Below are 57,671 nucleotides of genomic sequence, written 5' to 3'. Positions count from 1 at the left end.
TGAGCTGCTTGGTCGCGGGCCGCGCTTCCTCAAGCGTCTGTTCGAGCGCCCTTGCCGCGCCGCCGGCAGACGCAAGCGTCTTGCGCAGCTCGGCAGCCAGCTGTTCACCTTCGGTGTTGATCAGGCGGTCGGTCGATGCCGTAACCTTTTCGAATTCGTCGAGCGCCTCGCTCGCCTCGCGCAAGGTCACCTGCAGTTCTGCCATCGTGCGCTCGATCTGCGGAGCCGTTGCGGCAAGGCTGCGGGTCATGTCGTTCGTATTGGCGAGGATACCGGCGATCTCGCCCTGGTTCTCGTCATCGAGCAATTGCGTGAGGCGTTCGGTAAGCGTCGCCAGCCGTTCCAGCAGCAGCGGGGCGTTCGACAGCAGCGCGTTTAGCCCGCCGTCCTGCGGAGGGATGATCGGCACGCCTTCGGTGCAGGCGGTCGTCTCGCAGGAAATCGGCGGAGCGCCGCTTCGCGCACCGTCGAGCAGAATGGTCGAAACGCCGGTGAAGCTGCCCTGGATGGTGGCAGTGGTCCCGACGAGGATCGGCACTTCTTCCTTCACGGAAATGCGCACGCGCACGAATTCGGGGTCCTTGTCCCACAGCACGATCTGGCTGACCTGGCCTACGGGAACGCCGGCAAAGCTGACCTGGCTGCCGTTGGCGAGGCCCGCCACCGACTGCTTGAAGAAGATGTCGTATTCCTTCTGGGCGCCTTCGCCCCAGCGCGCCAGCCAGACGATGAACAGCGCGAGTGCCGCCAGCACAGCCAGCGTAACGGCCCCCACCCAAACATAATTTGCCCGCGTTTCCATTCGTTAGGCCTTATCCTTGCCCGGAGGCGTTTTGTCCAACGCTTTGACCGCGTGAGCGGCGACCGGCATGTCCATGTGGCGGCGCAATTCGTCGAGCGCCTGCGCGGTCAGCGCCGCCCGTCCGCGCGGGCCGTTGAAGTATTCCTGGATCCAGGGATGATCGAGTTCCATCAGGTTCGGAACGGTATCGACCGCGATGACCCGCTTGTCCGCCAGCACCGCAACCCGGTCACAAATCTCGTGCAGCGTATCAAGGTCGTGGGTGATCAGGAAAACCGTCAGCCCCAGCGTTTCCTTCAGTTCGCGCGTCAGATTGTCGAAGGCCGCCGCGCCGATCGGGTCGAGACCTGCGGTCGGTTCGTCGAGGAACAGCAGTTCGGGGTCGAGCGACAGGGCACGGGCAAGGCCTGCGCGTTTCTTCATCCCTCCCGATAGCTCGCTCGGGTACTTGTTGACGGCGTTCTCCGGCAGGCCGGAAAGCATGACCTTGTAGCGGGCGATCTCGTGCCTCAGCTCGTCCGAAATGTCGGGATAGAACTGCTTGAGCGGGACTTCGACGTTTTCGCCCACGGTCAGCGTCGAGAAGAGCGCGCCACCCTGGAACAGCACGCCCCAGCGGTCGCGCACGCCGATTTCCTCGTCCGGTTCGGCATCGATGATCGAACGACCGAAGACATGGACGTCGCCCGCGGTCGGCGGCTGGAGACCGATGATCGAGCGCATGAGCACCGACTTGCCGGTGCCCGAGCCACCGACCACGCCGATGATTTCGCCGCGCCGGACCTTGAGGTCGAGATTCTGGTGGACGACGTGTTCGCCGAACCGGTTTTCGAGGCCCTCGACCACGATCGGGAATTCGCCCTTGTACCGCTCGTGCCGGCGGGCCTTGTGCGGATCGCTCATCAGCCCCACCCCAGCTCGGTGAAGAACACCGCGAAGAAGGCATCGAGCACGATGACCGCGAAGATGGCGGACACGACCGACATGGTCGTACGCCTGCCGACTTCTTCGGAATTACCCTTCACCTGCATCCCGTTGTAACAGCCCGCAAGGCCGACAATCAGGCCGAAGACGGGTGCCTTGATGAGGCCGACCCACAAGTCATAGGTCGGGACGACTTCCTGGATACGCGACAGGAACGTCCAGAACGGAATGCCGAGCATCGTCTCGCCGATCACCGCACCGCCGAGGATCGCCATGCACGAGGCGTAGAAGCCGAGCAGCGGCATCATGACGACCGCCGCCATGATGCGCGGGATGACAAGCGCTTCCATCGGCGAGATGCCGATCGTGCGCATGGCGTCGATTTCCTCGGTCAGCTTCATCGTGCCGATTTCGGCAGCGAAGGCACTGCCCGACCGGCCGGCGACCATGATCGCTGTCATCAGCACGCCCAGCTCGCGCAAGGTGATCCGGCCGACGAGGTTCACCGTGAGCGTCTCTGCCCCGAACTGTGCCAGCTGCACTGCGCCCTGCTGGGCGATCACGACGCCGATCAGGAAGCTCATCAATCCAATGATGGGCAGCGCAGAAACGCCGACGTATTCGACCTGACGGACCAGCGCGACCATGCGGAAGCGCGAAGGGCTGCGCAGCAGCGAGCCGCAGGAAATCAGCAGCGCGCCAAGGAAGCTGACGACGCCGATGATGCCGGTGCGGGCGTTGAACATCTTCTCGCCCATCGCCTCGGGCACGCGGCTCCAGAACGGCAAGCGGGGAGCGGCCAGCTTTTCCTCGCCGCCGAGGCCGGAAATGGCTTCGAGCAGACGCTGGGCGCGTTCGTCCGCCCCGTGGATTTCCGCTTCGTGTTCGGTGGAGATGGTGCAGGCGAGCCAAGCACCGGTGGTATCGATCTCGGTCACCCCCGAGATGTCGACCCGCGCGATCGCGCCGTCGATGCCGCGCAGGTCGTCGTCGACCGCGCCGATGGTCGACACGAGATAGGGCCCGGTCAGCACCAGCGTGCTGCCGCCCTCCCCTTCGACGACCTCATATTCGGCAAGCCCTGTCATTGACCCCTGCGTATGGGCGGAATTGCCGCGTCAAACAAGCACGTTAGCAATGCGCAGCGCCCCAATGCCGTCTCCGGCGTTGCATCGCAGCATGACGGCTGGCAAAGGCCGGTCCCATGAGCACCGAGCTATCCAAGACTTTCGACCCGGCCGAAATCGAGCAGCGCTGGTACGCGCATTGGGAGGACAACGGCCTGTTCCGGCCCGAGCGCAAGGACGCGCAGCCCTTCACCATCGTGAACCCGCCGCCGAACGTCACCGGCTCGCTCCACATCGGGCACGCGCTCGACAACACGCTGCAGGACGTGGTGATCCGCTACGAACGCTTGCGCGGCAAGGATGCGCTGTGGGTGGTCGGCACCGACCATGCGGGTATCGCCACGCAGATGGTGGTCGAGCGCCAGATGGAGGCGAAACAGGACAAGCGCACCAATTATTCGCGCGAAGATTTCGTCGAAAAGGTCTGGGAATGGAAAGAGGAAAGCGGCGGCACGATCACGCGCCAGCTGCGCCGCCTCGGCTGTTCGATGGACTGGAGCCGCGAACAGTTCACCATGGACCCGCATTTCACCGAGGCCGTGCTCAAGGTCTTCGTCGACCTTTATCGGGACGGACTGATCTACCGCGACAAGCGGCTGGTGAACTGGGACCCGAAGCTCAAGACCGCGATCTCCGACCTCGAGGTCGAGACCACGGACGTGAAGGGCAGTTTCTGGCACTTCCGCTATCCGCTGGCTGACGGCGTCACGACGTCGGAAGGCAAGGATTACCTCGTCGTGGCGACGACCCGGCCCGAAACGATGCTGGCCGACATGGCTGTCGCCGTGCATCCCGATGACGAGCGCTACAAGTCAGTGGTGGGCAAGGACATTCTCCAGCCGATCACCGGGCGGCGCTTCAAGGTCGTGGCGGACGAACATGCCGATCCCGAACTTGGCTCGGGCTGCGTGAAGATCACGCCGGGGCACGACTTCAACGACTTCGAAGTGGGCAAGCGCGCTGGCTTCGCTGCGGGAGAAATGCTCAACATGCTCGATGCCGAGGCGAACGTCTGCCAGACGGCCGACGGGCTGGTCCCCGACGAGTTCATCGGCCTGCACCGCTTCCGCCGCGACGGTGTCGATGGCGCGCGCGAACTGGTCGTCGCGCGGATGAAGGAACTCGGATTCCTGATCCCGCACGTCACAAAGGACAAGGAAGGCAACGAGACCGAAAACGATGCCGAACCGCGCACCATCGCCACGCCCTTCGGCGACCGCGGCGGCGTGGTCATCGAACCCTGGCTGACCGACCAGTGGTACGTCGACGCCGAAAAGCTCGCGCAGGCCCCCATCGAGGCGGTGCGTTCGGGCGCGATCGAGATCGTCCCGAAAAGCTGGGAAAAGACCTTCTTCAACTGGATGGAGAACATCCAGCCCTGGTGCGTCAGCCGCCAGCTGTGGTGGGGCCACCGGATCCCGGCCTGGTACGATGCCGAGGGCAACGCCTATGTCGCGATGACCGAGGATGAGGCTCAGGCGCAGGCAGGTGCCGGCGTCGAACTGACCCGCGACGAGGACGTGCTCGACACGTGGTTCTCTTCCGCGCTGTGGCCCTTCGCCACGCTCGGCTGGCCGGAGAACACCGACCTGCTTGCAAAGCATTATCCCAACGACCTGCTCATTTCCGGCTTCGACATCCTGTTCTTCTGGGATGCGCGCATGGCGATGCAGGGCATGAAGTTCATGGGCGAAGTGCCGTGGAAGCGGCTCTACCTCCACGGCCTCGTGCGCGCGGCCGACGGGGCGAAAATGTCCAAGTCCAAGGGCAATGTCGTCGATCCGCTGGGCCTTATCGACCAGTACGGCGCCGACGCGCTGCGCTTCTTCATGGCGGCGATGGAAAGCCAGGGCCGCGACATCAAAATGGATGAGAAGCGCGTCGAAGGGTATCGCAACTTCGCGACCAAGCTGTGGAACGCGACCCGCTTCTGCCAGTCGAACGGCATCGGGGCGAGCACGAGCATCGCTGCACCCGCTGCGACGCTGGCGGTCAACAAGTGGATCATCGGCGAGGTCGTCGAGACCAAGGACGCGCTCGACAAGGCGCTGGCGGACCTGCGCTTCGATGCCGCGGCAAACACGATCTACCACTTCGTGTGGGACCGGTTCTGCGACTGGTACCTCGAACTCATCAAGGGCAATATCGACGAGGAAACCAGGGCGGTCGCCGGCTGGGCGCTCGACCAGATCTTCGTCATGCTGCACCCCTTCATGCCGTTCATCACCGAAGAGCTTTGGTCCAAGCAGGGCGACCGGGCGAACTACCCGCTGATCACTGCCAAGTGGCCCGAGCCGCAGGCGAACGTGGATGCCGCAGCCAAGGCCGAAATCGACTGGCTGATCGCGCTCACCAGCGCGGTGCGCACGGCGAAGAACGAACTCGGGATTGCGCCGGGCGCGAAGCTGGCAGCCTATTGCCCCGCCCCGTCGGCGCTCGGCCGCAAGGTGGTGGAAGAGAACGCCGCCGCGATCGAACGCCTCGCGCGCCTGACGCCCGTCCATTTCGCCGATGCCCCTGCCGGCGCGGCGATGCAGGTCGCGGCGGGCGAGGACGCTTTCATCGTGCCGCTGGAAGGCGTTATCGACATCGAGGCCGAGAAGGCCCGCCTGTCGAAGGCACTCGAAGCCTCTGCCAAGGAAGCCAAATCGCTCGAAGGGCGTCTCGGCAACCCGAACTTCGTCGAGCGTGCCAAGCCCGAAGCGGTCGAGAAGGCCCGCGCCGATCATGCGCACCACACGGCCGAGATCGAACGGCTCGAAGCAGCGCTGGCGCGGCTGGGGTGACGTGAGCCTCGTCCTCGCCACCGACGACACGGGCGGGCCGGAGATCTTCGCTTCGGTCCAGGGCGAAGGGCCGAGCATGGGTATGCCCGTCGCCTTCATGCGGCTGTCGCGCTGCAACCTCGCCTGCGTGTGGTGCGACACCGCCTACACCTGGCATTTCGAGGGCGACAACCGGCCGCATCGCTCGGGCGAGTTCTTCGACCGCAAGGCCAACCAGGTGACGCTGGAGGAGGCGGAAGTGGCGGAGCGCATCCTCTCGCTCGGCCAGAACCGTCTCGTGATTACCGGCGGTGAGCCGCTGCTGCAGGCCCCCGCGCTCGCGAAGCTGCTCGACCTGCTGCCCGATATGTCGGTCGAGGTGGAAACCAACGGCACCACCAAGGCCACGACCGCGCTCGACATCCGGGTCGACCAGTTCAACGTCAGCCCGAAGCTGGCGCATAGCGGCAATCCGGCAGACCTGGCGCTGATCCCGGAACGGCTCGACGCCTACGCCACCGATCCCCGCGCCTTCTTCAAGTTCGTGATCGCCGAGCCTTCGGACGTGGACGAAGTCATCGCCCTGCGCGACCGCTATCGCTTCCGTCCCGGCCACGTTTTCCTGATGCCGGAAGGCACCGACAGCGAAACGCTGCGGACGCGCGAGAAGTGGCTCGCGGACCTGTGCCTGGAACACGGCTTTCGCATGAGCGACCGCCTGCATATCCATCTTTTCGGCGATACCCGCGGAACGTAACAACGGCGCAATCCCGTCCGCGACCAGCGGACGGCAAGGGCGACCGCCCGCCCGCAGCGGGTGCAGCTTGCTGCACGTCTAGCGAGGACGCACCCGCGGAGGCGGGTGCGAAAAGCAAGAAACCTAGCCCTGCGAACGCCAGCGCTGGACGGTGCGCTGGACGATGTCCTCTTCGCCGCCGCTCTGGCTCCACAGTTCCACGAAGCTCGGGTCTTCCGATGCCGGGCGCTTGATTTCCTCGAGGTTGTCGAAGCTCACGCGGATCGGGATGGCGACACCTTCGCCGCAGATGATGCATTCGCGGTTGCGCAGTGCCGGGATGGCATCCAGGAAACCGCGCGCGCCTTCGGGCATGGCCGCGCGGACGAAGTCCTGGTCGCGGTCGTTGTTGAGGCGCATCGAGATGATCGTACCGCACTGCGACAGCACGCCTTCTGCAAGGTCGGAAGGACGCTGCGTGATCAGGCCCAGCGAGATACCGTACTTACGGCCTTCCTTGGCGATACGCGAAAGGATCGTGCCGACCGAGTTGCCGTCGGCGTTCTTCTCGCTCGGCACGTAGCGGTGGGCTTCTTCGCACACCAGCAGGATCGGCGTGGTCTTTTCCTCGCGGCCCCAGATGGCGAAGTCGAACACGAGGCGGCTCAGAACCGCGACCACGGTCGAAGTGATGTCCGAAGGCACGCCCGAGACGTCGATGATCGAGATCGGCTTGCCATTGGCGGGCATGCGGAAAATCTTCGAGACGAATTCGGCCATGGTGTCGGCCACCAGCATGCCCGAGAACATGAACTGGTAGCGCGGGTCGGCCTTAAGCTCGTCCAGCTTGTTCTTGATGCGCATGTAGGGCGCCGAATTGGTCGCCTTGTCGAGCTTGCCCATCGCGTCTTGGATGGCGTTCGACAGGTCGGACAGCAGGTAGGGGATCGGCGAATCCACCGTGATCTTGCCCATGCTTTCAGCAAGACGGCTCTTTTGGCGGGCCAGCAGCAGGCACTTGGCCAGGATGTCCGCATCGATCTGGCGGTCGTTGCCATTGCTGGTGAGGAGGACTTCGCAGTGTTCCTCGAAGTTCATGATCCAGTACGGCATTTGCAGGTTCGACACGTCGAGGATCACCCCGGTCGTGCGGAAAGCCGCCGAATATTCGCCGTGCGGGTCGATCATGACGATGTGACCTTCGGGCGCCGCCTCGCAGATCCGGTGCAGGATCAGCGCGGCGCTGGTCGATTTACCGGTACCGGTCGAACCGAGCAGCGCGAAGTGCTTGCCGAGCATTGCGTCGACATAGAGGCCTGCGCGGATGTCCTTGGTCGGATAGACGCGGCCGATGGTCACGGCGCTGCGGCCGTCGCTGGCGTAGACCTGCTTCAGGTCGGCGGTGCTGGCCGGATAGACCATCGCACCCGGGACCGGATAGCGCGTCACACCGCGGCGGAAGCCGTGCAGCCTGCCGGTGAGTTTTTCCTCCACGCCTTCGCCGAGGAAGTCGATATTGGCGAGGATGCTGCCTGCCCGGCGGTCCTGCTTCTGGTTGCGCACGCTGGCAAGCAGCCAGCTGTTGCCGACGCGGATCTTGATCTGCGAACCGACCTGGCCGGCCATCGCGATGGAGGGGTCGGCATCATCCGCGCATTCGGTCAGACGCTGGACGTCGATGGCGATCATCGAGCCGGAACCGGAGATTTCGAGCACGACGCCGATGGGTTGGAGGCCGTTGTCGGAAGCGCTTTCGGCAACCGCGGCTGACTCCGGTTCAGCAGCGGGGGTCGGCGGCTCGGATTTTACGGGTGCAGGCGCTTCGGCTTCGACCGGCGCGGCAGGCGCTTCCGCCTGCGGCTGCTGCGGGACATAATCCTGCGGCGGTACTACCGGTGCGGCCTGTTCAGCCACAGGCGCTTCATATTGCGGCGCGGGCGCGGGCGCGGGCGCAGGTTCGGAGACCTGCTGCAGCTGGTGGACATAGCCCGAACGCGACACGGCGGCGGCCGGAGCCTGGGCCTGTTCGGAGCGCCGGATACGGTCGCGCAGCGAATTGCCACGCGGCTGCGGCGGCTCCGCGCCTTCTTCCTTGGCCGGATCGAAGGTCCGAAAGTTTCCGCTACCCATGTCGTTCATAACTGGCGCAAGCCCCCAATGCACATCACGCAGAATTGCATGACGGGGATGGCGCAGAAGGGTTAAAATCGCGTCAACGATGACGCATTTTGGCGCTTGTCAGAGCTTGGCGAAGAGACGCCCTGCCCCCCAGCCCATGCCGACGGAGAGCATCACGGCAAGCAGGCCGTAGGCAAGGCCCCAATTGTTCGCGCCGTTCTCGACCACGCGTTCGAAACCCACCTTGCGCACCTCCACTTCCGAAACGGCGGAGGCGATGACGCGGCCGCGCGTCACGGCAAAGGTTTCGGCCGAATAGGTGCCCGTGGTCACGTTCGAGGGAAGCTCGATGCGCGCCTGGTAGAGCACGCCTTCGTTTATCTGCACGCCGCCGAAATCTTCCCGGTAGAGCCCTTGCCGACGCTTGAGATCGACGAGGCCGGCTGCAAAACGCCGCTCCACCGCCGGTTCGATCGACCCGCTCGGCGACAGCTGGATATAGTCGGTCCCGAATTCGTAGATGGCGGCCGTCTTGTCGTCGACGATTTCGTTGATGGGGCGCGAGGAAGCGACGGCGAAATAGCTCGGCACGGACCGAAAGTCGCTGCTTTCCGCGTTGATCCAGACACCTGCGAAACGTTCCTTTTCGCGCAGGCGGATCGGCTCGCTCGGGCCTTTCAGGACAACGACGATGTCGTATTCCTCGCCCGGACCGCCCGAGGGGTCGAGGATGGCACCGAACAGCAGAAGTTCCTGTCCGACAAAGCCTTGCCGCACCTGCACCTCGTGCTGCGACACTTCGGGCACCAGCACCGGATCGCGCTGTCCCATCAGCACAATGGCCGCAAGCGTAAGAAGGACCGCGCGGATCACAGCGGCGACACCGTGAAGATTTCGTCGGGCCGGTAGAAGAGGCGCAGGAACATGTTGAAGGCCACGAGCAGCACGATGCCGGCAAGCACGAGGCGCAGGACTTCCGGCTTGGCCTTGACCGCGAATTGCGATCCGAACTGCGCGCCCGACACCGAACCGAGCAGCAGCAGCGCGACCAGCACGATATCGACAGCGCGGGTGGTCACCGAATGCATGATGGTCGTCGCGATGGTGACAAAGAGAATGTTGAACAGGCTCGTGCCCACCACGACGTTCGCGCTCATGCCAAGGATGTAGAGCATGGCGGGTACAAGGATGAAGCCGCCGCCCACGCCCATGAGCATGGTCAGCATGCCGACGACCACCCCAACCAAGAGCGGAGCCAGCGGCGAGATATAGAGGCCCGAGGCATAGAACCGCCACCGGAACGGCAGGCTGGCCACCAGCGGGTGGTGGCGCCGGCGCGGGGCCTGCTTGCCGGCGGAGCCGCGCAGCGCCTGCAGGGCTTCCTTGGCCATCAGGATACCGATCGAGCCGAGCAGCACGACGTAGAGCGCATTGATGACCACGTCGATCTGGCCGATCGCGCGGAAGAAATTGAACAAAAGGGCTCCGAAACCCGAACCGATCACGCCGCCCCCGATCAGGACCGCGCCCATGCGGTAATCCACGCCGCGGCGCTTCGAATGGGCGAGCACGCCCGAAACGCTGGCACCGGTAACCTGTGTCGAGGCGGAAGCTGCCGCGACCGTGGGCGGAATGCCGTAGAAGATGAGGAGCGGAGTCGTAAGGAAGCCGCCGCCGACGCCGAACAGGCCCGAAAGGACGCCCGTCAGCGCACCCAGCGCGACGATGACAAGGCCATCGACCGACAGGTTCGCGATTGGCAGGTAGACATCCATGGCGGTGCCCTATCGCAGGCGCACCGTCGATAAAAGCTGAACCGTGTCAAAAGCCCGTCGAAAGGGTCAGCGCAGGGCCGTCGCCCGGCTCCGCATCGCCGGCAATCCGGATGCGATAGTCGAGTCCGATGCGCGCCGGGACATCGCCGACTGCCATCTCCAGGCTGGCCGAAGGCCCGACATCGATTCGCCCGGCGCCTTTCTGGATCCCGCCCCATGCCCCCGGTCCGACACGCAGGCGCGCAAGGTCGAACTTCGCGACTTCGCGATCCACGACCAGCTGGCCATCGGCAAAGCCGGTCGCGAAATCGCCACCCACGTAACCGGCTTGCGCATAGGCGCGCGCACCGAGCCCGTGCGGCAGGTCGCGATTTTCATAGCCGTAGGTGGCGAAAGCTGCAGGGCGTACCTGTGTCCCGGAGCCGGCGTGCGCGGCGCGAACTTCCGCGTGGATCGCAAGCCGCTTGTCACCCAGTGGTTGCACGCGCAGTCCCAGAGCTGCTTCGCGCTGGCCGGGTTCGCGCAGGGCAGCACTTGCTCGCAAGTAGACTGCCGGATCGCGCCGTGATCCCGGCGCAAGCGAATAGGCAAGCAATGCACCTGCCTGACTGTCTCCATAGGCCGGGGGTGCCGGACCAGTGCCAACCTCGCCCGCGCTCCCGCCGCGCAGCATCAGCCAGCCGTCGAACCGCCAGCGGCGCTGCGTAACTTCTTCGGAGCCGGCAGAAACGGGAGGCACTGTTCCGGCCATATCGTCCCTACCGAGCACGTCTGCGATGCTGGAGGGCATCGGAAGGCGCGCCATCGCTGCCATCAGCAGGAGATTGTGCCGTGCAAGGGTCCGTCCTTCTACGAAGGGCGCTGGATGCGTAGCGATGTCGCCGGCGGGATCGAGGTCAGATCCATGCCGGTCGCGCCTGGCGAACTTCGTCGCGGTATGCCTTGCCTGTACGGCGCGGGCTGCAAGCTCGCTCGTCGTTCTCGCCGGAGCTTCTTGTTCGACGAACCGCTCCACGGCGGTTGCGACCCATTGCGGCACAAGCTGGTGGGGAAAGGGGTTCTCCCATGTCGCTATGCGCAGCATGGTCCAGCCGCCGAGCACGACCAGCAGGAAGACCAGCGGACGGCCGCGTCGCTCGATCCCGGTGGAAATCATGCGGGCATTTCCCGGTGCAGAGCCATGGCCGGATGGTCGCTATGCTCGGTCTTGTCCCAGACGACCGGCGCGCCGCGCAACGTTCCGAAATAGGCGGCGAGCGCCCTCCACCCGCTCATGATCGCGATAATGTTCGAAACGAACACGCGCGGAACGGCGCGCAGACCTTCGGCGGCCCCGTATTCGCGTGCCGTGAAGACCGCTCTTGCCGCGCATCGCCAGAATAGTCCTGCAAGCGTGAAGAGGAGCAATGCGCGAAGCAACGGCGACGGCTCCAGAGGAGAGACAAGGCCGAATTCTACTGCCAGCCCCGAAACGAAGGACGCGGCAACGAGGAAATAGGCACAGGCCAGCACCAGCGCCGCCAGCGGGCCGCGCCGGTCGCGCAAGGTCATCCAGCGGTTGAGCAATGACCCGCCCCACCCGAGCCGGTCCCAGCCCTGCAGCGCGATGCCATGCACCCAGCGGGTCTTCTGGCGTACCGAAGTCCCCAGCGAAGACGGGAAATAGGCGCGGGTCGCGACCAGCCTGCCCTGCTGCGTACGAACCCGCAGGAATCGCCCCGCCCCGCCCAGCGCGACCACCCTCTGGCCAAGTTCGTAATCCTCGGTCAGCGAATGGCGGGCAAAGGGTTCGCCCTGGTGGGCCCGGGCCAGCCGGTCGAGCATCGGACGGGCAATGGCAGAGCCGACCCCGGCACCCGGAATGGCGCAGCCGAGGGCATCGCGCACGACCATCGCCTTGGCATGGGATTCTGCGAATTCGTCGGAATAGTGACTTGCGATCCAGCGGGAATCAGAAGGCGGCAGGGCCATGACCGGCAATTGCACGAAATCACTGCGCCACACTGCCCGGTCCAGCAGTACGAGCGCTGCGGGATCGACCATGTCTTCTGCGTCGTGCAGCACCACCATGTGCGCCTTGCAGCGCATCCGCGCCTCGTCGTCGCGCAGGGCAAGATAAAGCCGGTTCAGGCAATGCGCCTTGCTGGTCGGTCCATCCTCCCCGACGATGACCATCCGAATCCGCCGATCCGTGCGCCCGGCAACGGCGATCGAGGCCTGCGTTTCAGGATCGTTGCGATAGCAGCCGACATATATCCGCAGGTCCGCCTGCGGCCAGGAAGCAAGCGCATGGGTCAGGGTCGGACCGATAACCGCGTCTTCCCGCCAGGCGGGAATGAAGACGGCCGCCATGCCCGTCAGCTCTTCGTCCCGGAAGTCTGTTTCCGGTAACCTGCCAGTCTTCGCACGGCCGGTCAGGCGCAGCCAGACATAGGCAGCGTCCATTGCTAGCTCGTCCAGCAAGCCGATGCCGAAAAACACTGCCGCCATGAGCAGCAGTTCATGGTGAATGAGCGCCAGCCATTCGCCGGCGGTAAATTGTGCGACCAACAAACCGTTTCCCCCCAGTGAGTTACCTAACGCAGGGAATCGACCCTTGCAACGAGCGATGCTTTGCGAAAGAGAGCACCCCGATATGACTGACAGGCCAAATCCCATCCGTCTCGTGTTCGCCCCGGTTCGCGCGCTCTTCGTCAGCGACGCGTCTGCGGGCATCCTGCTGATCCTGGTTGCACTCGCTGCAATGATCGCGGCCAATTCGCCGCTGGCGAACGAATATCACCACCTCTTCCATGGCGAGCTGTTCTCTGCCGAGGCGTTCAAGCTCAATACGCTGCACCTGTGGATCAATGACGGCCTGATGGCGATTTTCTTCTTCGTCGTGGGCCTCGAGGTGAAACGCGAGTGGATCGAGGGCCAGCTGTCGGACAACGACCAGCGCAAGATGCCGGTCCTTGCGGCTGCGGCAGGCATGATCCTGCCTGCGCTGGTGTACCTGTTCTTCGTGAATGCCGAGGGCGCGCAGGACCTGACGCGCGGCTGGGCCATCCCGGCTGCCACCGACATCGCCTTTGCCATGGGCGTGCTTGGCCTGCTGGGTAACCGCGTTCCCGCTTCGCTGCGCCTGTTCCTGCTTACCGTCGCCATCGTCGACGATATCGGGGCAGTGCTGGTTATCGCCCTGTTCTACACGGCGAACCTCAAGTTCGCGTGGCTGGTTGCCGCAGTCGTGGTGACCGGCATCATGATGGCGATGAACCGCGCGCGCGTGAGCGCCTATACGCCCTTCATCCTGATGGCCCTGCTGCTGTGGTTCCTGGTCCTGAATTCCGGCGTCCATGCCACCATCGCCGGCGTCGTGGCCGCGCTGACCATTCCCATGGTCGGCAAGGACGACGACACGATGCTCGAACATCTCGAGCACAACCTTGCACCGTGGAGCGCCTATCTCATCGTGCCCGTGTTCGGTTTCGCGAATGCCGGCGTCGAGCTGGGCGCACTGGGCCTTGCGGGCATCCTTGCCCCGCTGCCGCTCGCAATTGCCGCTGGCCTGTTCGTGGGCAAGCAGGTCGGTATCTTCTCGGCCATCTGGATCGCCGACAAGGTCGGTTTCGCACCGCGTCCCGAAGGGGCGAACTGGGCGGAAATCTGGGGCGTTTCGATCCTGTGCGGGATCGGCTTCACCATGTCGCTGTTCATTTCCAGCCTGGCGTTCGCCGGCAACAGCCTGCTGATCGAGGAAGCCAAGATCGGCATCCTGATGGGCTCGCTCATCTCGGCAGTGGTCGGCTACACGATCCTGCGCATGACCACCGACCATCCGGACGACCAGCGTTCGCCCTATCTCGAGGAAGACGAACGCTAGGTCGGGCTACTTACCAGCTTCCGGTATTCGGCATGCTGGCCCAGGGTTCCTGCGGGTCCAGGTAGCCTTCCTGCAACAGCTCGATGGAAATCCCGTCGGGCGTCCGCACGAAAGCCATGTGCCCGTCGCGCGGCGGACGGTTGATCGTGTGTCCGGCGTCCATCAGCCGCTGGCAGGTGTCGTAGATATTGTCGACGCGGTAGGCGAGATGGCCGAAATTGCGTCCGCCCGAATAGGCCTCGCCCTCGCTCCCGTCTTCCGGCGGCCAGTTGTAGGTAAGCTCCACCTCGGACACGCCTTCCTGCCCGGGTGCTGCCAGAAAGATGAGCGTGAAGCGGCCCTGCTCGCTTTCTGCGCGGCGGACTTCCTTCAGGCCGATCAGTTCGAAGAACGCCACCGTCGCCTCTGGGTCGGTGACACGGATCATGGTGTGGAGATATTTGGTCATGTGCTGCAACTAGGCATCATGGCCGCCATGCGAAAGGGGGCCCGTCACAAGGACGAGCCCCCTCCGGTTGACCTCGTGCGAAATCAGAAGCTTGCAGTAATCGTCGCGACCAGCGCATCGTCGGTGAAACCATCGATCGACGGGCCTTCGACACCGACGTAGGACACGCCCACTTCGAGAATGCCGGCCGTCACGCTCGCGCCGATCGACCAGTCCATGCCGCTGTCGTCTGCATCGCCGGCAAGCAGCGGCGGAGCCAGTGCGCCATCGGTATAGCCGAGGTGTCCGGTCACCGTGACGGGCGTGCCCGGCAGGCCGGCGCTGAGATCGGTGTAGACGTAAAGATTGTCGTCCCCGCCCAGCGAATCCTGTTCGAAGGCATAGGCAACGCCAACGGTCGCTTCTGCCGGGCCGAGGTTGAAGCCGACGGAAGCGTAAGGCTCCCAATAGTCGGTATCGAGACCCAGTTCCTCGGTCGGGTAGGCGTAATACAGCAGGCCGACATCGAGGCTCACTGCATCGGTCAGCTGACCCGACCAGCCGCCGTAAATGTCGAATTCCATCTCGCCATAGGCGTCGCCGCCATCGATGGAGGATGCCCAAACGCCGACGTAGAAGCCGCTTTCGTGCGCAACGTCGACGCCGCCCTGGATGGCCGGGTCACCGCCCGAAAGCGAGACGCCGCGGAAACGGTAGTCGGTGGTCAGGGCAGCATTGGCCGATACCGTGATCGGGCCGGATTCTTCTTCGTCCTGCGCAAGCGCCGGGGAGGAGATGCCGCATGCAAGGGCGGCGAGGGATACGGCCAGACGGCCGCGAAAGGACGTGAGCATTTCGAACTCCTTGGGTTCGGATTGGTGCTTCGTCCCACCTGCGTTTTCGCCGGGTCCCGATTCTTGAAAGGGCTCCTCGGGCGAAATCGAAATAAAGGTGCAGTATCCTCTTCAACTGCGCAAGATAGCTGCTTCATCTTTTCGCTATCGCAGCGTGAAGCGTGTCTATTGTGCAACTGCGAAGGCATTCACCCGACGCTCATCGCTTGCTGGCAGGATGGCTAATGCCTAAATGCGCCCGCAACAGGTAACCGCTCGAAACCATGCTCAACGCCCTTCGCCAGATATTCCGCAAGCCCGAAAAGGAACGGCGCATCGCGCACGTACCGCAGGGTGAGCGCTGGTACGTGATCGGCGATATTCACGGCCGGCTCGACCTGCTGGAGGTCTTGCAGGAAGCGATCGAGGCGGACGACGCAGCCTGCGCGCCGGCAAACTCCACCGTGGTATTCCTGGGCGACCTTGTCGACCGTGGTCCCGACAGCGCGGGCGTCATCAAGCTGGCGCGCAACTGGGGCAAGGTGCGCAAGGTCCGCTATCTTGCCGGCAATCACGAGGAAATGTTCCTCGAAAGCTTCGACGACAAGGAGATGCTGCGCCATTTCCTGCGCCACGGGGGCCGCGAAACGGTCCTGAGCTACGGGCTCAAGCGCAAGGAATACAACCGCATGCAGATCGCCGAGGTGCAGAAGGCGATGCACAAGATCGTGCCGCAAAAGCACCGCGATTTTCTCGCCGGCTTCGAAGACATGATCGTGGTCGGCGACTATGTCCTCGTCCACGCAGGGATCAACCCCAAGCGCCCGGTCGAGGAACAGAAGCGCAAGGACCTCCTGTGGATCCGCGAGCGTTTCCTCAACCACGCCGAGTCTTTCAGCCACGTCGTTGTCCACGGGCATACGATCTTCGAGGAGGTCGAGGACACCGGCGACCGCGTCGGGATCGATACCGGCGCCTTCCGCACCGGGGTACTTACCGCACTGGTGCTCGAAGGCGACAGCCGACGCCGGATCCAGGCGTTCGAGGCGGAAGACGGCAGCATCGCCGTCCGCAAGCAAGACTGATTTCCCGATAGTGATGCCAGGGGGCCTGTAAGCCGGGTTCTGTCTCCGCAGACGGTATCCGGAAGACCGGACCGTATCCGCGGCGGCAGCCATTCGTCTGGGCCATGGGTTGCCCCATGGCTCAAGCAGCCAACCCGGGCGGTCGATGCGAAACGCATCTGCTCCCTTGCGGGAACGTGCCGCCCCTATTCGGCCTTGCTCCGGGTGGGGTTTACCGTGCGAGCCCTGTTACCAGCGCCCCGGTGCGCTCTTACCGCACCCTTTCATCCTTGCCTGATCCCGCAAGCGGGCCATCGGCGGTTTGCTTTCTGCGGCACTTTCCCTGGAGTCACCCCCGGCGGGCGTTACCCGCCACCCTCGTTTCGTGGAGCCCGGACTTTCCTCGGATGCAAGCATCCGCGGCTGCCCGGCCCCCTGGCACGGGTGCAGATAATGCGCCCCGCCGATTTATCCAAGCGCGAAGCTCAGCCGACGAAAAGACCGGCAGCGATGCTGGCAAGGAAGACCGCTCCGAGCAGTGTCGAATACCTGCGCACGAAGGCATCCTGCCGGTCGCAGAATTCGCCCTGGTCGGAGCCGAGTTGCAAGGACACCAGTTTCATCGTGTCATTCTCCCTGCCCCCTTGGGTTTCCCTGTTTACTGCCCGTCGATCGTGACGGTGACGGCGCGCCTGTTCTTGGCCCATGCGGCTTCATTGCTACCCAGTTCCACGGGGCGTTCCTTGCCGTAGCTGACGGCGGTCAGACGCCGCCCGTCGATCCCGAGGGAGATAAGGTAGTTGCGAGCGGCATTCGCACGCCGCTCGCCCAGCGCGAGGTTGTATTCGCGAGTACCGCGTTCGTCGGCGTGGCCCTCGATACGGGCAGGTTTGCCCGGATATTTCGAGAGCCATGCCGCTTGCGACCGAAGGGCGGCAGCATCGATATCGTCGATATTGAAGCGATCGGTATCGAAGAAGATCACGTCCTGGCCCGCCATCTGGCTGAGGAAATCGGCCTGGCTGCCCGGGACGATCGAGTTGCCAGCGGCAGCGGGGACCGAAACCGCCTCGCCGGGAGCGGGCGGGAGATCCTCGACCTTTTTCTTGCCGCAGGCCGACAGGCCGAGCGCAAGCGTGAGGACAAGGACGGAAGTACGATTGGGAGACATCGGATTATTCGCTCCATCAGGAAGCCCGTTTCCGGGCCGTTGGCCTGATGGATAGCGCGGTTGGCAAGGAAGCGTTCGTACGCCGTTTTTATGCCCGCGTAAAAAAGCCGTGGGAACAGGATTTTGCGGATCGGGGTATGACGGTCCTGCGTCACACCGGTCTGGACGTGCGTAGCCGGCGGAAGTCCCCTCACACCTTCGATCACAACCGCCGGCTACGTCTTTTTCCAAGGCGAGCCAGTCGGGCCCGGGACGCGAAGGCAAGTTCAGTCGACCTGGACGAGAGGCTCCGTCAATCGATAGCCCACCCCGCTCTCCGTAACGATCAGCTCCGGGTCCGACGGATCGACCTCCAGCTTGTCCCTGAGCATGGCGATATAGCTGCGCAGGTACTGCCCATCGACGACCGGATCGTCCCACCCCGCGATCATCAGCCGCCGCTGCGTGACGACCTGCCCCGCGTTGCGCGCCAGGGTTTCGAAGATGGCGAATTCCTTGGGCGAAAGGTGGATCGGCTCGCCCATGAGGACCACCTCGCGGGTTTTCAGATCGACCCGCAGCAGGTCCGATTGCAGGACCTTGGGTTCCTTGCCCCGCGCCTCGTTGCGCCGCCGTTCGACCACGCGGATCCGCGCGAGCAGCTCTTCCATGCCGAACGGCTTGTCGATGTAGTCATCGGCGCCCTGGTCGAGCGAGCGGACCTTGTCCGCTTCCATGTGACGCGCCGAAACGACGATGACCGAAGCGTCGGCCTTCTTCTTGAAGGTCGAGATCAGGTCCGAGCCGTCCGCATCGGGCAGGCCAAGGTCGAGCAGGACGAGATCGATCTCAGAGGCGCCCACGGCGGCCAGTGCGGACTTTGCATCCACTGCCTCGATCACGTCATGCCCGAGAGCGGACAGGACCGGCCTCAGCGTGCGGATGATGGATGGTTCGTCATCGACGATGAGTATCTTCATGGCTGCGCCTCGTTATTGCGCTCGTCGCGCTGGAGCAGGGGAAACCGCAGCGAAACCCGCGTGCCCCTGCCTTCGCGGGCGGGGGATTCCACCGATATGCTGCCTCCGCAGCCTTCGACGAAGCCCTTGGCGATGAACAGGCCAAGTCCGGACCCTTCCGAGGCACGACGGGCGCTACCCTTGTAGAACCGCTCGAAAACACGCTTTAGATCGGGCCCGTCGATACCGTCTCCTTCGTCCGTCACGGACAGCTGCGCGACACCGTCACCTGCTTCGACCTCGATCGAGACGGGAGCGCCCGCGCCGTATTTGCCGGCATTGTCGAGCACGTTGAAAATGGCCTGCTCCACCATGGCCGGGTTCGCCGAAATCACCACCGGGCCATCGCCCAGCCTGCGTTCGAACACTACATCCGGGTGCAGCGTACGCGCCTGCCGCAGGGCAAGATTGGCCAGTTCACCTAGGTCGACGACCTGCATCGCCTTAGGCGACACGCCAGCCTCGATGCGGCCCACGTCGAGCAACTCGCTGGTATAGCGGTCGAGCCGGTGGCACTGCTCGATGATCGAGGCGAGCAGAGCGGTGCGCTCTTCCTCGGGCAGGCGGATAGCGGGCGAGGAAAGCGCGCCCGCTGCCGCCTCGATGACCGTTATCGGCGTCCGCAGGTCGTGTGAAACCGAAGACAGCAGCGAATCCTTCAGCGCCTCGCTACGCGCCTGCGCCCTCGCCTCGGTTACTTCGTCGAGCAGGACGCAGCGCTCGATCGCCAGCGCGATAAGTGCGGAAATGGAATTGAGGTCGGGGATGCCCGGACGGTCGCTGCCCGCCTCGGCAAGGTGGAACTGGGCAATCCCGATGACACCCCGCGCGCCGGTCAGTTCAAGCACAATTGGATCGACAGGACCGGCAGAAGCGGGCGTCATCGGTTCCTGCCCTGTCGGGTAGGTCACGATCTCACCCGTACTCGGACGAAGGAACAGGTCACCCTGGGACAGGAATATCTTCACCGACCTTACCCCCTGACGCGGCAAGAGGTCGCGCATGACGGCCTCCACCTCTTCCACCTTGAGCGCGCGCTGGAGACGGTCGCTTACGGTCAGGAGGAAGGCAGTCTTGAACTGGGCCTGGGACGCACGGTCGACGGAATCGCGCAGCCTGCCGACCAGCAGGCCGGTGATGAGCGCGGTGACATTGAAAGCGATCAGCGGCACTGCCTCGTCCGCCGTGGTGACACCGAATTCGAACACCGGCTCGCTGAGGAAGAAATTGTAGACCAGCGAAGCGGCAATCGCCGAACCCAGCGCTGCGAAGAGGCCCGAATGCACTGCAACCAGGATAACGCCGCTCAGATAGACCAGAACGGCTGTAATCGGGCGGTCCGCCCATTGGGCGACATAGGTTCCCGCGGTCGCGATGAGGAATATCGCGACATCGAGTGCCCATGCGTGGTTGGTCTTGTTCAAGCGGCGGCCTTCATCGTGCTGGTCGGGAAGCATCCCTCCTAACCGCTTTGGCCGCCAGCCGCATGCACGGGTTTTCTACACCCTTGCCGTGGCAGCTGCATGAAACGCCAGGCTAGCGATGAGCGCCGCGGTCCCGGTCGAGCAGGAGCTGGAACAGGATCGCACGGATTTCGCCGTCGATTTCGCCATCGATCTTGCGCGGGCGCCAGCGGCGCTGGAAGGCTTCCACGGCCTTGTGCCCGTCGGTGATGTCGTAACCGTACCGCTCCAGCGCGAGATAGAACGCCCCGTCATTGTCGAACGGGTCGCCCAGCTCGATCTTCGGGGTAGAAAGGCACAGGCCGTATTCCGCCAGCCGTTCCCACGGGAACAGCTCGCCCGGATCGATCTTGCGAGCCGGTGCCACGTCGGAATGGCCGACCACGTTGGCGCGCGGGATGTCGTATTGCTTCACCATGCGCGCCAGCAGGGGCACCAGCGCCTCGAACTGCGCTTCGGAGAAATCGCGATAGCCGTTGAGATGGCCGGGATGATCGAGCTCGATACCGATGCTGGCCGAATTCACGTCCTTGTGGCCGCGCCAATAGGACAGGCCAGCATGCCAGGCGCGCTTTTCCTCGGGCACGAGGCGGATGACCTCGCCTTCCTCGCTGATGAGGTAATGGGCCGAAACCTTGGTTTCGGGATCGCACATACGATCCAGCGCGGCCTCGGCGCCGAGCATCTCGGTATAGTGGATGACCACCATGGTGATGGGGAGCGCGCGCTCGTCGAAATTGGGTGACGGCGCCTCGCGGTGGACGAGTTCGTCCCGGCTCCCCTCCGCGCTCAACCGATGAGCCCTTCGCCTTCGGGCATGACCGCGCCCATCACCAGCGTGTCTTCGGTGCGGGCGTATTGGAGGCCGCCGCCGGTCTGCTCTGCCAGCAGGGCGATCATGTGGGCTGCCGCCGTACGGCTGGAGAGTTCGTGGGCCGGCAAGCTGCCGTCGAGCGCCTTGCCGATGGTTTCGTCGAACGCGATCTTGGGACCGCTGGCGCGAACCACGATTTCGCAATTGCCTTCGCGGATTTCGGCGCCGACATCCAGCGTGCCGCCGCGCACCAGCGCATCGATCGCGATCTGGGCGAAGTTGAGGAGCACCTTGACCGCCGGCTTGCCGAGGTTCGCGGTCTCGATGGCCCAGTTGATCTCGATCTTGTTCTTGTCCGCCACCAGCGCCTCGATCAGCGCGCGCGGTTCGGCAACGTCGACGCGGTCGCCGAAGCCGCCGGCTGCACCGAAGGCGAGACGGAAGAACTTGAGCTTGTTGGTGGAAATCGCCGCGCTCTGTTCGAGCAGCGCGACCACGTTGGCGCGCATTTCGGGGTCGGTTTCCATCGCCAGCAGTTCGAGCCCGTTGCTGAGCGCGCCGACCGGGCTGAGCATGTCGTGGCACAGGCGCGAGCAGAGCATTGCCGCAAGATCGGTGGAAGTACTGTCAGTCATGAAGATCCCGTCGGGTACGATGTATTAACCGCCTTCTAGCGTTCGCGGACCACATAGGGAAGCGCATGGAAACCGCCATCCCCCGAGCGCCAGAAGGTGACTCCGCCTGCCGCGATAATCGCCCAGACCGCCCCATCGCCTGCCGCCAGCTCGGCATCGCGGGGCGACGGACCGATGCGTCCGTTGGGATGCGAATGGTAATAGCCGAGCACCTGGGGGCCGCCCGCGCGGGCAGCGCGGTGGGCGTCGATCAGGGCCTGCGGGTCGATTTCGAAATGCCGCCCGGGCTCTGCATGGACGTTGGCTGCGGGCACGATTTCCTCGATCCGCAAAGCTGTGCCGAGCAATACGCCGCAGCATTCGCGCGGGTGCGTATTCGCTGCGTCATCCAGCAGGCGCTGCATCACGTCACTTGAGAGTTCGAGCGTCATCGCGCATGGCCCTAGCATGGCCGAGCCAGAAATCCTCGCCGGAACGCTGTCCGAAGCCGGTCGCCTCGACAAGGTGCTTGCCGAGGCCAGCGGCCTGTCGCGCGAACGGGTCAAGACGCTGATCGCCCAAGGCGCGGTAACCATCGGCAGGACCGTGGCGAAATCGGCGTCCGCCAAGGTCAGGGGCGAGGAAAACTGGCGCATCGCCCTGCCCCCACCCCAGCCGCTCGATACGCCCGCGCAGGACATCCCGCTCGACATCGTGTTCGAAGACGACGACCTCCTGGTGGTCAACAAGCCCGCCGGCATGGTCGTGCACCCGGCTGCCGGCAATCTGGAGGGCACGCTGGTTAACGCCCTGCTCCACCACTGCCGCGGCAAGCTGTCGGGCATCAACGGGGTCGAGCGTCCCGGCATCGTTCACCGCATCGACAAGGATACCAGCGGGCTCCTCGTGGTCGCCAAATCCGATGCAGCGCACGAGGGCCTCGCCAGGCAGTTCGCGGACCATTCGATAACGCGCCGCTACCTCGCGGTCTGCGCGGGGCATCCAAATCCGCCATCGGGCACGGTTTCGGGCCGGATCGGGCGTTCGGACAAGGATCGCAAGAAGATGACGGTCCTCCCTGATGCGTCCTCGCGCGGTAAGCACGCGGTCACGCATTTCGAGACGGTGGAGCGGCTCGAGGGCGCTTCGCTTATCGAATGCAGGCTGGAAACGGGGCGCACGCACCAGGTCCGCGTTCACTGTGCGTCAATCGGTCATGCACTACTGGGGGATCCTGTCTATGGACGCACTCCCAAGGCCCTCCGGCCCCTGCTCGAACGGCTCGATTTCCGCCGCCAGGCGCTGCACGCCGCGAGGCTCGGATTCAAACATCCTATCAGCGGGGAAACCTTGGATTTCTGCGCCGAATTACCAGCGGATATGCGGGAACTCATCGACGAAACCGCTCGTTGAAATCGACGAAAGGGCCGTGCAATCCGGCGCCCGCTACTGTATAAGTAACTGAGTGGCCCGAATGACCGGATGCCCATCAGGGGTCCGGCAAGAGAGGTCGACGCAAGAAAGGTCAGGATATTAGTGTCTAACGCAAAGTCTTTGAGCGTCCCGGCGCTCGGCGGTGAGCAGAGCCTCAACCGCTATCTCTCCGAAATCAAGAAGTTCCCGGTGCTGACGGCTGAGCAGGAATACATGCTCGCCAAGCGCTACGAGGAACACGAGGATCCCGAAGCTGCGGCGCAGCTCGTGACCTCGCACCTGCGACTCGTGGCGAAGATCGCCATGGGCTACCGCGGCTATGGCCTGCCGGTTTCGGACCTCATTTCCGAAGGTAATGTCGGCCTGATGCAGGGCGTGAAGAAGTTCGAGGCCGATCGCGGCTTCCGGCTCGCCACCTATGCCATGTGGTGGATCAAGGCTTCGATCCAGGAATACATCCTGCGTTCGTGGAGCCTTGTGAAGATGGGCACGACCGCTGCGCAGAAGAAGCTGTTCTTCAACCTGCGCCGCATGAAGAAGAATCTCGACGCCTACGAGGATACCGACCTCCACCCCGACGACGTCACGAAGATCGCGACCGATCTCGGCGTGCCCGAGCAGGAAGTCGTCAACATGAACCGCCGGATGATGATGGGCGGCGACGGCTCGCTCAACACGCCGATGCGCAATGGCGAGGAAGGTTCGGGCGAATGGCAGGACTGGCTGACGGACGACCGTCCGCTCCAGGACGAAACCGTTGCCGAAGCGGAAGAAAAGGAAGTCCGCCACGAAATGCTCGTGGAAGCTATGGACAGCCTCAACGACCGCGAGAAGCACATCCTCACCGAACGCCGCCTGACGGACAATCCGCAGACGCTCGAGGAGCTCAGCCAGGTCTACTCGGTCAGCCGCGAGCGGATCCGCCAGATCGAAGTGCGGGCGTTCGAGAAGCTCCAGAAGGCAATGCAGCGTATCGCAGGCGAAAGGCTGCTGCCGGGCGTCGCCTGAGCATCTGCGCCTGAATAGAGACACCAGAGGGGCGGCCTTGTGCCGCCCCTTTTTCGTGTTTGACTGCGAAACCCGCTTGGGATTGGCAGCGCCGTGCGGTTGCATTCCGCTCACCTGCTCGCTTCAATACCGATGGGCAGTGATCGCGAAGGCGCGCTGGATCGAGAAAAGCAGGGGAAACCGATGAAACTCAACACTTTGGCGACGGGTCTTGCATTGGCTGTTGCAGGGATCGCGTTGACCTCCCCGTCGGAGGGCCAGGCACAGAAGCGGATCGAGCAGCCGACCGGCCCGTGGAAGCACAGGGGCACGGGCGTGGTCTTTCCGGACCGGGTCGGGCAGTTCGAGCGGACCTCTATCAACGAGTTCTCGTCCGACGGACGAGATGCTGGCGTGGGATACAAGCTGGTCAACAGCGATGGGACGCTGCTGATCAACGTCTATGTTTACCCCAAAATCGGCGGCTATAACTGCGAAGAGGTCTTTGCCGACAGCGCGAGCCTGATCGCAAAGTATCCGGGTGCGCAGGAAAACCGCTTCTGGATTTCGCCATCACCCGACCGTTCGCGATCGTCCGCAGCGCTTTCCGTCCGTTTCGATGTGCCGGCAAATTCCACTGGCGAAGGCCATCAGGCATCGCTTTCCGACCTCTATCTCTACTGTCCTGCCAAGGGCGATTGGCTGGTCAAATATCGCGCCAGCTGGTTCGGCGGGACGGCGGAAAATTTTCCGGACCCGCTGGACCTGATGTCCGCCATCGACTGGCGCGCCGCCGAACGCTGAGCGCTCGCCTCCCCTATTTCGGAGGCGCCAGGTCGAGCACTGCGGCAATCATCGCGCGCGTGCCCAGCGTCACGCTCTCGCGCGGCGCGATCTTGAACAGCGGGGAATGGTGCGAAGGGACCGGCGGCCCGCCATTGGCGGCCGCCTCAAAATCTTCGGGCGGAGTGCCTCCGACCGCGAAGTAATAACCCGGCACGCCCTGCTCCTTGGTGACGAAATAGGCGAAATCCTCGGCCCCCATGCCGGTCTGGACCGCGGGCAGGAAGCCGTCTTCCCCGAAGGCATCGATCATCACCGCATTGAGCCTGCGCGCGAGCGCAGGATCGTTGGCCGTGACCGGCGTCCCTTCCGTGCGGGTGACGCGCGGCAGGAGGTTTTCGGGCAGGCCGTGCGCGCGGCCTATATTGACCGCGATCCGCTCGATCGCCTCGTGGATCTGGGCCCGCACCTCCTCGTCATTGGCGCGCACCGTCAGCTGAAGGCGCGCCTCGTCCGAGATGATGTTGTGCTTGGTGCCCGAGTGGAACGAACCCACGGTGACGACCACCGGTGACAGAGGCCCAACTTCTCGGCTGTCGATCGATTGGAGCGCCGTCACTATCTGCGCGCCGATGTACACGGGATCGCGGCCCTGATGGGGTGATGCGCCATGTGCGCCGATGCCGGGCACGACGATGTCCACCGAATCCGCGCTCGAACCGACGATGTCTTCCGACCCCGAAACCTTGCCGGTCGGCAGGTCGGCATCGACATGGAAGGCAACCGCGTAATCGGGCTTGCCGAAGCGTTCGTAGAGGCCATCCTTGAGCATCAGCTCCGCCCCGCCCACGCGCTCTTCGGCAGGCTGGACGACGAACATCAGCGTGCCGGACCACTGGTCCTTCATCTCCATCAGCCTGCGCGCCGTGCCGACCATGGAGGTGATGTGCACATCGTGCCCGCAGGCGTGCATCACGGGATATTCGGTCCCGTCCTGCGCGACCTGAACGGCCTTGGATGCATAGGGCAGGCCGGATTTCTCGGGCAGCGGCAGGCCATCCATGTCCGCGCGCAGCATGACGAGCGGTCCGGGCCCGTTGCGCACCATGCCCACGACGCCGGTTCCACCGACGCCTTCGGTCACCTCCATGCCGGTCGCGCGCAATTCGGCAGCCATCCGCTTGGCCGTGTTGGTTTCGAGGAAGGACAGTTCGGGATTTTCGTGGAAGTGCCTGAACAGTGCGCCCAGATGGTCGGCGTAGTCCGCCTCCACGGCCTTGGCGATTTCGCCGGTATCGGCACTCGCCTGGCTCGCCCCCATCGCCAGCGCCACTGCGGCAGCGCCGATCCATTTGCTGTCGACTCGCATGTCCTTCTCCCCTGTTGCGGTGGGGAACAGAGCATGGCGCCGCGCTATCAACAAGCGCGATTGCGCGCGGCGGTGGTGCGCAGTAGACGCGCGGCTATGCGTGTCGTCGTGCGTTTCCTCTTTCGCTTCCTCGTCGGTTTCCTGGGCCTGAGCATCGCGCTGGTCGTGCTGTTCAAATTCGTGCCGGTGCCGGTGACCGCGACGATGATCATGGACGGCAACGGAATTACAAAGGACTGGGAGCCGCTTTCGAACATCGACCGCAACTTGGTGCGCGCCGTCATCGCGGCAGAAGACGGGAAATTCTGCACGCACGACGGTTTCGACCGCGAAGCGATCGAGAAGGCTATCGAGCAAAATGCCAAGGGCGGGCGTATCCGAGGCGGTTCGACCGTGAGCCAGCAGACCGCGAAAAACGTCTTCCTGTGGCAGGGTGGCGGCTATTTCCGCAAAGGGCTGGAGGCCTATTTCACCGTCCTCATCGAGAATATCTGGGGCAAGCGGCGGATCATGGAGGTCTACCTCAATGTCGCGGAAACCGGGATCGGCACCTATGGCGCAGAAGCCGGGGCGCAGCGATACTTCGGCAAGTCGGCGGCACGACTGACCCCGCTGGAGGCGGCGCGCATGGCGGCGGCCCTCCCTTTGCCGAAGGAACGGTCGGTCAAGAATCCGGGCGGATGGCTGCGGCGCCACGGCAATACCATTTCGGCCCGTATCGGCGTTGTCGGGCGCGACGGTCTCGACGCCTGCATCTACGACTAGGCAGCATTTCGCACCGCAGAACTTTACCCCGCATCCTCGCTTATGTATGTTATAACATTGCAGACGCGATATTTCGTATCCCGCTGTATTCCAGCGTTTTTCCTTGAAGGACGTCCGGAAAAACGGCAGTCGGGCGGGATTACGGGCATGGGGAGCCAGCGAAATTGGGAATAGGCCACAGCCATGATCACGCGCACGAGGGGCACGGGCATGACGGGCACGGGCATGGAGGGCACGGCCACTCGCACGCTCCGAAGGATTTCGGCCGCGCATTCCTGATCGGCATCATCCTCAATAGCGGTTTCGTGATCATCGAGGCCGTTTACGGATGGATTTCCGGCTCGATGGCGCTGATTGCGGACGCCGGGCACAATCTTTCCGATGTTCTTGCCCTGCTGCTGGCCTGGGGCGCCAGCGTGGCCGCCAAGCGTCCGCCGAACGAGCGTTTCACTTACGGCTACAAGAGCTCGACCATCCTCGCTGCGCTCGCCAATGCAGCGCTTTTGCTTGTCGCAATCGGTGCAATCGCGTTCGAGACCGCACACCGCATGACCGATCCGCTGCCGGTTGATGGAACGACCATGATCATCGTCGCCGGCATCGGCATCGCGATCAACACCGGCACTGCGCTGCTTTTCCTTCGCGGGCGCGAACATGACCTCAATATCCGCGGCGCCTTCCTGCACATGGCGGCCGATGCGCTGGTCAGCCTTGGCGTGGTTCTGGCGGGGATCGCCATCCTCTATACAGGGGCACTCTGGATCGATCCGGTGGTCAGCCTGATCATCGTGGCCGTCATTGCCTGGGGAACATGGGGGCTGCTCAAGGATAGCGTAGCCATGAGCCTGCTCGCCGTGCCCAAGGGTATCTCCGAAAAAGCCGTCCGCGGCTATCTCGCCTCGCTCGAGGGGGTGAGCGAAGTGCAAGACCTCCATATCTGGCCCATGTCGACCACCGAAACCGCACTGACGGCGCATCTCGTCATGCCCGGCGGACATCCGGGCGATGCCTTCCTGCGCGAAGCCGCGCACGAGCTGGAGCACCATCACCGGATCAATCACGCGACCATCCAGGTGGAAACCACCAGCAAGCAGTGCGGGGTCGGTTGCCCGTGAAGCCGGCAAGCGCAGCGGCCCGCGAAAGGCTGAAGGCGGCCATGGCCCGCCTTGCTGGGGGGGATCGCGGCGCGCTGGAGGAAATTTATCGCGCCACCTCGGCGAAGCTTTTCGGCATCTGCCTGCGTATCTTGGGTGACGAGAAGGAAGCCGAGGACGCGTTGCAGGACGTCTACATCAATCTCTGGCGCAGGGCTGACCGGTACGACCCCGGCCGGGCGAGCCCGATTGCGTGGCTGGCGACCTTCGCACGCAACCGCGCGGTCGACCGGCTGCGGACCGGCAAGCTGCGCCGGGCGAGCGTCGGCGAGGAAGAAGCCGCGCCGATAGCGGACGCCTCCCCTCTTGCCGAAGACCTGCTCATCGATGCCGAGCGCGAGGCCCGCGTCCACCAGTGCATCGAAAAGCTTGAAGACGAACCGCGCAGCGCCATCCGCTCCGCTTTCTTCGAAGGCCGCACTTACGCCGACCTCGCAGAGAGCAGCGGCACGCCGCTGGGGACGATGAAGAGCCGGATCCGCCGCGCTCTTGCGCGCCTCAAGACTTGCCTGGAGAAGGGGGAATGACCGACGCGCCCCGCCCCGACGACGACACGCTTGCCGCGGAATATACGCTCGGCCTGCTGGAGGGCGAGGAACTGCTGGCCGCGCGCGGCCGTGAGGCAAGCGACCCCGGCTTTGCGGCAGCCGTCGCCTGGTGGCAGGACCGGCTCGCCCCGATGCTCGACGAGATTTCGCCTGCGACACCGCGCGCAGAGGTCTGGCGGCGCATCGAAGAGGCGCTGGACGGTGCCGCCCCGTCGGCAGAGGTCATCGATCTCAGGAACCGGATGCGCCGCTGGCAGGTCTTCGGCACCGTGAGTGCCGCAGCTGCCACCGCGATTGCCGTCTTCGCCTTCACCTTCATGACCCTGCCCACCACACGTCAGGTGCAGCCACGGGCAGAGGCTCCGCTGGTCGCATCGGTGCCGATTGCGGATACCGAGCTGAGGCTGGCCGTAACCTACCTGCCCGACCGCAGCGAATTGCTCGTCTCGGCAAGCGGCCTGACCGCCGACGGGATCCACGACCATGAGCTGTGGCTGGTCCCGCAGGATGATACGCCGCTCCTCTCGCTCGGCGTGGTCGCCCCCGGCGAGGAACGCCGCGTGACGCTGGAACCGGCAGTCGCGGCGAAGATGGCGGCCGGTGCGCCGCTGCTCCTCACGCGCGAACCTCTGGGCGGCAAACCCGAAGGCGTCGATGCCGGGCCGGTGGTCGCGGAAGGCCAGCTGAAAAAAATCTGAGGCCGCATGCATCCGCGGGGCAACCCGCTCCGTAACTCTCCCACGCAAGAAGGACGGGCTTGCACGAAAAGGAGAGTTTCAATGCCGATTTCGAACCAGCTCAAGGCCGCAGCCGCGGCGTCCGTACTTGCCATGGGCGGGCTTGCGCTCGCCGCCGCGACGCCGGCCGTTGCGCACAACCATGGCAAGCATTCGATGAAGAGCCAGCCCAACATCGTCGAGGCCGCCATGGGCACGGGCGTGCACGACACGCTGGTTGCCGCCGTCAAGGCCGCCGACCTCGTCGACACTCTGTCTTCGCCCGGCCCCTTCACCGTCTTCGCGCCGACCGACGATGCATTCGGCGAACTGCCGGCCGGCACCGTCGATGCGCTGCTGCAGCCGGCCAATAAGGGCAAGCTGCAGACCGTGCTGACCTACCACGTCGTCTCGGGCCGCATCCCGGCTGCCCAGCTTTCGGCCGCAATCAAGCAGGCCGGTGGCAGCTATGAATTCGAAACGGTCGCAGGCGAGACGCTGACCGCCAGCTTCGATGGGCACACCATCGTCGTCACCGACGCCCTGGGTCGCGAAACCAAGGTCGTGCAGGCCGATGTGAAGACCACCAACGGCGTGATCCACGTCACCGACGGCGTCTTCCTTCCGAGCGTCTGAAGGTTGCAAGGCACCGCCGCATAAACCTTCCCCCTCGAACGGCGGTGTCGACTTGTCCCGCCCGGCTTGCGTAGCGCCGGGCGGGATTTTTCATGTCCCGGTTTCAGGCCTTGAGCGTCAATGACCAGTTCTGCGGCGCGGTCGATGCGACGCCGACCGGCGTCTTGGGGCGATAGGGCTTTTCGAGCCGGTTGACCTCGTCGCGGGTGAGATCGAGCGCCATGGCCTCTACCGCCGCGCCGATATGGCCCGGCTTGGTCGCCCCGATAATCGGCGCGGTGATGCCCGGCGTGGCGAAATGCCATGCCAGCGCCACGGTCGCGCGCGAAACACCGCGATCGGCAGCGATCCGGCCGACTGCCTCGATTACCTCGCGGTCCGCGTCCACGTTCTGCGTGTAGAGCAGCTTGCCGAACCCGTCGGTCTCGCTGCGCACGGTGCTTTCATCCCATGCGCGGGCGAGCTTACCGCGCGCGAGCGGGGACCAGGGAATGATGCCGACGCCCTGGTCGCGGCAGAGCGGGATCATCTCGCGCTCTTCCTCGCGGTAGAGCAGGTTGACGTGGTTCTGCATCGAGATGAAGCGCGTCCAGCCGTTAGCGCGGGTTACCTCCTGCGCCTTGGCGAACTGCCACGCGGCCATGGAGGATGCGCCGATGTAGCGCGCCTTGCCCGCCTTCACGATGTCGTGCAGCGCCTCCATCGTTTCTTCGATCGGAGTGGTGTCGTCCCACCGGTGGATCTGGAACAGGTCGACATAATCCATGCCGAGCCGCGCCAGGCTGTCGTCGATCGCCTGGAACAGGCTTTTGCGCGAATTGCCGCCGGTATTGGGCGCCTGCCGCCAGGGCAGAAAGGCCTTGGTCGCCAGCACGATCTCGTCGCGCTTTGCGAACTGGGGAAGCAAGCGGCCCACGACCTCTTCGGACGCTCCCATCGAATACATGTTGGCCGTGTCGAAGAAGTTGATGCCCGCTTCCACCGCCTCGCGGATGAAGGGACGGCTGTCGTCTTCCGACAGCACCCACTCGCCATGCCAGCCTTTGCTGGTGTCGCCATAGCTCATGCACCCGAGGCACAGGCGCGAGACCTTGAGGCCCGAAGGGCCGAGATTGACGTATTCCACCGTGTCAGTTCCCTACGCTCAGGCCACCATCGACGCTGATCGTCTGGCCGACCACGTAATCGGCCAGCGGCGAGGCAAGGAACAGCGCCGCGCCCGCCATGTCCTGCGGCAGGCCGAGGCGACCGCGCGGGGTGCTTGCGATGGTGGCATCACGGAACTTCTCGTTGCCGAGGAAGGCGTCGTTGATCTTGGTGTGGACATATCCCGGCGCGATGCCGTTCACGCGGATGCCTTCTGCCGCGAAGGCGAGGCTGAGCGAGCGGACCATGCTGATCGCCGCCGCCTTGCTGGCGCCATAGGCCGGGTTGCCGATCAGGCCGCGATAGCCGCCGATCGAACTGATGATGATCAGCGATCCGCCGGTATCCGCCAGCTTGACGCGCACGGCATTGGAGCAATCGAGCAGCGAGTCGAGATTGACCGCCATGACCGCGTCCCAGCCTTCACGGTTGAACTCGTCGCGGTTGTAGCGGGCGATGCCCTGGCACAGCACCACCACGTCGAGCCGTTCGGGCCATGCGAAGGCATCGAGGGCCGCGCGGTCCGCCACGTCGAGCGAATGGAAGATCAGCCCTTCGAGGACGCTGCCGTCTTCGGGTGAGTAATCGTCCGCGCTGGCCCTGGTGCCGGTCACGTGGACCTCGGCCCCCTGTTCGCGGAAGCCGTGGGCAATGCCGTTGCCTATCCCGCTCGTCCCTCCGACGACGAGGACGGTCTTGCCGGTAAAATCGAGCGGATTGGCCATGTCTGTCTCCTCAGATCGCGCGGCTGACGACTTCCTTCATGATCTCGTTCGTGCCGCCATAGATGCGCTGGACGCGGGCATCGCGCCACAGGCGGGCAATGGGATATTCGTTCATGTAGCCAGCCCCGCCATGCAGCTGCAGCGACTTGTCGCAGCATTCCCACTGCAGTTCGGTGTGCCAGAGCTTGGCGGCACTCGCCTCGTCGGTGGTCAGTTCACCCTTGAGGTGGCGCTGGATCGCCCAGTCGAGATGCGCCCAGCCGACCTGCAGCTTGGCCGCGAGGTCCGCGAGCACGAACTTGGTGTTCTGGAACTCGAACACGGTGCGTCCGAAAGCCTTGCGGTCCTTGGTGAACTTCACCGCTTCGTCGAAGGCGCGCTGGGCACCGGCCTGCGCGCCGACGGCGATCGACAGGCGTTCCTGCGGCAGTTCTTCCATCAGGTGGATGAAGCCCCGCCCTTCGCCGCCGAGCAGATTGTCCTTCGGCACGCGGCAGTCGTTGAAGAAGAGCTCGGACGTGTCGGCGGCGTGCTGGCCGATCTTGTCGAGATTGCGCCCGCGCTCGAAACCGGGCGTTCCCGCATCGACGAGGATGAGCGAGGTACCCTTGGCGCCCTGCGAGGGGTCGGTCTTGGCGACCACGATCACCACGTCCGCATTCTGGCCGTTGGTGATGTAGGTCTTGGACCCGTTGATGACCCATTCGTCTCCGTCGAGCGTCGCGGTGGTGCGCACACCCTGCAGGTCTGAACCCGCACCCGGTTCGGTCATGGCGATAGCGGTGATGACATCGCCGCTGATCATGCCGGGAAGGTACTTCGCCTTCTGCTCCTCGGTGCCGAGCCGCTCGAAGTAATTGACCGTGATGTCGTTCTGAAGCGTGAAACCGGCAGACGAGCCAAGGTAGCTCAGTTCTTCCGCGATCACGCAGTTGAAGCCGAAATCGAGGCCTAGCCCGCCGTTCTCTTCCGCGACCGTGGGGCACAGCATCCCCGCCTCGCCCAGCGCCTTCCACGCGCTGCGCGGAACGATGCCCTCTTCCTCGTGCTGGTCGAGATAGGGCGTCATGTGTTCGGCAAAGACCTTGCGCACCGTGTCGCGGAAGGCCTCGTGGTCTTGGGAATAGGCGAAGCGTTTGGACGTATCGAGCATCTGGGGGACCTTATGCGTTCTGGAAACCGGCGAGCCGCTTGGTGATGATCTCCTCGGCCTGGGCCATGATGCCGTCGATCAGCTCCTTGCAGGTCGGGATGTCATGGATGAGGCCTGCAACCATGCCGCAGGACCATGCGCCTGCGTCCATGTCGCCCTCTGTCATGATCCGCGGATAAACGCCCGCGACCTGTTCGATGATGTCCTCGAACCTGAGGTCGGAGCCCTTCTCCTTCTCGATGCGAAGCAGTTCCTCGACTGCGTCATTGGTCATCACGCGTTCGGTGTTGCGCAGCGGACGCATGACGAGGCGCGTGTCGAGTTCGGAAGCCGCGACGATGGCCTTCTTCACGTTCTCGTGCACCGGCGCTTCCTTGGTGGCGATGAAGCGCGTGCCCATGTTGATGCCGTCCGCGCCCATGGCGAGGCTGGCGACGAGGCTGCGGCCATCGGCCATGCCGCCGCTGGCAACGAAAGGGATTTCCAGCTCGTCCGCCGCGCGGGGCAGCAGGATCATGTTCGGGATGTCGTCCTCGCCCGGGTGGCCGCCGCATTCGAAGCCGTCGACCGAAACCGCATCGCAGCCGATCGACTGCGCCTTGAGGCTGTGGCGCACGCTGGTGCACTTGTGGATCACCTTGACGCCCGCATCCTTGAAATAGGGCAGGACCTGCGCGGGGTTGTTGCCCGCCGTCTCCACGATCTTCACCCCGCCTTCGATGATGACCCGTACCAGCCCCGGATAATCGGGCGCGTTGACGGTGGGCAGGAAGGTCAGGTTCACGCCGAAGGGCTTGTCGGTCATGTCCTTGCAGCGCGCGATCTCGTTGGCGAGCTTTTCGGGCGTGCCCTGCGTCAGGCCGGTGATGATGCCGAGACCGCCGGCATTGGACACGGCTGCCGCCATTTCGGCGAAACCGACATAATGCATGCCGCCCTGGATGATCGGATGCTCGATGCCGAACATTTCGGTGATGCGAGTCTTCATGGCCTGCCTCTCCTGCTGGTTGCTTTTCGCAACCGGTATCGGGCGGGCAGGAGAGAGTCTAGCGCTTCGCGATGCCTTCGAGCGCGCGCAGCAGTTCAAGGCCGCGTTCCGTAAGGGCAAGTCCCTCGCCCGATTTGTCCGCGAGGCCCTCGTGCTCCAGATCCTCGCCGGTGGGCGCACGCATCAGCCGCCCGTACCGGCCGGAATGATAGATCAGCGGTTCGGCATCGCGGCGCTCGAATTCGACCACTTCGCCGAGGAAGATCGCATGGTCGCCGCCTTCGTATTCGAAGCGTGCGCGGCAACCGAACCGGGCAGCATATCCCGCCAGCATCGGCGCGCCTTCCGGCCCGTCGACCACGTCGAGTCCCGCAAACTTGTCGTTGCCGGGCTGCGCAAAGCGGTCGGACATGGCCTGCTGGTCTGCGGCCAGCACGTGCACCGCCCAGCTCTGCGCCTCGCGGAAGACCGGCAGGCTGCCCGAATCGAGCGAAAGGCTCCACAGCACCATCGGCGGGTCGAGGCTGACCGAGTTGAAGCTGTTGGCAGTCAGGCCCACCGGACGCCCGTCGGCATCGCGCGCCGTCACGATGGTGACGCCGGTCACGAAAGAGCCAAGTGCGCTGCGGAAGGCCTGCGGGTCGAACATCGTCGGGACGGCGCTAGAACGCCGCGGGCCGGACGGCAAGTGTCAGGCTGCGGCCATTCGTGCAGGACAATACTTGTCGAGATATTCCTTGTGGCCCGGCATGCGCTGGACGAGCCACTGGATGGACTTTGCCATCTCGTCGATCTCCGTTCCAGCAACATCGGCCACGCCGTCTGCCATCGGGCTGGTTCCGTCCATGGTGATGCCCTGACCCAGCATGACTGCCGCCCAGCTGGTGGTGGTGAAAAGCTCGTCCTCTTCGCGGAAGACCTGCCCGTTTGCCTTGAACACCTCGATCTTCTCGGTGAGGCTGTCGGGTACGGCCATCGTTCGGCAGTAATTCCAGAACTCGGAATCGTCGCGGCGTGTCGCCTTGTAATGCAGGATCAGGAAGTCGCGGATGCGCTCGTATTCCCGGACGGTAAGGCGGTTGAACGTGTTTGCCTGCGCCTCGGTCACGCCGTCGAGCGACATGGTGGCGATCAGCTTGTTCACGCCGGTATTGATCAGATGGATCGACGTGCTCTCCAGCGGCTCCATGAAGCCCGATGCCAGCCCCAGTGCGACGACGTTCTTGTTCCAGAATTTCTTCCGGCGGCCCGTCACGAAGCGCAGGTGATTGGGTTCGGCGGTGGGCTTGCCGGCCATGTGCTTGACGAGGATGTCATGGGCCTCGTCAGCCTCCATGAACTGGCTGCAATAGACATGGCCGTTGCCATTGCGGTTCTGGAGCGGGACCTGCCACTGCCAGCCGGCCGAATGTGCGGTTGCGCGCGTGAATGGTGGCGGCGGCGAACCGTCGTCGCGGTTGCACGGCAGCGCCACTGCCCGGTCGCAGGGCAGATAGTGGGTCCAATCCTCGTATCCGGTTTCCAGGGCCTGCTCGATCAGCAAGCCGCGAAAGCCGGTGCAATCGACGAACAGGTCGCCGGCAATTTCCTTGCCGCTGTCGAGAGTCAGCTTGGTGACGAAACCGCTTTCGCCGTCGAGAGCCACGTCCTTGACGATGCCTTCATGCCGCACCACGCCGCGCTGCTCGGCGTATTTGCGCAGGTACTGCGCATAGTCGGTGGCGTTGATGTGGTAAGCATAGTTGATCGGCGGCAGGTCGTCGCGCGCGTAATCTTCGGTGCGGGAAAACTTGCCGTAATGGGCGGCCATGGTTTCCAGGTTGAAGAGCTGCAGGGGACGCTTGTCGCCGCGCTCGCGCAGCTTGTGCCATACCTGATGGAAGCCGATGCCCCCGATATCGTAGCCATAGGCACCGAAGGGGTGAATGTAGCTTTCCCCTACCTGACCCCAGTTCACGAACTGGATGCCGAGCTTGAAGGACCCCTGCACCTCGGACATGAATTCCCGCTCGTTGATCCCGAGCGCCTGGTTGAATTCGACAAATGGCGGGATCGTAGCCTCGCCGACGCCGACCGTCCCGATCTGCTCGGATTCCACGACGGTGATCGCCACCTTCCGGCCATCGCGGATGCGTGACAGCGCTGCGGCCGCCATCCATCCTGCCGTACCCCCGCCCACGATTACGATATGTTCGATTGCCATTCCCAACCCTTGCCATGTCCTGCCGCGTGTTGCCAGTACGCCACGCTGTGTGTGAACGTTCATATTGTGTCTTGTGAACGCTAACAAGTGGCGGTATGTTACAAATGAATGTCGGGGTAAACCCTGCACATCAGTCTTGGGACTAGGGAGGAAACATGTCTCGCAAACTGCCGCGCGCTGCGAATCTGCCACGCCGAATCATCGCACTCACCACGGCATCGGGCCTTGCGCTCGTCGCTGCGCAGCCGGCCATGGCTCAGGCGCAGGACGAAGACGCCGAAACCGCCGCCGCCGAAGAAGTCGATGAATCCAACGTCATCGTCGTTACCGGCATCTCCGCATCGCTGAGCAGCGCGCAGGACTTCAAGGAACGCGCCGACACCGTCGTCGACGTCATCACCGCCGAAGATATCGGCGCACTGGCCGACCGTTCGGTTGCCGAAGCGCTGCAGCGCGTCCCGGGCGTCAACATCGGCCGCTTCGAAAAGACGTCCGACCCGACCCGCTTCTCCGTCGAAGGCACCGGCGTCATCATCCGCGGCCTGCCCGACAATTTCGGTCGTTCGGAACTGAACGGCCGCGACATCTTCTCCGCCACCGGTGGCCGCAGCCTCAGCTTCGAAGACGTTTCGCCCGAACTGGTCGGCCGCGTCGAAGTCTTCAAGAACGTGACTGCCGACATGATCGAGGGCCAGATTTCCGGCCTCGTGAACCTCGTCACGCGCAAGCCGCTCGATAAGCCCGGCCTCAATATCGCCGGCTCGATCGAAGCCAACTATGGCGACCTGCGCGAAAAGTGGTCGCCGACCTACAACATCCTCGTGTCGGACACCTTCGACACCTCGCAGGGCACGTTCGGCCTGCAGTTCAGCTACTCGAACTCCAAGCTGAAGAGCCGGACCGATTCCTCGCAGGCGATCGACCCCTGCTACCGTCCCGCAGACCTGAGCGGCGGTTGCTACCGCGTCTTCGACCTCAACTCGGGCGGTTTCGGTGACGAGCCGAACTTCACGCCGGACGAATTCCCGCCGGCCGGCTCGGTCCTGGTGCCGCAGTATGCCGGTGTCCGCTCGACGACGCTCGACCGCGATCGCGAGGCGATCTCGGGAGTGGCGCAGTTCGAGACGCTCGATGGCGGCCTGCTGATGACGCTGGAATACCTGCGTTCGGAAACCACTTTCTCGACCGAGGAATTCGCCCTTATCGGCCGTATGGACGATGGCGTTTCCTCGCCCGATCCGCGTTCGGACAGCACCTGGCAGTTCGAAGACGGCAAGTTCGTCAGCGGCATCCTGACCGACAATGTCGGCGATGCCTATGCAACGCCCTTCGGCTACGGCGGCATCCCGCTCGACAGCCTGCGCTTCCTGCGCGACACGAAGAGCGTGACGCAGGACATCTCGTTCGACGTCGACACGATCTTCTCGGACCGCTTCCGCGGCAACTTCGAGATGCAGTACATCTCGTCCGACCTCGAGCGCGATTCCGTATTCGGCGCGATGAGCACCTGGGCCGATATCGATCTCGACCTGTCCGGTGGTACGCCGAACGTCCAGTTCCTCGCTCCGGTCGGCGCACCGGCTGACTACTTCTCGTCGGGCTTCTACACCTATTACTGGTTCGGCCTCGACAGCCGCGAGAAGAACGATGCCGACATGTTCAGCCTGCGCGGTGATTTCGAATACGACATCAGCGACGACGGCTTCTTCAAGAAGGCCCGTTTCGGCGCACGCTGGGCGGCGCGCGATCGCACGACGCGCAACACCAACTTCAGCACCTGGGGTAACCTTTCGGCACCGTGGGCCGGCCGTGGCGGCTGCGCTCCCTGGGGCGAAGGCCCGGGCTGTTTCTCGGAATCGCCGCCCTACACGGCTGACTGGTCGGGCTTCAAGGCCGGCCGCTTCTATACCGGCCTCCCGGGCCAGGAGTTCGCCATCGCAGGCGGTGCCTTCACCGACGATTTCCCGGACTACAGCCAGCTTCGCGCTCCGTTCGCCGACAATTTCCAGCGCGGCGAGACGGCAACGCCGATCCCCGGCGGCCAGGCATGGTTCTACGGCGGTGACGACTTCCTGCAGGACTACCTCGACGGCGTAATCGACGGACAGTGGGACGAGATCACCACGTTCTCGCAGACGCCCGAGCGCTTCAACCTCGGCGTCAACGGCCGCACCTTCACCCGCTTCGACGGCACCACCTTCCAGTGCGATCCGTACTGTCCGCCGGAAATCTCCGACGTCACCGAAACGACGACCGCGGCCTACGCCCGTGTCGACTTCGGCACGGATTTCGCCAACGGTTGGTCGATCGCCGGCAACTTCGGTGTGCGCTATGCGGACACGGTCGTGAAGACGAACGCCTTCGTCGCCTTCCCGAACCCGGGACAGTTCGACAATCCGAACATCGTCAACGGCGTCAATGTCGGGGGCAACGGGGATGGCATCGTCCAGCCGGGCGAAATCACCCAGACCTGCCCGGTCCTGCCGCCGAATGCGCCGATCGATCCGGACACCGGCTCGCCCTTCCCGCGCGAGATCCTTTACTGCCAGCTCACGGGTGCACGCCTCGCCGAATATGCCTCGCTCTTCACCGGCGAGTTCATCCAGGACACGCGCGACATCACCTTCGACCACTGGCTGCCGAGCTTCAACATCAGGCTCGACAGTGGCACGGGTCTCGTGCTGCGCGGCGCGGTGTCCAAGGGCATCACGCGGCCTGACCTGAACCTGTTCAGCGCAGGCGGCGTGTTCGGCTTCAGCGGCCGCGTCAACGATGGTCCGCTGCTGTCGATCCAGACGGGTAACCGCGGCCTCGTTCCGGTGGAATCGTGGAACTACGACATCTCGGCAGAATGGTACTTCGCCGAAGTCGGTTCGCTTACCGCCGCCTTCTTCGTGAAGGATATCAAGGGCCTGATCGACACCGGCACCGGCCTCCAGACCTACACGACCGAAAGCGGCACCACCGCCGACGTCATCATCCGCGGCCCCGCCAACGATTTCGACGGCGTGCTCAAGGGCTTCGAGCTTGCCTACCAGCACAAGTTCGACTTCCTGCCGGGTCTGCTGAGCGGCTTCGGGGTGCAGGCATCGTACACCTACATCGATGCCGGCGACTTCTCGAACCCGACGCTGTCGAACATCGGCAACCCGTCGGTCGCCAGCGGTGCAGGTCCGCAGAACGTCGGTCCGTTCCAGGGCGAACTGCCGCTGAGGGGCTTCTCGGAGCACACCGTCAACGGCGTCGTCTTCTACGAAAAGGGTCCGTTCTCGGCTCGTGCCGCCTACAACTGGCGGAGCGACTTCCTCGTGACGCCGCGCGACGACCTCTTCCCGTTCTCGCCGACCTTCCAGGAATCGGGCGGCCAGCTTGACGCCTCGATCTTCTACGCGGTCAACGAGAACCTGAAGCTGGGCGTGCAGGGCGTGAACCTGCTGGACGAAGTGACCACCCTGTCGACCGTCGTGGACTACGAAGGCACCAGGATGATCAGCAACGCGTTCCGCAACGACCGTCGCTACACCTTCCTCGCCCGCTTCAACTTCTGACCGGGCGGGTCCCAGACCACGCATTAGGAGCGGGCCCCGGTTGCGAGACTGGGGCCCGCTTTGTTTCGAAGGCGTTGATTTCGACAGCGCCGCGCTTCCCAACCGGCGCGGCCTTTGGCTAGAGTAACGGCCTGCTGGCGATCCGGCCTGAACAGACCTTGGGGGTTTCGATATGGGTAGGCGCCGTCAGGCTGTCACCATCAAGCACGTTGCTGCAGATGCCGGTGTATCGCTGCAGACCGTCAGTCGCGTCATCAACAACGAACCCAACGTCCGCCCCGTCATGAAGGAGCGGGTGCAGGCCAGCATCGACAAGCTGGGATACGTGCCGTCCAAGGCCGCCCAGCAGATGAGCGGATCGCGTTCCTACCTCATCCTTGCGATCAACGACCGCGACCTCACGATTGCCGACTGGAAAGCTCGCGAAGGCCGCGACTGGGTCGACCAGATGATGTTCGGCGGGATGCTGACCTGTGCGGAGCATGGCTACCGCATGATGATCGAGCTGGTCGACACACATAACGATCATGTCGAGCGCGAGCTGGGCGCGGCCATATCGGCCCTGCAGCCCGACGGGGTGATCCTCACCCCGCCCCACTCGGAAAATCCGCTGATCACCGGCCTCCTGGCCGAACGCAGGATCCCCTTCGCGCGGATCGGCTCGACTCAACCCGGGCCTGGCATCGCAATGACCATGGGCGACACGCACAATGCGCGGATCGCGACCGAACACCTGCTCGGGCTCGGCCATACAGCAATCGGCTTCATTGCCGGGCCTGCGGAATTCAGCCTCAGCGGCTGGCGCGTGGCAGGCTGGCAGGAAGCGATGTTCGCTGCCGGACTTTCGACCGACGGGCTGCTCGAAAAGGGCGATTTCGGGTTCGAGACCGGCCTGGCCGCAGCACGCAAGCTGCTGGGCACCGCCAATCGCCCGACCGCCATCATCGCCAGCAGCGACCAGATGAGTATCGCCGTGCTCGAAGCAGCCAAGGAGTACGGCCTCGAAGTCCCCCGAGACCTGTCGGTAATCAGTTTCGACAATTCGCCGATCGTGCGGTTCACACAGCCCGCCCTTACGGCCATCGACCAGCCGATTGCGGCCACAGCTTCGCGGGCGGTCGAACTGCTTATTGCGGCGCGCGGCACCCCCCCTCCCACCGAGCCGGTTCGCGTGAAGGGCGAGCTGGTGGTCCGCGATTCGACCGCGCCGGCTCCCGGCGACAATGCCGCCTGAGGTCCGGTCGCAGGCGGAGCAATCGCGCCGGTTCCTGTATCTTTACGCACTGGCTGCCGCCGGCGGCGCGGTCGCCTACGTTCCGTTTCTGACATTGCTCCTGCCCCTTCGCGTTACCGCGATGGAAGGATCGGATACGGTCGGCGCTCTCGCATACATAGCCTTTGCCGGCGCGATTTCCGCCAGTCTTGCCAATATCTTCTTCGGCTGGGCGAGCGACCGGACACGCAACCGCCGCATCTGGATCGCAACCGGCCTCGCCTTGTCGTGCCTGTTGCTGGTGTCGGTCAGCCGGACCAGCAATCCGGCCGAGCTTCTGGCGCTAATCGTGGTGTGGCAAATCGGTCTTAACATGATGCTGGCTCCGCTGGCCGCCTGGGCCGGTGATTGCGTACCCGATGGCCAGAAGGGGCGACTGGGAGGACTTCTGGCGTGCGCCCCGGCCCTGGGTGCGCTCTCGGGGGCAGTGATCACCCTGCCCGGGGTCGCGGAACCCGATGCGCGCCTGGTGATCGTCGCGGTGATCGTGGCGCTGATGGTTGCGCCCGTCCTCCTGTTCGGCCGCCCGCGCCCGATGCCGCACCTCATGGAAGCGCCCGAAATCCAAGCACCGCTGAGAACCTCGGTACTGCCCCGGATCGACCGCACGGTGGCCCGGATGTGGTTCGCTCGGTTGCTGGTCCAGATCGCCGAAGCCGCTCTCTTCGCCTATCTTCTCGTCTGGTTCGCGACGATCGATCCTGCGTTTGGTGACAACCAGACGGCGACCGTTTTTACAGTCGTGCTGGCCCTGTCGATTCCCGCTGCCATGTTGGCAGGCAAATGGTCGGACCGGACAGACCGACCGATCGTCCCGCTTGCATGGGGAGCAGGTGTCGGAGCGGCGGGCCTCGTGATGATGGGCCTTGCCGACGGGCTGGTGCCAGCCATCGCGGGCTATGTCGTGTTCGGCCTCGCCACCAGCGTCTTCCTCGCTTTGCATACCAGCCAGACGCTGCGTGTCCTGCCAAGGCCCGCCACTCGCGGTCGCGATCTCGGTCTGTTCAACCTCACCAATACGGTGCCCAGTCTGATCATGCCCTGGCTTACACTGGCGCTAGTACCGGTGTTCGGCTTCGACGCGCTGTTCCTTGTCCTCGCTGCACTGGCAGCGCTGGCCATGCTCCTGCTCATAACCCCGACCCGGAAAATCTGACCGCTTGATTTTGCAACCGAAGCATGTCACTTCTTGCGGTTGATAACGTTCTCAATCAACCTAGAGAGCGGGAGGGATTGGACAATGAAAGCGTATTGGTTGGCAACGGCTGCAGCCCTTGCCGCTGCTGGGTGCACCACTGTTCCGGGCGATGTCGAAAGCGCGCCCGCCGCATCCGCAGTTTCGGCCGAAGACGCCGTAGTTTCCGACCTCGTTTCGCGCATGAGCGTGGAACGCAAGGTCGCCCAGCTCATCCAGCCGCAGATCAACTCCTTTACCGCCGAAGATATGCGACGCTACCGGTTTGGCAGCTATCTCAATGGCGGTAACGGCGGCCCTTATGGTGACGAATTCGCCCCCGCTTCCGAATGGCTGCGCCTTGCCGACGAAATGTACGACGCCTCGGTAGAGCCGCTAGCAAACGGCGAACCGGCAATCCCGACCATGTGGGGCACGGATGCCGTCCACGGGCACACCAATGTCGTGGGCGCGACGATCTTCCCGCACAATATCGCGCTTGGCGCGGCGGGCGATGCCGATCTCGTCCGCCGCATCGGCAAGGCCACGGCAGTCGAAATCGAGGTCACCGGGATCGATTGGAACTTCTCGCCCACCGTTGCCGTCGCACAGGACGACCGCTGGGGCCGGACCTACGAAAGCTACTCGGAAAATCCCGATCTTGTCGCCAAGCTGGGCGCCGCTCTCGTCGAGGGTCTGCAGGGCCGCAAGGGCGATCCCGACTTCCTCGGCGACGGTCACGTGATTGCCACGGCCAAGCACTTCTTCGGCGACGGCGGCACGGCCAATGGCGTCGACCAGGGCGAAGTGAACGGCGATATCGAGCAGCTGATCGCGCTGCACGGACGCCCCTACCCCGCGACTATCGCTGCGGGCGTCGAATCGGTCATGGCCAGCTTCAACTCGATCAACGGGCGCAAGATGCACGGCAACGAGGCCCTGCTGACCGGCGTCCTGCGCGAACGCATGGACTTCGACGGTCTGGTCGTGGGCGACTGGAACGGACACGGCCAGGTCGCGGGCTGCACGGTCACCGACTGTGCGCAGTCACTGCTCGCCGGGCTCGACATCTACATGGTGCCCGACGACTGGAAGGCGCTGATGGAAACGCTGGTAGCCCAGGTCAAGGACGGAACCATTCCGATGTCGCGTCTCGACGAGGCGGTGGCGCGGGTCCTTAAGGTCAAGTACCGCGCCGGTCTGCTCGGAGTGGATGCGAAGCGTCCTTCGGAGCGCGGCTATGCCGGCCAGTTCGACAAGCTCGCTTCGCCAGAACACCGCGCCATCGCGCGAGAGGCCGTGGCCCGGTCGCAGGTCATCCTGAAGAACAACGGCGTCCTGCCGCTGCGCAGCGGCGCGAAGGTGCTGGTTGCCGGCACTGCCGCAGACGATATCGGCCAGGCATCGGGCGGCTGGACGCTCGAATGGCAGGGCGGCAGCGAATACGTGATGGGCGGCGATGCCGGCAAGAACGGCGCGCTGTTCCCCAATGCCAGTTCCATCTGGGACGGGCTGAAGGAAGCGGTCAACGCCAAGGGCGGCAGTGCCACCCTTTCGCCCGACGGCAGCTTCAGCGCCCGCCCCGACGTTGCCATCGTCGTCTTCGGCGAGAAGCCCTATGCCGAATTCGCCGGGGACCAGGGCGACATGGTCTTCCGCGACGAAGAGGGGCTGAAACTGCTCCGCTCCTTCCGCGAGAAGGGCATTCCGACCGTTGCCGTGTTCCTTTCGGGCCGTCCCATGTGGATGAACCGCGAACTGAATGCCGCCGATGCCTTCGTCGCATCCTGGCTGCCGGGCAGCGAGGGCGCCGGCGTGGCCGACGTCCTTACCGGCGCGCGCCCTGCAACCGGTCACCTGTCGTTCTCCTGGCCCGCCGATTGCAACGGCAAGCCCGTGAACGGCCCTGAAGGCGCGCTGTTTGCCTTCGGCTATGGCCGTACCCTCGAGGACACCTCGCCGCTCGGCCAGCTCGACGAAAGCTGCCTTGCGCTCGAAAGCTTCGACAGTTCCGAACTGTTCGGGTCGGGGCGCCTCGCCTCGGGCGTGGTCGCCTATGCCGCAGGCGGCAACCTCGCCATGGCGAGCGACATGCTCGCCCAGATGCGGGGGACCTCCAGCGCGGCGGGCGTCGCCATCCGCGGGGTCGATCGCAATGCGCAGGAAGATGCGCGTGAAATCACCATGCAGCCGGGCTCGCGCTTCGGCATCCTGCAGCCCGATGGCGGCAGCGGCGCCTATCGCATCACGTACCAGGTGCTCGGTCGCCCGACCGGCCCGGTCAGCCTGACCGTTGCAAATGGCGACAAGAGCACGACGATCGACGTGACGCGCGAATTCCAGCACGCAGGCGACAAGGGCTGGCGCGAAATGGTCGTCACCGCGGCGTGCGCAGCGACGCTCGGCGACCGGATCGAATTCGCGACCGGGTCCAAGCTCACCTTCGGCATCGCATCGGTGGAACGCAAAGACCTGCCGGAAGGCACGGAGTGCTCTTTCTAAGGGGCATTCGTATTCGCTTTGCCTGAGCCCTTAAGGCTGGCAAACCGGACAGATTAGGAATGCCGGCAATTCATCGGGTCGCCGGCCATTGGGAGGGTAAACTGAATGGCATTGGCACCTGACGTTTCGTCGAGCACCGATCCGGCACCGGTCGTCGATGACGACACGCCGCCGGTAAATGCACCGGGCCTGCAGTATTTCGTGATGGGCCTGTTCTTCATCTTCGGCGGGATCACCTCGCTGAACGATGTGATCATTCCCAAGCTGAAAGAGCTGTTCACGCTCAGCTACACCGAAGCAATGCTGGTGCAGTTCTGCTTCTTCGCCGCCTACCTCGTGATCGGCATTCCGGGCGCCAAGCTGGTCAAGAAGATCGGCTACATGCGCGGCGCTGTGGCAGGCCTTGCCACGATGATCCTGGGCTGCCTGCTGTTCATCCCGGCGAGCCAGACGGCAACTTATGCCATCTTCCTCGGCGCCCTGTTCATCCTCGCCAGCGGCGTGGTGATCGTCCAGGTGGTGGCAAACCCGCTCATCAGCCTGCTCGGGCCGCCGTCGACCACCCACAGCCGCCTGACCTTCGCACAGGCGTTCAATTCGCTGGGCACCACGGTCTTCCCGATCGTCGGGGCCGCCGTGATCCTCGGCAGCCTTGCAAACATGTCGGCCGACCAGCTGTCGGGCGCCGAACTGCAAGCCTACCGCGCCGCCGAAAGCGAGGCGATCTGGCAGGGCTATCTCGGTGTTGCCGCGCTGATCGCGCTGGTCGCCGCGGCCGTGTGGATGTTCCGCAACCGCCTCCCGCATGACGAGAAGATCATGGGTGACGGCGAACTGGTGTCGAACGGCCGCTATCTCGTCGGCCTCGCCCTTGCGGCGGCTGGCGCCTTCCTGGCCCTCAACGTCAGCGGCTGGCTCGGCGTGCTCTTCATTCTCGCGGCACCGGCCGTGTGGCTCTACGACAACGCGCTCCTGCGGCGTACGCGCTTCAGCTTCGGCGCGCTGTGCATCTTCCTCTACGTCGGTGCGGAAGTCTCGATCGGTTCCATCATCATCAACTACCTGTCGACCGAACGCGTGCTCGGCGAGCCGGAAAGCGTCATCGGCTGGATGATCGGCCTCTACTGGGGCGGCGCCATGATCGGCCGCTTCATCGGTTCGGGCCTGCTGCGCGTCTTCAGCCCGGGCAAGATCCTGGCCTTCAATGCCATCGGCGCGATCCTGCTGATCGTCATCTCGGCCAATACCGCAGGCCAGGTGGCTGCCTATTCGCTGCTGGCCGTGGGCCTGATGAACTCCATCATGTTCCCGACCATCTTCTCGCTCGCCTGCGAGAAGCTTGGTCCGCGTGCGGCAGACGGTTCGGGCATCATCAACGTGGCCATCTTCGGCGGCGCGGTGGTTCCCTTGCTCTACGGCGTGGTCGCCGACGCAACCGGCGGCAACCTGGCGCTTGCCATGGTGATCCCGGTGGTCTGCTATGGCATAATCGCCGCCTTCGGCATCTACGCGCGGCGCCCTGCCGTCGCCTGATCCCGCCGGGATGCAAATTCGGGGGTTCGCACGGCGACTTCGGTCTGCCATGCGGACCCCCTAGCTTTTGGACCCGATGCAATCGCCATGACCGACGCAGATCTTGCCGCACATCTTGCCGCCACCGCCGGCCGCATCCTGCTCGAAGTGCGCGCAAGCGGCATGTTCGAAGGCAAGGCGCTGGGCCGGGCGGGCGACGAGACGGCCAACCAGTTCCTCTGCCACGCGATCCGCCAGCAGCGACCCGATGACGGTCTCCTCTCCGAAGAGCGCAAGGACACGGATGAACGCCTGTCGAAGGACCGCGTGTGGATCGTCGATCCGGTGGACGGCACACGCGAATATGGCGAGGAGCGGTCCGACTGGGCAGTCCATGTGGCGCTGTGCATCGAAGGCCGTCCCGAAGTCGGCGCAGTAGCCCTGCCCGGCCTCGACCTGGTCCTGCGCAGCGACGCTCCCGCTCCGCTGGCCGCTGCGGCTGCAACGCCCCGCATGGTGGTGAGCCGCACCCGCCCCGCCGCCGAAGCCGTGGCCGTCGCCGACGCGATCGGTGCGCAGCTCGTGCCCATGGGCTCGGCAGGGGCCAAGGCAATGGCAGTCGTGCGCGGCGAGGCGGAAATCTACCTCCACACAGGCGGCCAGTACGAATGGGACAGCGCCGCGCCGGTCGCGGTCGCGCTTGCACATGGCCTGCACGCTAGCCGCATCGACGGCAGCCCGCTGGTCTACAACCAGGCGGACACCTACATGCCGGACCTGCTTATCTGCCGGCCCGAATATGCCGAACAGGTACTGTCCGAAGTCGCAGGCCTGTCGGCTTAACCTTCGACCTGCGCCAGCAATTGCCGCGCCCGCGACAAGTGCGGCCGGTCGAGCATCCGGCCATTGTGTCCGATTGTACCTGCGCCGGGATTGGCTTCGAACAGCGCCACGATTTCGCGCGCTTCGGCCACTTCCTCGTCGCTCGGAGAGAAGGCTGCGTTGATGACGGGCACCTGTGCCGGATGGATGGCGAGCATCCCGCGATACCCGTCGCGGCGCACCCGTTCGGCGCGTTTCTTCAGGCCCTCAAGATTGCGGAAATCCCCGTCGATGGTCTCGATTGCAGGAACGCCTGCTGCAGCAGCGCCGAGCAGGGTGAGGCTGCGAGCCAGCTCATAGGTAAAGGTGTATTCGCCGTCCTCGCCGCGATTGGACAGGGCGCCGATGGAATCGGCGAGGTCTTCCGCCCCCCAGGTCATGGCGGCAAGCCGCGGCGAGCCTGCGTAATCGCCCGTGGTGAACATGGCCGCAGCGACTTCGGTCACCAGCGCGATGACCGGTGTGGAGCCGGGCGTGATGCCGATTTCCACCTCGAGCGGCGTCATCAGCCGGTCCAGTTCCTCCACATCATGCCGCCCGCGCGATTTCGGCAGCATGATGCCGCCCGGCCTGCCCGCCATGATCGCCGCAAGATCGTCTGCCGTATGCGGACCATCCAGCGGATTCACGCGCACCCACAAGCGGGCACGCGCCTCTTCACTCTGTGCGAGCAGGAACGTGCGAATGCCTTCGCGCGCGGCTGGCTTGGCTTCCTCGGCCACGGCATCCTCGAGGTCGAAGATGACGATGTCGGCCTCGCCTTCGGTCGCCTTGGCCATCTTGCGCTCGCTATCCCCGGGCGCGAACAGCCAGGAGCGAAAACGCGGGGGGAGCACGGGGGTATCGGTCACGTCAGGCATCCTCTCGAATATTCGCTCTCGTCATAGTCCCAGCTTGACGCCGGCCCACACGGTGCGCGGCGTGCCGAGGTCGATCGATCCACCCTGGTTGCGGGTGACGATTGTCTCGTCGGTCAGGTTCTCGCCGCGCAGGACAAGGGCCAAACGGTCGCTGAAGGGAATTTCCGCAAACACGCCCAGCGTCGTCGCGGCTGGCAGGACATCGCTTTCAAGGTCGTCCTCGAACTGGTCACCCACATGGCGCAGCGTTGCCGCCAGCAGCCAGCCATCCGCCGGTCGCCAGCCGAGCGTCGCGCTGCCCGCCCAACGCGGTGTCTGCGACGGGCGATTGGCGTCGAAATCCGCACCGGGCTGGAAAGCCTTCGCATCGGTATAGGCGAACGAGCCGTCGAAGCGCAGCTGGCCGAAAGTGATCCCGGCCGAGACTTCTGCCCCCCGTGCGCGGATTTCCTCGATGTTGCGGCGCTGGCGGGTCACCGGGTCCAGCGTGACATTGGCGATGGCATCCTCGACGCGGTTCTCGAACACGGTCGCGGACAGCTCGACGCCTTCCGCCGGTTCGAGGTCCACGCCCAGCTCGTATCCGACGAGGCGCTCGTTCTTCAGCCCGGCATTGGCATTGGTGGTGACGGGGAAGACCACGAAGGGACGGTAAAGCTCGTTCAGCGTCGGCAAGCGCAGGCCGGTATAGCCCGCAGCGCGCAGCCGCGCGGTGTCACCGAGGCGGTAAAGCAGGCCCCCACGGAAGGATTTCTCCCAGCCCGACCTGTCCGCGAAATCGTCGCGCCGCACCAGGATGCCGCCCGCATTGCGCGCTTCATAGAAGCCCTGCGAAATCGCGTAGCGGTCGATGCGCGCGCCGCCAGTCAGTGTCAGCGCGCCGAGCGTCCAGTCGTGTTCGATGAACAGGCCGAGGTCGCTGTTGGTCCCGCCGGCATTGCGCCGCTCGGTCACATTGCCGGAGAAGGCGCTGATCGCCGTCTCGTAAAGCTCGCCGTCCGATCGGCGGTAGTCGGCACCGATCCGCAACACGTGGTCCTCGCCGACCGGCGGGCGCAGCTCCAGCTTGCCGCCGAGCCCTGTGGAGGGAGTGTTGCGCTGGTCGAGCACCGGCACGAACCGCGTCGAACTGATCACGACATTGGTGAAATTGCGTGCCTGCAAATAGGCGAGCGCCTCGAACGCCCAGTCACCATGACCGACCAGGCGCAGGCTGGCATCCTGCCCCGTGCTGGAGCTGTCCGCCCCGTCGAAGCGCAGGGTCCGGCGGTCGTCATAGACGAGCCCCCTCGCCTGCAATTCCATTGTCTCGCCAAGCGGGACGACGCCGCGCGCCTGCACCGAATAGCTGTCGTAGGCCGCGCGTGCGGTAGCAGGCACGCGGTCCGCCTCGGGGGTGGTGTGGAAGCCGGGATCACGGTCCCAGCGCGCGGACAGGGAGCCGAAGCCACCGCCCAGCCCCGAAGCGACATGCGCCGAGGCCTCGGTCCCGCCGCGGTCGTTCACCAGCGCCTGTGCGCCGAAGCTGCCGAGATCGTCCAGCCCGGCGCTCGATAGTTCGATCGTGCCGGCCAGCGCGCCCGCGCCGAAGGGCCCTGCCCCGCCGCCACGCGTCACGCGGACCTCGCCCAGCGTTTCGGGAGCGATGGCGCTGAACGGTATGAAGCCGAAGAAGGGGTCGGCCATCGGCACCCCGTCGAGCAGCACCAGCGCGCGGCTGGTCGCATTGCCGCCCAGCGCCCGCAAGGTCGCACCCTGCGCGCTGGGATTGGCCGAGCGGCTGTCCGAGCGGCGGAACTGCTGGAAACCCGCGACGCCCGACAGGACGTCCTCGATCCTGCCCGAAGCGCTCGAGACGATCTCCTCGCGCGAAATCTCCTGCGAGGCATAGGCCGGTGCTGCCGGGGTTTCGGAGAGCCCCTCCCCGGTCACGACGATGACGGTCGCATCTTCCTCGCCGGCGTCTTGCGCGCTGAGCGGGGGGGCGCACAGCGTCATGGAGGAGACAAGCAGGATTCCAATTCGCGAGATGTCTTTCATCGCCGGTGCTTTCGGCGAGGCGGCACGGCGGGTCAAGGGATGCTCGGCCGCGAGACCACTAAGCCTCGGCCAGATCGCCAAGCGTGTCGCGCAAGGGACCGAGATATTCGGCATAGGGCCTCCAGACCTCCATCCCGTCGCGGTTGAGCGGACGGCGAACCTGCTCGCTACTGGGCGTGCGCACGACGCGGTCGGACTGGTGGAACTGGAGGATATCGTCCTCCCATTCCAGCCCGAGATAGTCGAGCGCGCCACCAATCTGGGTGCGCGGGTCCTCGACCAGCGCGCTGTAGTCGACATGGTGGATTATGCCGGGCGCAACCGCGTCGAAATGCGCCATCAGGCGGACATTGTCGGCATAGGCGCGACCCATGTCCTCCAGCGTGAAGGACGAGGGGTGGGCGCTGGTGAAGGATTGGGTGAAGTTCGACCAGCAGCAGTCCATCGCCGGGCGGCGGATGTCGATGAAACGCGCCTGCGGCAGTATCTTGCGGATGAAGAGCACATTGCTCCAGTTCTGCGGCAGCTTGTCGAGGAAGAAGCGGGTGCCTTCGGTCCGATGCACCGCTGCCCGTTCCATGTAGTCGCGCCCGAAGGCGGCAGCCTGCTCGTCCGGCAGCGCGGTGATCGCCTGCGGCACGGTCAGCTTCCCGCGGCGCGTGGCCATCTCCATGAAGCTGCGCAGGATGGCAGGCACGTAGGGCAATTCGCCTACCGGCTCGATCTGCGAATGCGAGCCGAGCATCTGCTCGAGCAGGGTCGAGCCTGAACGGGGCAGCGAGATGATGAATACCGGCACGGCATCCCCGACCGGTGCCAGAGACATCTTGGAGAGGTAGGCTGCATCGACCATGCGCGCGGTTTCCGAGACCTCTCCGCTCAGTTCCTCGGCATTGTAGTCGAGCGACTTTGCCCGCAGGTCATTGCCCAGCTTGTAATGCTCGAACGCCTCGGCGTGCTGCTTGCGGTCGTGGAGCGCCCGCGCAAGGGCGAAATGGAGCGGCGCGATATTGCGTTCGTCGATGGCAATTGCCAGCGCCGCACGCATCGTCTCGATATCCTCGTCGGTGAGGATCTTCGCCTTGATGCTGGCAAGTCCCCACCATGCATCGCCGAAACCGTCGTCGGCAGCGATCGCCTGCCGGTATGCCGCGACAGCCTCGTCGACCTGGCCCGCCGAACGCAGGCTGTGGCCATAGGCGATGAGCGTCGGCGCATGGTTGGAATGTTGCTGTGCCAGTTCGGCATACATTTCGCGCGCCCGCTCGCTTTCGCCGATCTTCTCGTAGATCGATGCGAGCAGCAGGCGGGTGTTGGCATCCGGCCGTTCCTGCTGGAGCGCTTCCAGCATCCTTGCCGACGGGACCGGTCGCGCCTGCTGGTTGAGGATCGTCGCCAACTGGAACCGGTTGTCATATTCGCGCGCGCCCATCTGGATGGCCTTGCGCATGAAGTGTTCTGCCTGCCCAAGCGCGCCGAGACGGTTGGCCGCCTGCCCGAGCATGGCCAGCGCCTGCGGGTTTTCGGGGTTCTGGCGCAGGAACCCGATGAGATATTGCGCGGCCTGTTCGTACTTGCCGTCGTCGATCATTTCCCGCGCGGGGAACAGGCGCGGATGGATGGAGATCGTGCCGGCACCCGGTGCGCTGGTGACATTGCCGTTCATGCGTAGCCCAATACCTTGCGCAGGCCCGGGGCCTGGTAGTCGACCAGAGCACGGTGACGTTCGCCAAGTTGCTTGGGCAATTCGATACCGACGCCGGTAAGATTTTCCCGCGCTGTCGCGCTTTCCTCGCGCGCGGAACCGGTGCGCACGCGATCGCGCCAGTCGGCAGGCTTGGCGATACCCGATGCATCGAGGAGGTCGGAGAAGAATGTTTCCGCTGCATCGCTGTCGAGGTCGGCCAAGTGGCGCATGAGGTCTTCGTACTTCACGACATGGCAGCGCGCGCCAAGCCATGCGGCCGCGTTGAGTTCGTAGATGTCGTTGAGCGAAGGAAGCTTCTGCGGCAGGCCGAAAATCATCATCGTCAGCAGCTCGTCACCTGACAGCACGCCGCTGCTCAGGTGATCGACATTGCCCTGGAACTGGTCCGACAGGATGAAGCGCGCGCGGGCGATGACCCAGTCGTAGGGATCGCGGTAGAGCAGGACGCGGTGTGCGGGCGCAGTCTCGATGGCCGAGGCATCGGCGTAGAACAAATGGCCCCAGCTCAGTTTCGGATTGGCCGGATCGAAGGCCTGGCGGTGCGCCTGCAAATTGCCCCACTGGATGAAATCCGCCGGGTAGGTCTGCTCCACCGGCACGAACATCCGCATGATGTTGCGCAGCAGGTGGCTACCGCTCTTGGGGATGGAGTTGAGGAAGACGGGGCGTTCCAGCCGCGCCTGCTCGAACCGCCTGCTCGCTTCGTCCAGATTGTCTCGCTGAACCAGAATTTCCGGCATTTTTGCTCCTTGGGGGAGGCCCTAACAGAAGGGGCGACATGTTGCCATGCCGCCCCGTTCTTGTGGACGGTTTCCCGCCCTATGCTTTCGCGATCAGAACTTCATCGATGCGTTGATGAAGGCGCGGCGACCGACGAACGGATACTGCGAGGCAGCAACCACCGGGCCGAGCGTGCTGATCTGGCCGCCGTTGAACAGCGACACGCGCGGCGGGCGCGTATCGAAGATGTTGCTGACGCCCAGCGTAACTTCTGCACGGCCATCGGCGATTTCCTGGCTGATCGAGAAGTTGTGGTAGAACGTCGTCGGCGTCGTCAGGTCCGGGCAATAGCGGCCGTAGATCGGCAGATCGCCGGCCGGATTGTCGCGGTTGAACGATTCAAGGCAGGGATCGCCGCCATTGTCGGAGAGGAAGTCTTCCTCGTTCGACGTGCCGCCGATGACATTGATGCCGTAGAATGCGCTGAAGCCCGAGGGATGGGCCCAGGTTGCGCGGAAGTCGCCGACCCAGTCGGGCGAACCCGCTTCGCCATTGTCGCTTTCCACTTCCGAAGTCGGCAGCAGCTGGAAGTTGTCGCGCGTCTGCCAGGTGGCTTCTGCACGCAGCGTCAGCAGGCCGAGATCGCCCATGTCATGCGAGATGTTGAGCGAGGCATCGACACCCGAGTTACGCTGGCTCGCGATGTTGATGTACTGGTCGTAGATCTCGTTGATCTGGTAGATCGCCGTCGCGTTCTGCCCGCGGTTGAACAGGTCACACAGCGGTTCGTTCGCGAAGTCTTCCGACGAGTAGCAGCCGTTGAGGATGGCCACCGGCCCAAGCTGCGAGATTTCGCCGTTCACTTCGATGTCGAAGTAATCGACCGCAAGGCTGAGCTTCGTATCGCCGAGGAACGGGAGATCCGGCGTCAGGACGACACCGATGACCTTGGCCTTCGAGGTTTCGGCCTCGAGATTGCCGAGACCGCCCGAGGAGAACGCCGTGGCAGTGATACCGCCGCCGCCGTAATTGCCCGGGATGCCGTCAGCGGCGCAGTTGTCGGCGACGCGCTGCGACGTCGTGCCGTCGTTCAGGCCTGCAGTCCAGTTGATGCAGGGGTCGAAACGCTGGCTGACGAAGCTCGTCTCGTCGGCGAGGAACTGCTCGAACAGCGCCGGAGCACGGAACGAGGTGCCGTAGCTGCCGCGGAAGCGGAGCCAGTCGGTCAGCGCCCAGTTGAGGCCGATCTTGTAGGTGAAGTTGCCGTTGTCTTCGTCTTCCACACCATCCGAAGCGCGGGTCGCCGTCACGTTGGTGAGGCGGCCTGCCAGCGACAGGGTGAGGTCTTCGAAGAAGGGCGTGTCTGCAAGGATCGGGACGCTAAGTTCGCCGAAGGCCTCGGTGGTGACGCTCTTACCGGCAGTGATGCCGCCGGTGGTCGTGCCCCATGCGTTGCCGGCGAGGGTGATCGCACCCGGCGTATCCTCGATCTCGTCGCGGCGAGCCACGACACCGACGGCGATGCCCAGCGGGCCGGCCGGCAGCTCGAACAGTTCGCCTGAGACGACTGCTTCACCCGAAAGCTGGGTGTAGATCGTCTGGCCTTCTTCCCAGTCGAACAGGAAGTCGATCTGCTCCTGCGTCAGGTTGCCGCGGAGGAATTCCGGATCGGTCCACGGAATGTCGATGCACTGGCGACCCGAGACGGGCAGCGTCGTGCCGACGCAGGACGAATACTGGAAGTAACCGCTGTCGTAGGCATCCTGGAGGATCTGCTGCGAGCGGTACTTGCCGTCGCTGCGGCTGTACTGGACGTAAGCTTCGTACTTCCAGTTGCCGCCCGTCGAGATATCGCCGCGCACGCCGCCGACACCGCGCAGGTAGTCGACCTTCTGGCTGTTGTCCGACTGATCGGTGATCGGGGTCGGGCTGATGAAGTTGTACCCGGCGAAACCGTCGCCCCAGTAGTTCCAGTAGTTACCGGCACCAGTGGTGTAGAGGTCGCCCGTCCAGCCGAAGTTCCAGAACTGGCGCCAGCCGTTCTGGTAGGTTTCGCGGCGGTTGTAGAGGAATTCGCCGAACAGCTCGACCGAATCCGCCAGTTCAAAGGACGCTTCACCGTACACCGTGTAGAGATCGGTCTCGGGAATGATCGTCGCCTGCTCAACGAACGGGTGGTAGGCGTTCTGGACAGCCATCGATGCAGCGTCGTAGCCGGTCGGGAAGAAGCCCGGGGGAGCAACGAAGTCGAACAGGCCGGAAGCCGGACCGTAGGCCGGGATGTTGAGCGCGCCGCCGCCCGGACCATTGGCATACTGGTACTGCAGCAGGACCGTACGGCCGAACGGCGAGGTCTGCGTGCCGGTGTCGGGACCGCCCGGACCGTCGAGGCGCAGGTTGTCGATCAGGTTGTAGGTCCAGATGTGGCCCCAGCGAAGGTCTTCGCAGTGGGCCTGGCCCGTGCGCGGATCGATGAGGTCGGCACGGCCGCCGCTCTCGTCGAAGATGTAGGCGTCGGGGCAGGCGGCGTGACAGTGCTCGGTGGCTTGCCGACCTACCGACCGATCTCTTTGGCGCTGCAACTATCCTCGCTAGAAGACGAGCGGTTGCGTCCGGATCGGGAAGGCACGCGGGTGACCTTGCGGCCGGGCCAGGTACTTCCGGTTCCAATCCGGCTTGCCCCCACAGGCACGATCGAAATCCGCCTGATTCACGGATCCGGCGAGCGTCAGGATCCTGTCACTGGGCTGGTGGTGTCACTGACGAGCGAAAGAGGCGATACCTATCAGGCGCAAAGCGACTTTGATGGGTATGCGTTCTTCGACGGCCTCCCATTCGGCAATTATATCGTGCGCGGGAAGTTCGGCGGCGTAACTCGCGAACAGGCGCTAAGCCTCTCGAGCCAAGCGGATGATATATTGACCACGCTAAGGTTCTGACGCGCAGATTTTTGAGATTGCGCCTCCGCTTCAGCCATCGCGCCGACTAGATCTCGCGCCGCGCGTGAAGTCGACAGGATTTGCTTTCAGCAAGTGTGGCTATTCGGACCGCTCGATCCACCCCTTGAAATTGACGCCTCGACAGCCCCCGATCGGAGTGCCTTGGCGGGGCGAAAGCGGGCCGGCCACGTTTCCCCGGTGAGGGAAGCCGACCGAGCGGTTCGAGAGGGAGGTTGTGTGACGGTGGTTGCGGGGGTTGGATTTGAACCAACGACCTTCAGGTTATGAGCCTGACGAGCTACCGGGCTGCTCCACCCCGCGGCACCGTGCCGTCATCCGGGCGCGAAGCCCAGAGACGAAAAAGCCGCCGCTCGGTTCACACCGGCAGCGGCTTTTTGAAACTGTGAATGGGTTATCCCGATGCCCGCCGGCTTTAATGCCTGGCGACGACCTACTCTTCCAGTGCTTAGGCACTAGTACCATCGGCGCTGTCCGGTTTCACGGCCGAGTTCGAGATGGGATCGGGTGGGTCACAGACGCTAAGGTCACCAAGCAATAGAGCTGGCGGACATGGGCTTAAATCGATGCTTTGAGCTTTTCTGGGCTTATCCGGCTTTGGAGATTTCCTCCGACCAAGACAGCACAGGGCTGTCGTTGATGGTGGGATCCTACAAGCGCGAAAAGAACTATTAGGACCGGTTAGCTCCACACATTACTGCGCTTCCACACCCGGCCTATCAACGTCGTGGTCTACGACGGTTCGAAGATACCTTATCTTAAGGGAGGCTTCCCGCTTAGATGCTTTCAGCGGTTATCCCGTCCGTACATAGCTACCCAGCGGCACCCTTGGCAGGATGACTGGTACACCAGAGGTACGTTCACCCCGGTCCTCTCGTACTAGGGGCAACTCCTTTCAAGTATCGACGCCCACGGCAGATAGGGACCAAACTGTCTCGCGACGTTCTGAACCCAGCTCACGTACCACTTTAATTGGCGAACAGCCAAACCCTTGGGACCTGCTCCAGCCCCAGGATGTGATGAGCCGACATCGAGGTGCCAAACGATTCCGTCGATATGAGCTCTTGGGAATCATCAGCCTGTTATCCCCGGCGTACCTTTTATCCGTTGAGCGATGGCCCTTCCACGAGGGACCACCGGATCACTATGACCGACTTTCGTCTCTGCTCGACTCGTCAGTCTCGCAGTCAGGCAGGCTTATGCCATTGCACTCTTGCAGACGGTTTCCAACCGTCCTGAGCCTACCATCGCGCGCCTCCGTTACTCTTTAGGAGGCGACCGCCCCAGTCAAACTACCCGCCACAGAGGGTCCCACTACCGGATAACGGTAGCTGGTTAGACATCAGAAAACAGCAGGGTGGTATTTCACCTATGGCTCCACGACAGCTGGCGCCGTCGCTTCAAAGCCTCCCACCTATGCTACACAACTCTTTCCTAATGCCACTCTGAAGCTGCAGTAAAGGTGCACGGGGTCTTTCCGTCTAACCGCGGGTACTCCGCATCTTCACGGAGAATTCAATTTCGCTGAGCATATCCTGGAGACAGTGGGGAAGTCGTTACGCCATTCGTGCAGGTCGGAACTTACCCGACAAGGAATTTCGCTACCTTAGGACCGTTATAGTTACGGCCGCCGTTTACTCGGGCTTCAATTCGGAGCTTGCACTCCTCCTCTTAACCTTCGAGCACCGGGCAGGCGTCACACCCTATACGTCGTCTTGAAGCCGACTTAGCAGAGTGCTGTGTTTTTGCTAAACAGTCGCTACCCCCTGGCCTGTGCCCCCTGAAAAGAGTTGCCTCGATCCAGGGCCTCCTTCTTCCGAAGGTACGGAGGCAATTTGCCGAGTTCCTTCAGGATACTTCTCTCAAGCGCCTTGGTATACTCTACCTGACCACCTGTGTCGGTTTCGGGTACGGTCTATACGGAGAGGCTATTTCCTGGAACAGCTTGGCTGCCCACCCAATCCAATAAGGGTGAACAACTTCCACCATCCGTCACACATCTCCAGGCCCACGAATATTTACGTGGTTCCCATCGACTACCCCCTTCGGGCTCGTCTTAGGGGCCGGCTAACCCTGCGCCGATTAGCGTTGCGCAGGAACCCTTGGTCTTTCGGCGAGAGGGCATCTCACCCTCTTTGTCGCTACTCATGTCAGCATTCGCACTTCCGATACGTCCAGCGTCGGTTACCCTTCGCCTTCACTCGCTTACGGAACGCTCCGCTACCGCTGCAGTAAACTGCAACCCTAAGCTTCGGTGCATATCTTTAGCCCCGTTACATCTTCGCCGCAGGAACCCTTATTTAGACCAGTGAGCTGTTACGCTTTCTTTAAAGGATGGCTGCTTCTAAGCCAACCTCCTGGTTGTTTTGGGATTCCCACATGCTTTCCCACT

At 64.0% G+C, this 57,671-nt stretch carries 48 protein-coding genes, 1 tRNA gene, 2 rRNA genes and 1 other RNA gene (2 of these 52 only partly in view); 19 read left to right on the top strand and 33 right to left on the bottom strand.

What is annotated here, in order from left to right; genetic code table 11:
* The 3 genes in view from LCL94_RS09890 to LCL94_RS09880 are tightly spaced (at most 3 nt apart) and all read right to left on the bottom strand, a layout consistent with a single transcriptional unit that may run on beyond the window.
* Window positions 1-802: the 5' portion of an MlaD family protein gene (locus LCL94_RS09890; protein ID WP_224832057.1), read on the bottom strand. The gene continues 146 nt to the left of window position 1, outside the view; the window shows 802 of its 948 coding nt (coding positions 1-802); it begins with the start codon at window positions 800-802; the stop codon falls past the left edge of the window.
* Window positions 803-805: 3 nt separating this feature from the next.
* Complete coding sequence (locus LCL94_RS09885) at window positions 806-1,705, bottom strand: ABC transporter ATP-binding protein (protein WP_224832056.1); 900 nt, start codon at window positions 1,703-1,705, stop codon at window positions 806-808.
* The gene (locus tag LCL94_RS09880; RefSeq protein WP_224832055.1) at window positions 1,705-2,814 is read right to left on the bottom strand and encodes an ABC transporter permease; all 1,110 of its coding nucleotides are present in this window, start codon (window positions 2,812-2,814) and stop codon (window positions 1,705-1,707) included. The genes LCL94_RS09885 and LCL94_RS09880 overlap by 1 nt, the downstream gene beginning before the upstream one ends.
* A gap of 116 nt (window positions 2,815-2,930) precedes the next feature.
* Between LCL94_RS09880 and LCL94_RS09875 the strand changes: the two genes are divergently transcribed.
* The gene (locus LCL94_RS09875; RefSeq protein WP_224832054.1) at window positions 2,931-5,639 is read left to right on the top strand and encodes a valine--tRNA ligase; all 2,709 of its coding nucleotides are present in this window, start codon (window positions 2,931-2,933) and stop codon (window positions 5,637-5,639) included.
* A gap of 1 nt (window position 5,640) precedes the next feature.
* Window positions 5,641-6,375, top strand: a complete 735-nt coding sequence (locus LCL94_RS09870; RefSeq protein WP_224832696.1) for a 7-carboxy-7-deazaguanine synthase QueE — start codon at window positions 5,641-5,643, stop codon at window positions 6,373-6,375.
* Between the two features lie 123 nt (window positions 6,376-6,498).
* Here the strand turns inward: LCL94_RS09870 and LCL94_RS09865 are convergent, their stop codons facing one another.
* The 5 genes from LCL94_RS09865 to LCL94_RS09845 all read right to left on the bottom strand — a co-directional run bounded on the left by LCL94_RS09865 (window position 6,499) and on the right by LCL94_RS09845 (window position 12,797).
* Complete coding sequence (locus LCL94_RS09865) at window positions 6,499-8,493, bottom strand: ATP-binding protein (RefSeq protein ID WP_224832053.1); 1,995 nt, start codon at window positions 8,491-8,493, stop codon at window positions 6,499-6,501.
* Window positions 8,494-8,592: 99 nt separating this feature from the next.
* On the bottom strand, window positions 8,593-9,303 hold the full coding sequence (locus LCL94_RS09860) for a TIGR02186 family protein (RefSeq protein WP_224832052.1): 711 nt from the start codon (window positions 9,301-9,303) through the stop codon (window positions 8,593-8,595).
* A gap of 38 nt (window positions 9,304-9,341) precedes the next feature.
* Entirely contained in the window at window positions 9,342-10,247 is a 906-nt protein-coding gene (locus LCL94_RS09855; protein WP_224832051.1) for a sulfite exporter TauE/SafE family protein, read from the bottom strand.
* 46 nt (window positions 10,248-10,293) lie between these two features.
* Window positions 10,294-11,403, bottom strand: a complete 1,110-nt coding sequence (locus tag LCL94_RS09850; protein WP_224832050.1) for a hypothetical protein — start codon at window positions 11,401-11,403, stop codon at window positions 10,294-10,296.
* A complete protein-coding gene (locus LCL94_RS09845; RefSeq protein WP_318245578.1) occupies window positions 11,400-12,797 on the bottom strand; it encodes a glycosyl transferase family protein in 1,398 nt (465 codons plus the stop codon). The genes LCL94_RS09850 and LCL94_RS09845 overlap by 4 nt, the downstream gene beginning before the upstream one ends.
* Before the next feature lie 85 nt (window positions 12,798-12,882).
* Here LCL94_RS09845 and nhaA point away from each other — a divergent pair, with 85 nt between their 5' ends.
* The gene (nhaA, locus tag LCL94_RS09840) at window positions 12,883-14,112 is read left to right on the top strand and encodes a Na+/H+ antiporter NhaA (protein ID WP_224832048.1); all 1,230 of its coding nucleotides are present in this window, start codon (window positions 12,883-12,885) and stop codon (window positions 14,110-14,112) included.
* A gap of 10 nt (window positions 14,113-14,122) precedes the next feature.
* Here nhaA and LCL94_RS09835 read toward each other — a convergent pair whose 3' ends face one another.
* Together LCL94_RS09835 and LCL94_RS09830 are read right to left on the bottom strand one after the other, a co-directional pair.
* Window positions 14,123-14,560 carry a VOC family protein gene (locus tag LCL94_RS09835; protein ID WP_224832047.1) on the bottom strand — a complete coding sequence of 146 codons (438 nt, stop codon included), beginning with the start codon at window positions 14,558-14,560 and terminating at the stop codon, window positions 14,123-14,125.
* A gap of 83 nt (window positions 14,561-14,643) precedes the next feature.
* Complete coding sequence (locus tag LCL94_RS09830) at window positions 14,644-15,393, bottom strand: TorF family putative porin (RefSeq protein ID WP_224832046.1); 750 nt, start codon at window positions 15,391-15,393, stop codon at window positions 14,644-14,646.
* A 263-nt stretch (window positions 15,394-15,656) separates the two neighbouring features.
* Between LCL94_RS09830 and LCL94_RS09825 the strand changes: the two genes are divergently transcribed.
* Window positions 15,657-16,457: a metallophosphoesterase family protein gene (locus LCL94_RS09825; protein WP_224832045.1), complete on the top strand. Its 801-nt coding sequence runs from the start codon at window positions 15,657-15,659 to the stop codon at window positions 16,455-16,457.
* A 12-nt stretch (window positions 16,458-16,469) separates the two neighbouring features.
* Here the strand turns inward: LCL94_RS09825 and rnpB are convergent.
* From rnpB to LCL94_RS09785, 8 genes are all read right to left on the bottom strand, one after another.
* Window positions 16,470-16,875: RNase P RNA component class A (gene rnpB / locus LCL94_RS09820), an RNA gene on the bottom strand.
* A 46-nt stretch (window positions 16,876-16,921) separates the two neighbouring features.
* Window positions 16,922-17,059, bottom strand: a complete 138-nt coding sequence (locus LCL94_RS09815) for a hypothetical protein (RefSeq protein ID WP_224832044.1) — start codon at window positions 17,057-17,059, stop codon at window positions 16,922-16,924.
* Between the two features lie 35 nt (window positions 17,060-17,094).
* A complete protein-coding gene (gene pal, locus LCL94_RS09810; protein ID WP_224832043.1) occupies window positions 17,095-17,607 on the bottom strand; it encodes a peptidoglycan-associated lipoprotein Pal in 513 nt (170 codons plus the stop codon).
* A 266-nt stretch (window positions 17,608-17,873) separates the two neighbouring features.
* Window positions 17,874-18,566 carry a response regulator gene (locus LCL94_RS09805; protein WP_224832042.1) on the bottom strand — a complete coding sequence of 231 codons (693 nt, stop codon included), beginning with the start codon at window positions 18,564-18,566 and terminating at the stop codon, window positions 17,874-17,876.
* Window positions 18,563-20,029: an ATP-binding protein gene (locus LCL94_RS09800; protein WP_224832041.1), complete on the bottom strand. Its 1,467-nt coding sequence runs from the start codon at window positions 20,027-20,029 to the stop codon at window positions 18,563-18,565. The genes LCL94_RS09805 and LCL94_RS09800 overlap by 4 nt, the downstream gene beginning before the upstream one ends.
* A gap of 112 nt (window positions 20,030-20,141) precedes the next feature.
* A complete protein-coding gene (locus LCL94_RS09795) occupies window positions 20,142-20,777 on the bottom strand; it encodes an N-acetylmuramoyl-L-alanine amidase (protein WP_224832695.1) in 636 nt (211 codons plus the stop codon).
* Window positions 20,778-20,857: 80 nt separating this feature from the next.
* Window positions 20,858-21,517 (bottom strand): histidine phosphotransferase family protein, encoded by a 660-nt coding sequence (locus tag LCL94_RS09790; RefSeq protein ID WP_224832040.1) that lies wholly within the window; start codon window positions 21,515-21,517, stop codon window positions 20,858-20,860.
* A gap of 35 nt (window positions 21,518-21,552) precedes the next feature.
* Entirely contained in the window at window positions 21,553-21,948 is a 396-nt protein-coding gene (locus tag LCL94_RS09785) for a M67 family metallopeptidase (protein WP_224832039.1), read from the bottom strand.
* Between the two features lie 16 nt (window positions 21,949-21,964).
* On the opposite strand from LCL94_RS09785, the gene LCL94_RS09780 reads away from it, so the two are divergent.
* From LCL94_RS09780 to LCL94_RS09770, 3 genes are all read left to right on the top strand, one after another.
* A complete protein-coding gene (locus tag LCL94_RS09780) occupies window positions 21,965-22,909 on the top strand; it encodes an RluA family pseudouridine synthase (protein WP_224832038.1) in 945 nt (314 codons plus the stop codon).
* A gap of 69 nt (window positions 22,910-22,978) precedes the next feature.
* The gene (rpoH, locus tag LCL94_RS09775) at window positions 22,979-23,938 is read left to right on the top strand and encodes an RNA polymerase sigma factor RpoH (protein ID WP_261388698.1); all 960 of its coding nucleotides are present in this window, start codon (window positions 22,979-22,981) and stop codon (window positions 23,936-23,938) included.
* Between the two features lie 183 nt (window positions 23,939-24,121).
* The gene (locus LCL94_RS09770; protein ID WP_224832037.1) at window positions 24,122-24,721 is read left to right on the top strand and encodes a hypothetical protein; all 600 of its coding nucleotides are present in this window, start codon (window positions 24,122-24,124) and stop codon (window positions 24,719-24,721) included.
* A 13-nt stretch (window positions 24,722-24,734) separates the two neighbouring features.
* On the opposite strand, the gene LCL94_RS09765 is transcribed toward LCL94_RS09770, so the two are convergent.
* Window positions 24,735-26,069: a M20 metallopeptidase family protein gene (locus tag LCL94_RS09765; protein WP_224832036.1), complete on the bottom strand. Its 1,335-nt coding sequence runs from the start codon at window positions 26,067-26,069 to the stop codon at window positions 24,735-24,737.
* A gap of 96 nt (window positions 26,070-26,165) precedes the next feature.
* Between LCL94_RS09765 and mtgA the strand changes: the two genes are divergently transcribed.
* From mtgA to LCL94_RS09740, 5 genes are all read left to right on the top strand, one after another.
* Window positions 26,166-26,834, top strand: coding sequence for a monofunctional biosynthetic peptidoglycan transglycosylase (gene mtgA / locus LCL94_RS09760; protein ID WP_224832035.1), 669 nt, complete (start codon window positions 26,166-26,168; stop codon window positions 26,832-26,834).
* Between the two features lie 164 nt (window positions 26,835-26,998).
* On the top strand, window positions 26,999-27,949 hold the full coding sequence (locus tag LCL94_RS09755) for a cation diffusion facilitator family transporter (protein ID WP_224832034.1): 951 nt from the start codon (window positions 26,999-27,001) through the stop codon (window positions 27,947-27,949).
* On the top strand, window positions 27,946-28,515 hold the full coding sequence (locus LCL94_RS09750) for a sigma-70 family RNA polymerase sigma factor (protein ID WP_224832033.1): 570 nt from the start codon (window positions 27,946-27,948) through the stop codon (window positions 28,513-28,515). The genes LCL94_RS09755 and LCL94_RS09750 overlap by 4 nt, the downstream gene beginning before the upstream one ends.
* Window positions 28,512-29,234, top strand: coding sequence for an anti-sigma factor domain-containing protein (locus LCL94_RS09745; RefSeq protein ID WP_224832032.1), 723 nt, complete (start codon window positions 28,512-28,514; stop codon window positions 29,232-29,234). The genes LCL94_RS09750 and LCL94_RS09745 overlap by 4 nt, the downstream gene beginning before the upstream one ends.
* 81 nt (window positions 29,235-29,315) lie before the next feature.
* Window positions 29,316-29,888, top strand: coding sequence for a fasciclin domain-containing protein (locus tag LCL94_RS09740; protein ID WP_224832031.1), 573 nt, complete (start codon window positions 29,316-29,318; stop codon window positions 29,886-29,888).
* Between the two features lie 103 nt (window positions 29,889-29,991).
* On the opposite strand, the gene LCL94_RS09735 is transcribed toward LCL94_RS09740, so the two are convergent.
* The 6 genes from LCL94_RS09735 to LCL94_RS09710 are packed head-to-tail and all read right to left on the bottom strand — an operon-like array spanning window position 29,992 to window position 36,103.
* Window positions 29,992-31,014 carry an aldo/keto reductase gene (locus tag LCL94_RS09735; protein ID WP_224832030.1) on the bottom strand — a complete coding sequence of 341 codons (1,023 nt, stop codon included), beginning with the start codon at window positions 31,012-31,014 and terminating at the stop codon, window positions 29,992-29,994.
* Between the two features lie 4 nt (window positions 31,015-31,018).
* Complete coding sequence (locus tag LCL94_RS09730; protein ID WP_224832029.1) at window positions 31,019-31,759, bottom strand: SDR family NAD(P)-dependent oxidoreductase; 741 nt, start codon at window positions 31,757-31,759, stop codon at window positions 31,019-31,021.
* Between the two features lie 10 nt (window positions 31,760-31,769).
* Window positions 31,770-32,912 (bottom strand): acyl-CoA dehydrogenase family protein, encoded by a 1,143-nt coding sequence (locus tag LCL94_RS09725; protein ID WP_224832028.1) that lies wholly within the window; start codon window positions 32,910-32,912, stop codon window positions 31,770-31,772.
* Window positions 32,913-32,922: 10 nt separating this feature from the next.
* Window positions 32,923-33,900, bottom strand: a complete 978-nt coding sequence (locus LCL94_RS09720) for an NAD(P)H-dependent flavin oxidoreductase (RefSeq protein ID WP_224832027.1) — start codon at window positions 33,898-33,900, stop codon at window positions 32,923-32,925.
* 58 nt (window positions 33,901-33,958) lie between these two features.
* Complete coding sequence (locus LCL94_RS09715) at window positions 33,959-34,549, bottom strand: flavin reductase family protein (RefSeq protein ID WP_224832026.1); 591 nt, start codon at window positions 34,547-34,549, stop codon at window positions 33,959-33,961.
* A 42-nt stretch (window positions 34,550-34,591) separates the two neighbouring features.
* Window positions 34,592-36,103 carry a tryptophan halogenase family protein gene (locus tag LCL94_RS09710; RefSeq protein WP_224832025.1) on the bottom strand — a complete coding sequence of 504 codons (1,512 nt, stop codon included), beginning with the start codon at window positions 36,101-36,103 and terminating at the stop codon, window positions 34,592-34,594.
* 155 nt (window positions 36,104-36,258) lie between these two features.
* On the opposite strand from LCL94_RS09710, the gene LCL94_RS09705 reads away from it, so the two are divergent.
* From LCL94_RS09705 to LCL94_RS09680, 6 genes are all read left to right on the top strand, one after another.
* Window positions 36,259-39,651, top strand: coding sequence for a TonB-dependent receptor (locus tag LCL94_RS09705; protein ID WP_224832024.1), 3,393 nt, complete (start codon window positions 36,259-36,261; stop codon window positions 39,649-39,651).
* Between the two features lie 172 nt (window positions 39,652-39,823).
* Entirely contained in the window at window positions 39,824-40,885 is a 1,062-nt protein-coding gene (locus LCL94_RS09700) for a LacI family DNA-binding transcriptional regulator (protein ID WP_224832023.1), read from the top strand.
* On the top strand, window positions 40,875-42,080 hold the full coding sequence (locus LCL94_RS09695) for an MFS transporter (protein WP_224832022.1): 1,206 nt from the start codon (window positions 40,875-40,877) through the stop codon (window positions 42,078-42,080). The genes LCL94_RS09700 and LCL94_RS09695 overlap by 11 nt, the downstream gene beginning before the upstream one ends.
* Window positions 42,081-42,164: 84 nt before the next feature.
* Window positions 42,165-44,600 carry a glycoside hydrolase family 3 protein gene (locus tag LCL94_RS09690; protein WP_224832021.1) on the top strand — a complete coding sequence of 812 codons (2,436 nt, stop codon included), beginning with the start codon at window positions 42,165-42,167 and terminating at the stop codon, window positions 44,598-44,600.
* Window positions 44,601-44,705: 105 nt separating this feature from the next.
* On the top strand, window positions 44,706-46,133 hold the full coding sequence (locus tag LCL94_RS09685) for a sugar MFS transporter (RefSeq protein ID WP_224832020.1): 1,428 nt from the start codon (window positions 44,706-44,708) through the stop codon (window positions 46,131-46,133).
* An 87-nt stretch (window positions 46,134-46,220) separates the two neighbouring features.
* On the top strand, window positions 46,221-46,955 hold the full coding sequence (locus LCL94_RS09680) for a 3'(2'),5'-bisphosphate nucleotidase CysQ (RefSeq protein WP_224832019.1): 735 nt from the start codon (window positions 46,221-46,223) through the stop codon (window positions 46,953-46,955).
* Here the strand turns inward: LCL94_RS09680 and LCL94_RS09675 are convergent.
* The 5 genes from LCL94_RS09675 to LCL94_RS09655 form a co-directional block, all read right to left on the bottom strand.
* Window positions 46,952-47,845, bottom strand: a complete 894-nt coding sequence (locus LCL94_RS09675) for an HpcH/HpaI aldolase/citrate lyase family protein (protein WP_412070777.1) — start codon at window positions 47,843-47,845, stop codon at window positions 46,952-46,954. The two genes, LCL94_RS09680 and LCL94_RS09675, sit on opposite strands and share 4 nt — an antisense overlap.
* 30 nt (window positions 47,846-47,875) lie before the next feature.
* Window positions 47,876-49,894 carry a TonB-dependent receptor plug domain-containing protein gene (locus tag LCL94_RS09670; protein WP_224832017.1) on the bottom strand — a complete coding sequence of 673 codons (2,019 nt, stop codon included), beginning with the start codon at window positions 49,892-49,894 and terminating at the stop codon, window positions 47,876-47,878.
* 58 nt (window positions 49,895-49,952) lie between these two features.
* Window positions 49,953-51,560, bottom strand: a complete 1,608-nt coding sequence (locus LCL94_RS09665; protein ID WP_224832016.1) for a tetratricopeptide repeat-containing sulfotransferase family protein — start codon at window positions 51,558-51,560, stop codon at window positions 49,953-49,955.
* A complete protein-coding gene (locus LCL94_RS09660; RefSeq protein ID WP_224832015.1) occupies window positions 51,557-52,342 on the bottom strand; it encodes a hypothetical protein in 786 nt (261 codons plus the stop codon). Before LCL94_RS09660 ends, LCL94_RS09665 begins: the two co-directional genes overlap by 4 nt.
* 93 nt (window positions 52,343-52,435) lie before the next feature.
* Window positions 52,436-54,904, bottom strand: a complete 2,469-nt coding sequence (locus LCL94_RS09655) for a TonB-dependent receptor domain-containing protein (protein WP_224832014.1) — start codon at window positions 54,902-54,904, stop codon at window positions 52,436-52,438.
* On the opposite strand from LCL94_RS09655, the gene LCL94_RS09650 reads away from it, so the two are divergent.
* Window positions 54,893-55,261, top strand: a complete 369-nt coding sequence (locus tag LCL94_RS09650) for a hypothetical protein (protein ID WP_224832013.1) — start codon at window positions 54,893-54,895, stop codon at window positions 55,259-55,261. The genes LCL94_RS09655 and LCL94_RS09650 overlap by 12 nt on opposite strands.
* A gap of 244 nt (window positions 55,262-55,505) precedes the next feature.
* Here LCL94_RS09650 and LCL94_RS09645 read toward each other — a convergent pair.
* The 3 genes from LCL94_RS09645 to LCL94_RS09635 all read right to left on the bottom strand — a co-directional run.
* A tRNA-Met gene (locus tag LCL94_RS09645) sits at window positions 55,506-55,582 on the bottom strand.
* Window positions 55,583-55,699: 117 nt separating this feature from the next.
* Window positions 55,700-55,814 (bottom strand): 5S ribosomal RNA (rrf, locus tag LCL94_RS09640).
* A gap of 116 nt (window positions 55,815-55,930) precedes the next feature.
* Window positions 55,931-57,671: ribosomal RNA gene (locus tag LCL94_RS09635) — 23S ribosomal RNA — on the bottom strand (it continues 1,049 nt past the right edge of the window).

Origin of the sequence: Qipengyuania gaetbuli, from assembly GCF_020171365.1 — a bacterium.
GTDB classification, from domain to species: Bacteria; Pseudomonadota; Alphaproteobacteria; order Sphingomonadales; family Sphingomonadaceae; genus Qipengyuania; species Qipengyuania gaetbuli_B.
This window is presented reverse-complemented; position numbering and strand designations above follow the sequence as displayed.

Excerpts from the sequence above, each read along its gene's own strand:
- LCL94_RS09885 (WP_224832056.1), bottom strand. The coding sequence starts at position 1,705 with ATGAGCGATCCGCACAAGGCCCGCCGGCACGAGCGGTACAAGGGCGAA.
- LCL94_RS09880 (WP_224832055.1), bottom strand. The coding sequence starts at position 2,814 with ATGACAGGGCTTGCCGAATATGAGGTCGTCGAAGGGGAGGGCGGCAGC.
- LCL94_RS09875 (WP_224832054.1), top strand. The coding sequence starts at position 2,931 with ATGAGCACCGAGCTATCCAAGACTTTCGACCCGGCCGAAATCGAGCAG.
- LCL94_RS09865 (WP_224832053.1), bottom strand. The coding sequence starts at position 8,493 with ATGAACGACATGGGTAGCGGAAACTTTCGGACCTTCGATCCGGCCAAG.
- LCL94_RS09860 (WP_224832052.1), bottom strand. The coding sequence starts at position 9,303 with ATGGGACAGCGCGATCCGGTGCTGGTGCCCGAAGTGTCGCAGCACGAG.
- LCL94_RS09855 (WP_224832051.1), bottom strand. The coding sequence starts at position 10,247 with ATGGATGTCTACCTGCCAATCGCGAACCTGTCGGTCGATGGCCTTGTC.
- LCL94_RS09850 (WP_224832050.1), bottom strand. The coding sequence starts at position 11,403 with ATGATTTCCACCGGGATCGAGCGACGCGGCCGTCCGCTGGTCTTCCTG.
- nhaA (WP_224832048.1), top strand. The coding sequence starts at position 12,883 with ATGACTGACAGGCCAAATCCCATCCGTCTCGTGTTCGCCCCGGTTCGC.
- LCL94_RS09835 (WP_224832047.1), bottom strand. The coding sequence starts at position 14,560 with ATGACCAAATATCTCCACACCATGATCCGTGTCACCGACCCAGAGGCG.
- LCL94_RS09830 (WP_224832046.1), bottom strand. The coding sequence starts at position 15,393 with ATGCTCACGTCCTTTCGCGGCCGTCTGGCCGTATCCCTCGCCGCCCTT.
- LCL94_RS09825 (WP_224832045.1), top strand. The coding sequence starts at position 15,657 with ATGCTCAACGCCCTTCGCCAGATATTCCGCAAGCCCGAAAAGGAACGG.
- LCL94_RS09815 (WP_224832044.1), bottom strand. The coding sequence starts at position 17,059 with ATGAAACTGGTGTCCTTGCAACTCGGCTCCGACCAGGGCGAATTCTGC.
- pal (WP_224832043.1), bottom strand. The coding sequence starts at position 17,607 with ATGTCTCCCAATCGTACTTCCGTCCTTGTCCTCACGCTTGCGCTCGGC.
- LCL94_RS09805 (WP_224832042.1), bottom strand. The coding sequence starts at position 18,566 with ATGAAGATACTCATCGTCGATGACGAACCATCCATCATCCGCACGCTG.
- LCL94_RS09795 (WP_224832695.1), bottom strand. The coding sequence starts at position 20,777 with ATGGTGGTCATCCACTATACCGAGATGCTCGGCGCCGAGGCCGCGCTG.
- LCL94_RS09790 (WP_224832040.1), bottom strand. The coding sequence starts at position 21,517 with ATGACTGACAGTACTTCCACCGATCTTGCGGCAATGCTCTGCTCGCGC.
- LCL94_RS09785 (WP_224832039.1), bottom strand. The coding sequence starts at position 21,948 with ATGACGCTCGAACTCTCAAGTGACGTGATGCAGCGCCTGCTGGATGAC.
- LCL94_RS09780 (WP_224832038.1), top strand. The coding sequence starts at position 21,965 with ATGGCCGAGCCAGAAATCCTCGCCGGAACGCTGTCCGAAGCCGGTCGC.
- rpoH (WP_261388698.1), top strand. The coding sequence starts at position 22,979 with ATGCCCATCAGGGGTCCGGCAAGAGAGGTCGACGCAAGAAAGGTCAGG.
- LCL94_RS09770 (WP_224832037.1), top strand. The coding sequence starts at position 24,122 with ATGAAACTCAACACTTTGGCGACGGGTCTTGCATTGGCTGTTGCAGGG.
- LCL94_RS09765 (WP_224832036.1), bottom strand. The coding sequence starts at position 26,069 with ATGCGAGTCGACAGCAAATGGATCGGCGCTGCCGCAGTGGCGCTGGCG.
- mtgA (WP_224832035.1), top strand. The coding sequence starts at position 26,166 with ATGCGTGTCGTCGTGCGTTTCCTCTTTCGCTTCCTCGTCGGTTTCCTG.
- LCL94_RS09745 (WP_224832032.1), top strand. The coding sequence starts at position 28,512 with ATGACCGACGCGCCCCGCCCCGACGACGACACGCTTGCCGCGGAATAT.
- LCL94_RS09740 (WP_224832031.1), top strand. The coding sequence starts at position 29,316 with ATGCCGATTTCGAACCAGCTCAAGGCCGCAGCCGCGGCGTCCGTACTT.
- LCL94_RS09730 (WP_224832029.1), bottom strand. The coding sequence starts at position 31,759 with ATGGCCAATCCGCTCGATTTTACCGGCAAGACCGTCCTCGTCGTCGGA.
- LCL94_RS09725 (WP_224832028.1), bottom strand. The coding sequence starts at position 32,912 with ATGCTCGATACGTCCAAACGCTTCGCCTATTCCCAAGACCACGAGGCC.
- LCL94_RS09720 (WP_224832027.1), bottom strand. The coding sequence starts at position 33,900 with ATGAAGACTCGCATCACCGAAATGTTCGGCATCGAGCATCCGATCATC.
- LCL94_RS09715 (WP_224832026.1), bottom strand. The coding sequence starts at position 34,549 with ATGTTCGACCCGCAGGCCTTCCGCAGCGCACTTGGCTCTTTCGTGACC.
- LCL94_RS09710 (WP_224832025.1), bottom strand. The coding sequence starts at position 36,103 with ATGGCAATCGAACATATCGTAATCGTGGGCGGGGGTACGGCAGGATGG.
- LCL94_RS09705 (WP_224832024.1), top strand. The coding sequence starts at position 36,259 with ATGTCTCGCAAACTGCCGCGCGCTGCGAATCTGCCACGCCGAATCATC.
- LCL94_RS09700 (WP_224832023.1), top strand. The coding sequence starts at position 39,824 with ATGGGTAGGCGCCGTCAGGCTGTCACCATCAAGCACGTTGCTGCAGAT.
- LCL94_RS09695 (WP_224832022.1), top strand. The coding sequence starts at position 40,875 with ATGCCGCCTGAGGTCCGGTCGCAGGCGGAGCAATCGCGCCGGTTCCTG.
- LCL94_RS09690 (WP_224832021.1), top strand. The coding sequence starts at position 42,165 with ATGAAAGCGTATTGGTTGGCAACGGCTGCAGCCCTTGCCGCTGCTGGG.
- LCL94_RS09685 (WP_224832020.1), top strand. The coding sequence starts at position 44,706 with ATGGCATTGGCACCTGACGTTTCGTCGAGCACCGATCCGGCACCGGTC.
- LCL94_RS09680 (WP_224832019.1), top strand. The coding sequence starts at position 46,221 with ATGACCGACGCAGATCTTGCCGCACATCTTGCCGCCACCGCCGGCCGC.
- LCL94_RS09670 (WP_224832017.1), bottom strand. The coding sequence starts at position 49,894 with ATGAAAGACATCTCGCGAATTGGAATCCTGCTTGTCTCCTCCATGACG.
- LCL94_RS09665 (WP_224832016.1), bottom strand. The coding sequence starts at position 51,560 with ATGAACGGCAATGTCACCAGCGCACCGGGTGCCGGCACGATCTCCATC.
- LCL94_RS09660 (WP_224832015.1), bottom strand. The coding sequence starts at position 52,342 with ATGCCGGAAATTCTGGTTCAGCGAGACAATCTGGACGAAGCGAGCAGG.